Annotated in this window: 47 protein-coding genes and 1 other RNA gene; 25 read left to right on the top strand and 23 right to left on the bottom strand. The window is 68.1% G+C overall.

Annotation, left to right across the window (positions count from 1 at the left end; translation table 11 throughout):
* Positions 1–128 precede the first annotated feature (128 nt).
* The 7 genes from B2J86_RS11680 to B2J86_RS11650 all read right to left on the bottom strand — a co-directional run bounded on the left by B2J86_RS11680 (position 129) and on the right by B2J86_RS11650 (position 8575).
* Entirely contained in the window at positions 129–1259 is a 1131-nt protein-coding gene (locus B2J86_RS11680; protein ID WP_169170802.1) for an IS481 family transposase, read from the bottom strand.
* A 294-nt stretch (positions 1260–1553) separates the two neighbouring features.
* The gene (locus B2J86_RS11675) at positions 1554–2729 is read right to left on the bottom strand and encodes an ABC transporter substrate-binding protein (protein WP_169636041.1); all 1176 of its coding nucleotides are present in this window, start codon (positions 2727–2729) and stop codon (positions 1554–1556) included.
* Between the two features lie 83 nt (positions 2730–2812).
* Positions 2813–4669 (bottom strand): long-chain fatty acid--CoA ligase, encoded by a 1857-nt coding sequence (locus B2J86_RS11670; protein WP_173025652.1) that lies wholly within the window; start codon positions 4667–4669, stop codon positions 2813–2815.
* Between the two features lie 56 nt (positions 4670–4725).
* A complete protein-coding gene (locus B2J86_RS11665; protein WP_254068074.1) occupies positions 4726–5562 on the bottom strand; it encodes an ABC transporter ATP-binding protein in 837 nt (278 codons plus the stop codon).
* Positions 5559–6398 (bottom strand): ABC transporter ATP-binding protein, encoded by an 840-nt coding sequence (locus B2J86_RS11660; RefSeq protein ID WP_169168160.1) that lies wholly within the window; start codon positions 6396–6398, stop codon positions 5559–5561. The genes B2J86_RS11665 and B2J86_RS11660 overlap by 4 nt, the downstream gene beginning before the upstream one ends.
* Before the next feature lie 186 nt (positions 6399–6584).
* Positions 6585–7661 carry a branched-chain amino acid ABC transporter permease gene (locus B2J86_RS11655; RefSeq protein WP_173025651.1) on the bottom strand — a complete coding sequence of 359 codons (1077 nt, stop codon included), beginning with the start codon at positions 7659–7661 and terminating at the stop codon, positions 6585–6587.
* 38 nt (positions 7662–7699) lie between these two features.
* Positions 7700–8575, bottom strand: coding sequence for a branched-chain amino acid ABC transporter permease (locus tag B2J86_RS11650; protein WP_173025650.1), 876 nt, complete (start codon positions 8573–8575; stop codon positions 7700–7702).
* Positions 8576–8807: 232 nt separating this feature from the next.
* On the opposite strand from B2J86_RS11650, the gene B2J86_RS11645 reads away from it, so the two are divergent.
* The 7 genes from B2J86_RS11645 (at position 8808) to B2J86_RS11615 (ending at position 16823) form a co-directional block, all read left to right on the top strand.
* Complete coding sequence (locus B2J86_RS11645) at positions 8808–9290, top strand: thioesterase family protein (RefSeq protein WP_169168147.1); 483 nt, start codon at positions 8808–8810, stop codon at positions 9288–9290.
* 136 nt (positions 9291–9426) lie between these two features.
* Complete coding sequence (locus B2J86_RS11640; RefSeq protein WP_169168146.1) at positions 9427–9966, top strand: polymer-forming cytoskeletal protein; 540 nt, start codon at positions 9427–9429, stop codon at positions 9964–9966.
* A 239-nt stretch (positions 9967–10205) separates the two neighbouring features.
* On the top strand, positions 10206–10886 hold the full coding sequence (locus B2J86_RS11635) for a TetR family transcriptional regulator (protein ID WP_371736455.1): 681 nt from the start codon (positions 10206–10208) through the stop codon (positions 10884–10886).
* Positions 10887–10946: 60 nt separating this feature from the next.
* Positions 10947–12563, top strand: coding sequence for an acyl-CoA carboxylase subunit beta (locus B2J86_RS11630; RefSeq protein ID WP_173025648.1), 1617 nt, complete (start codon positions 10947–10949; stop codon positions 12561–12563).
* A 35-nt stretch (positions 12564–12598) separates the two neighbouring features.
* Positions 12599–13777, top strand: coding sequence for an acyl-CoA dehydrogenase family protein (locus B2J86_RS11625; protein ID WP_173025647.1), 1179 nt, complete (start codon positions 12599–12601; stop codon positions 13775–13777).
* A 10-nt stretch (positions 13778–13787) separates the two neighbouring features.
* Positions 13788–15794, top strand: a complete 2007-nt coding sequence (locus B2J86_RS11620; RefSeq protein ID WP_173025646.1) for a biotin carboxylase N-terminal domain-containing protein — start codon at positions 13788–13790, stop codon at positions 15792–15794.
* A gap of 138 nt (positions 15795–15932) precedes the next feature.
* Positions 15933–16823, top strand: coding sequence for a 3-keto-5-aminohexanoate cleavage protein (locus B2J86_RS11615; RefSeq protein WP_173025645.1), 891 nt, complete (start codon positions 15933–15935; stop codon positions 16821–16823).
* Positions 16824–16837: 14 nt separating this feature from the next.
* Here B2J86_RS11615 and B2J86_RS11610 read toward each other — a convergent pair whose 3' ends face one another.
* Positions 16838–17260, bottom strand: coding sequence for an acyl-CoA thioesterase (locus B2J86_RS11610; protein ID WP_169636035.1), 423 nt, complete (start codon positions 17258–17260; stop codon positions 16838–16840).
* Between the two features lie 41 nt (positions 17261–17301).
* Between B2J86_RS11610 and B2J86_RS11605 the strand changes: the two genes are divergently transcribed.
* Both B2J86_RS11605 and B2J86_RS11600 read left to right on the top strand, forming a co-directional pair.
* Positions 17302–19164 carry an ABC transporter ATP-binding protein/permease gene (locus tag B2J86_RS11605; RefSeq protein ID WP_169636034.1) on the top strand — a complete coding sequence of 621 codons (1863 nt, stop codon included), beginning with the start codon at positions 17302–17304 and terminating at the stop codon, positions 19162–19164.
* 134 nt (positions 19165–19298) lie between these two features.
* Positions 19299–19991, top strand: a complete 693-nt coding sequence (locus B2J86_RS11600) for a DUF3334 family protein (RefSeq protein WP_173025644.1) — start codon at positions 19299–19301, stop codon at positions 19989–19991.
* 93 nt (positions 19992–20084) lie between these two features.
* Here B2J86_RS11600 and B2J86_RS11595 read toward each other — a convergent pair whose 3' ends face one another.
* From B2J86_RS11595 to B2J86_RS11585, 3 genes are all read right to left on the bottom strand, one after another.
* Positions 20085–21122, bottom strand: coding sequence for a DctP family TRAP transporter solute-binding subunit (locus tag B2J86_RS11595; RefSeq protein ID WP_173025643.1), 1038 nt, complete (start codon positions 21120–21122; stop codon positions 20085–20087).
* A gap of 67 nt (positions 21123–21189) precedes the next feature.
* Complete coding sequence (locus tag B2J86_RS11590) at positions 21190–22488, bottom strand: TRAP transporter large permease (RefSeq protein ID WP_169167984.1); 1299 nt, start codon at positions 22486–22488, stop codon at positions 21190–21192.
* Positions 22485–23042 (bottom strand): TRAP transporter small permease, encoded by a 558-nt coding sequence (locus B2J86_RS11585; protein ID WP_169167985.1) that lies wholly within the window; start codon positions 23040–23042, stop codon positions 22485–22487. The genes B2J86_RS11590 and B2J86_RS11585 overlap by 4 nt, the downstream gene beginning before the upstream one ends.
* A gap of 176 nt (positions 23043–23218) precedes the next feature.
* Between B2J86_RS11585 and B2J86_RS11580 the strand changes: the two genes are divergently transcribed.
* From B2J86_RS11580 to htpX, 10 genes are all read left to right on the top strand, one after another.
* The gene (locus B2J86_RS11580; protein ID WP_169167986.1) at positions 23219–24169 is read left to right on the top strand and encodes a LysR substrate-binding domain-containing protein; all 951 of its coding nucleotides are present in this window, start codon (positions 23219–23221) and stop codon (positions 24167–24169) included.
* Positions 24170–24363: 194 nt separating this feature from the next.
* Positions 24364–25218 (top strand): amino acid ABC transporter substrate-binding protein, encoded by an 855-nt coding sequence (locus B2J86_RS11575; protein ID WP_254068077.1) that lies wholly within the window; start codon positions 24364–24366, stop codon positions 25216–25218.
* A gap of 113 nt (positions 25219–25331) precedes the next feature.
* Positions 25332–26231 (top strand): transporter substrate-binding domain-containing protein, encoded by a 900-nt coding sequence (locus B2J86_RS11570; RefSeq protein ID WP_169167988.1) that lies wholly within the window; start codon positions 25332–25334, stop codon positions 26229–26231.
* Positions 26232–26346: 115 nt separating this feature from the next.
* Positions 26347–27102: an amino acid ABC transporter permease gene (locus B2J86_RS11565; RefSeq protein WP_173025642.1), complete on the top strand. Its 756-nt coding sequence runs from the start codon at positions 26347–26349 to the stop codon at positions 27100–27102.
* Position 27103: 1 nt separating this feature from the next.
* Positions 27104–27775: an amino acid ABC transporter permease gene (locus B2J86_RS11560; RefSeq protein ID WP_173025641.1), complete on the top strand. Its 672-nt coding sequence runs from the start codon at positions 27104–27106 to the stop codon at positions 27773–27775.
* A gap of 31 nt (positions 27776–27806) precedes the next feature.
* Positions 27807–28544, top strand: coding sequence for an amino acid ABC transporter ATP-binding protein (locus B2J86_RS11555; RefSeq protein ID WP_169167991.1), 738 nt, complete (start codon positions 27807–27809; stop codon positions 28542–28544).
* A gap of 169 nt (positions 28545–28713) precedes the next feature.
* A complete protein-coding gene (gene pyrC, locus B2J86_RS11550) occupies positions 28714–29751 on the top strand; it encodes a dihydroorotase (protein WP_173025640.1) in 1038 nt (345 codons plus the stop codon).
* On the top strand, positions 29748–30530 hold the full coding sequence (locus B2J86_RS11545; RefSeq protein WP_173025639.1) for an NYN domain-containing protein: 783 nt from the start codon (positions 29748–29750) through the stop codon (positions 30528–30530). Before pyrC ends, B2J86_RS11545 begins: the two co-directional genes overlap by 4 nt.
* Complete coding sequence (locus tag B2J86_RS11540; protein WP_371736451.1) at positions 30527–31273, top strand: DUF3025 domain-containing protein; 747 nt, start codon at positions 30527–30529, stop codon at positions 31271–31273. Before B2J86_RS11545 ends, B2J86_RS11540 begins: the two co-directional genes overlap by 4 nt.
* 122 nt (positions 31274–31395) lie before the next feature.
* Complete coding sequence (gene htpX / locus B2J86_RS11535; protein ID WP_173025638.1) at positions 31396–32268, top strand: protease HtpX; 873 nt, start codon at positions 31396–31398, stop codon at positions 32266–32268.
* A 102-nt stretch (positions 32269–32370) separates the two neighbouring features.
* Here htpX and B2J86_RS11530 read toward each other — a convergent pair whose 3' ends face one another.
* The 6 genes from B2J86_RS11530 to B2J86_RS11505 form a co-directional block, all read right to left on the bottom strand.
* Positions 32371–32919 carry a VUT family protein gene (locus tag B2J86_RS11530; RefSeq protein ID WP_173025637.1) on the bottom strand — a complete coding sequence of 183 codons (549 nt, stop codon included), beginning with the start codon at positions 32917–32919 and terminating at the stop codon, positions 32371–32373.
* On the bottom strand, positions 32916–34754 hold the full coding sequence (locus B2J86_RS11525) for an NAD(P)/FAD-dependent oxidoreductase (RefSeq protein WP_173025636.1): 1839 nt from the start codon (positions 34752–34754) through the stop codon (positions 32916–32918). The genes B2J86_RS11530 and B2J86_RS11525 overlap by 4 nt, the downstream gene beginning before the upstream one ends.
* Before the next feature lie 121 nt (positions 34755–34875).
* Positions 34876–35319, bottom strand: a complete 444-nt coding sequence (locus B2J86_RS11520; protein ID WP_169167995.1) for a universal stress protein — start codon at positions 35317–35319, stop codon at positions 34876–34878.
* A 191-nt stretch (positions 35320–35510) separates the two neighbouring features.
* Positions 35511–37073, bottom strand: a complete 1563-nt coding sequence (locus B2J86_RS11515) for a DHA2 family efflux MFS transporter permease subunit (RefSeq protein ID WP_318294287.1) — start codon at positions 37071–37073, stop codon at positions 35511–35513.
* Between the two features lie 14 nt (positions 37074–37087).
* Positions 37088–38266, bottom strand: a complete 1179-nt coding sequence (locus tag B2J86_RS11510) for an HlyD family secretion protein (protein WP_173025635.1) — start codon at positions 38264–38266, stop codon at positions 37088–37090.
* Between the two features lie 51 nt (positions 38267–38317).
* Positions 38318–39811, bottom strand: a complete 1494-nt coding sequence (locus tag B2J86_RS11505; protein WP_173025634.1) for an efflux transporter outer membrane subunit — start codon at positions 39809–39811, stop codon at positions 38318–38320.
* A gap of 99 nt (positions 39812–39910) precedes the next feature.
* Between B2J86_RS11505 and B2J86_RS11500 the strand changes: the two genes are divergently transcribed.
* On the top strand, positions 39911–40522 hold the full coding sequence (locus tag B2J86_RS11500) for a TetR/AcrR family transcriptional regulator (RefSeq protein WP_169636024.1): 612 nt from the start codon (positions 39911–39913) through the stop codon (positions 40520–40522).
* A gap of 198 nt (positions 40523–40720) precedes the next feature.
* Here the strand turns inward: B2J86_RS11500 and cysK are convergent, their stop codons facing one another.
* On the bottom strand, positions 40721–41638 hold the full coding sequence (cysK, locus tag B2J86_RS11495) for a cysteine synthase A (protein WP_169167999.1): 918 nt from the start codon (positions 41636–41638) through the stop codon (positions 40721–40723).
* 101 nt (positions 41639–41739) lie between these two features.
* Here cysK and rnpB point away from each other — a divergent pair.
* Positions 41740–42057, top strand: an RNA gene (rnpB, locus tag B2J86_RS11490) — RNase P RNA component class A.
* Positions 42058–42101: 44 nt separating this feature from the next.
* On the opposite strand, the gene B2J86_RS11485 is transcribed toward rnpB, so the two are convergent.
* From B2J86_RS11485 to B2J86_RS11475, 3 genes are all read right to left on the bottom strand, one after another.
* Positions 42102–42881: an rRNA pseudouridine synthase gene (locus B2J86_RS11485; RefSeq protein WP_169636023.1), complete on the bottom strand. Its 780-nt coding sequence runs from the start codon at positions 42879–42881 to the stop codon at positions 42102–42104.
* Positions 42874–44547: an MBL fold metallo-hydrolase gene (locus B2J86_RS11480; RefSeq protein WP_173025633.1), complete on the bottom strand. Its 1674-nt coding sequence runs from the start codon at positions 44545–44547 to the stop codon at positions 42874–42876. The genes B2J86_RS11485 and B2J86_RS11480 overlap by 8 nt, the downstream gene beginning before the upstream one ends.
* A 151-nt stretch (positions 44548–44698) precedes the next feature.
* Complete coding sequence (locus tag B2J86_RS11475) at positions 44699–45901, bottom strand: MFS transporter (RefSeq protein WP_173025632.1); 1203 nt, start codon at positions 45899–45901, stop codon at positions 44699–44701.
* A gap of 115 nt (positions 45902–46016) precedes the next feature.
* On the opposite strand from B2J86_RS11475, the gene B2J86_RS11470 reads away from it, so the two are divergent.
* Complete coding sequence (locus tag B2J86_RS11470; protein ID WP_173025631.1) at positions 46017–46913, top strand: LysR substrate-binding domain-containing protein; 897 nt, start codon at positions 46017–46019, stop codon at positions 46911–46913.
* 3 nt (positions 46914–46916) lie between these two features.
* Here B2J86_RS11470 and B2J86_RS11465 read toward each other — a convergent pair whose 3' ends face one another.
* The gene (locus B2J86_RS11465; RefSeq protein ID WP_169636020.1) at positions 46917–47309 is read right to left on the bottom strand and encodes a DoxX family protein; all 393 of its coding nucleotides are present in this window, start codon (positions 47307–47309) and stop codon (positions 46917–46919) included.
* 99 nt (positions 47310–47408) lie between these two features.
* Positions 47409–48113, bottom strand: a complete 705-nt coding sequence (locus B2J86_RS11460) for a glutathione S-transferase N-terminal domain-containing protein (RefSeq protein WP_169168005.1) — start codon at positions 48111–48113, stop codon at positions 47409–47411.
* A gap of 88 nt (positions 48114–48201) precedes the next feature.
* Here B2J86_RS11460 and dapF point away from each other — a divergent pair, with 88 nt between their 5' ends.
* From dapF to B2J86_RS11445, 3 genes are read left to right on the top strand one after another with little or no spacing between them, the layout of a single operon-like run.
* Positions 48202–49080 carry a diaminopimelate epimerase gene (dapF, locus tag B2J86_RS11455; RefSeq protein ID WP_169168006.1) on the top strand — a complete coding sequence of 293 codons (879 nt, stop codon included), beginning with the start codon at positions 48202–48204 and terminating at the stop codon, positions 49078–49080.
* Positions 49077–49784: a DUF484 family protein gene (locus B2J86_RS11450; protein WP_169636017.1), complete on the top strand. Its 708-nt coding sequence runs from the start codon at positions 49077–49079 to the stop codon at positions 49782–49784. The genes dapF and B2J86_RS11450 overlap by 4 nt, the downstream gene beginning before the upstream one ends.
* Positions 49785–49819: 35 nt before the next feature.
* Complete coding sequence (locus tag B2J86_RS11445) at positions 49820–50806, top strand: tyrosine recombinase XerC (RefSeq protein ID WP_169168008.1); 987 nt, start codon at positions 49820–49822, stop codon at positions 50804–50806.
* The last annotated feature ends 81 nt before the right edge of the window (positions 50807–50887 follow it).

Here is a 50887-nt window from a genome sequence, read left to right as displayed (position 1 = left end):
AGCGAAGCGCAGGGGTCGCAGACTTCGGGTCGCCTTTCTTTTGGTTACGTTTCTTTGGCGAAGTGTATGGACCGCAGACATAGCTGACGCATGTGCGAAGACATGGTTGACGGATTTTGCTGCACAGCTCAGTCCTCGCGCAGGTCTATTTGCCCCAGCCTGTGATGCAGGAAGTAGACGTCGTAGCGACCGTCTTGCTCGCTGAGCGCACGCACCGCCACCGGCAGGCCGCGCAGCGCACTCGAGAGCTTGTAGCGCTTGCCCTGGAACCTCATCTCTCCCAATGCCTTGACGGTCACCACCGTATCGTGCGGCCCGTACTCGATGTCGGGCAGCCGCTGGGGGTAGCTTCGCTCGCTCATGCGATAGCGGCTCGCTGGCGTGGCCATGCCCAGTGCCTGGTGCGGCCTCTGATGGTTGTAGACCTCTCGCCATCGATCGAATGCCGCCTGTGCCTGCCCCAAGTCTGTGAACGATCTGCCGTTGAGCACTTCCGCCTTGAGCGAGCGGTGGAACCGCTCGTCCTTGCCATTGGTCTGCGGGTGGTAGGGCCGGCTGAAACTCACCCGGATACCCAGCCGTATCAGCCACAAGGCCAGCTCGCTGACCTGCCCAGGCTGGGAGGGTGAGCCCCAGGGGGCGCCGTTGTCGGCGTTGATGCGCACCGGCAGGCCATAGGTGCGGAACACCTCGGTGAGTTGCACCCGCACGGTGACACTCTCCTGCCTTGCGCAGGCACGCAGGGCCATGTTGAACCGCGAATGGTCGTCCAGCAGGGTCAGAGGATGGCAGCGCCCTGCGGGCGTGTCCACATAGCCCTTGAAGTCGATCTGCCACAGGGCATTGGGGTGTTCGTGCTCGAAGCGCTGCCAGGGCTGTGCGGCCGTGGATGCCTCTGCGCCGATCAGGTCATGGCGGTGCAGGATGCAAGTGACGGTGCTGGGAGCCACACAGCCCTGCCCCAGATCCTGCAGGCGCCTGGCGATCTTGCGGCCACCCCAGGCGGGGTGCTCGCAGCGCAGGGCCAGCACGGCCTGCTGCAGTGCCTGGGCGGTGGCTGCAGGACTGTGGTGGGGACGTCGCGACGTGTCGGCCAGGCCGGCAACTCCTTGCAGCGCAAAGCGGGCCAACCACTTGTAGCCCGTCTGCGGGCTGATGCCAAAGCGGCGGCACAGCTCGCGCCGGTTGGCGCCCTCGTGGTTGGCAAGGGCAATGAATTCTTCGCGCAGGCTCATGGTGTCTCGGGTGCTCCAGGGCATGGTTGTTCTCCCCGCGGGCAGGGCGCCCGCAGGTGTCCACCATGTCCTCGCACACCTGTCCACCATGTCTGCGGTCCATACAGCGAAGCAAAGAAAAGTACCTCGCCCGCCGGGGCGAGACCCGGCCTCCACCCTCAGCAAAACGCACACCGCTAATCCACAAATCACCAACCAAAATAAGCGCCAAATCAGCCTCTAGTCCTTATCCACAAAGCGCAAGCAGCTATCAAAAAAAGCAAAGAACATGAAAAACCGCCCCGAAGGGCGGCGGCATGCACCGGGCCAGCGCGCGCCTCAGGGCTTCACGTAGTCCGAGACCACCTTCCAGCGCCCATCCTGGATCTGCGAGAGGCGGCTGAGGTTGTTGCCCAGGCGCTTTTGCGGGCCGAAGGTACCCTCGGCGCTGCCGAAGATGTCGGGCGGGATGACCATGGTGTCCATGGCCTTGATGAAGCTGTCGGTGTTCAGATTGGGGCCGGCCTTTTGCGCCGCGCGGATGAAGGCATCGATCAGCGTGTAGCCATAGACCGAGAACACCGTCGGGTCTTCATTGAATTTGGTCTGGTATTTGTTCGCCCAGAAACGGATCGGCTGAGAGGCCTCGTCCAGGTAGGGGTTCTGCACCGTCATGGTGGCGTAGAGGCCGTCCATGGGCTTGCCGCCGAGCTTGTGGATCAGGTCGGTGTAGGCCGCGCTCGAACCCAGGAAAGTGGGGTTGAAGCCGGTCTTGCGCGCCTCGCCGATGGTGCCGATGGTCTCGCGGATGATGGTGCCCAGGATCACGAAGTCGCAGCCGGCGGCCTTCATCTTGGCGACCTGCGACGAGAAGTCGGTGGCGCCGCGCTTGAACGAGGTCTTCTCGGCGTACTCCATGCCGAGCGTCTTGAGCGCCGCCTCGCCGCCGCGCAGCACCTCCAGGCCGAATTCGTCGTCCTGGTAGATGGTGCAGACCTTCTTGGCGTTCTTTTCCTTGATGAGGTGCGGCGCCGACAGGCGGATCTGGTCGTAGTAGGTGGCGGCAAACGAGTACTTGAGGCGGTTGAACGGCTCGTACATCTCGCGCGCGGCCGTGACCGGGAAGAAGTTGATGACGTTCTTGGAGAACTGCACCGGCATGGCGGCCATGTTCTGCGCCGTGCCCAGGTGGCCCACCATCATGAAGATCTTGTCCTGGTTGACCAACTTTTGCGCGGCCAGCACGGCGCGTTTGGGGTCGTAGCCCGAGTCTTCCACCAACAGCTTGATCTTGCGGCCGTTCACGCCGCCCTGTTCGTTGGCCTCGTCCACGCGCAGCGTCATGCCCAGACGGATCTGCTTGCCAAAACCCGCCAGCGGCCCCGACAGGTCCTGGATCGAGCCGAGCGTGATCGTGTCCTTGGTCACGCCCTGCGAGGTCTGGGCCTGGGCCGGGGCAGCGGTGGCCGCTGCGGCGGCGGCCAGCGCCAGGGCGGCAATGTGGTGGCGTTTCATGGCAATATCTCCTGCGGTTGAAGAATCGTTACAAGGCGCTGGCGCTCCCCGGCCCTGCGCGTTTTTGCGGAGGGGCGGCGCCGTCAGCGGTACATCGCATCCACCTGCTCGGCGTACTTTTGCTGCACCAGCCGGCGTTTGAGCTTCATGGTCGGCGTCAGCTCCTCGTCCTCGGCCGAGAGCTGGGTGTCGAGCAAGAAGAATTTCTTGATCTGCTCGACCCGCGCGAACTGGGCATTGACGCGGTCGATCTCGGCCTGGATCAGCGCCTGCACCTCGGGCGTGCGCGTGAGGCTGGCGTAGTTGGAAAACGGCACGTCGTGGTCCTGCGCGTACTTCTCGACGTTCTCGTGGTCGACCATGACGATGGCCGTGAGGTAGGGGCGCGCGTCGCCAATGACCACCGCGTCGGTGATGTAGGGGCTGAACTTGAGCGCGTTTTCGAGCTCGCTCGGCGTGATGTTCTTGCCGCCGGCCGTGATGATGATGTCCTTCATGCGGTCGACGATGCGGAAAAAGCCATCGGCGTCCTGCGTGCCCACGTCGCCCGTGTGCAGCCAGCCTTCCGGGTCGATGGTTTCGGCGGTTTTCTCGGGCAGGTTCAGGTAGCCCTTGAATACGTTCGGGCCGCGCACCAGGATCTCGCCCGTCTGCGGGTCCAGGCGCACCTCGTTGAAGCTGGCCGCCGGACCGATCGAGCCGGGCTTGATGCGGCTGACCGGCACGCCGGTGGCGGCGCCGCAGGTCTCGGTCATGCCCCAGACTTCGAGCATGGGCACGCCCAGCGCCAGGTACCACTGGACCAGCTCGGGCGAGATCGGGGCCGCGCCCGTCACCAGAAAGCGCGCGCGGTGGATGCCGATGAGCTTGCGCACGTTGTCGAGCACCAGCCGGCGCGCCAGCCAGAACTGCGCCTTCAGGCCCGCGCCCACGGCCTCGCCCGCCAGCACGTGCTCGGCAATGCGCGTGCCCACGCCCATCGCCCAGCGGTAGGCGGCCTGCTGCAGCGGGGTCGACTCCTTGAGCGCGATCATCACGCCGGAGTAGAACTTCTCCCACACGCGCGGCACGGCGGTGACGATGGTGGGCGCGATCTCGCGCACGTTCTCGGGCACGGTGTCGGGGTTCTCGACGAAGTTGAGCTTGCAGCCGGTGTAGAGCGAGAAATATTCGCCGCCCATGCGCTCGGCAATGTGGCACAGCGGCAGAAAGCACATGGCCTCGTCCTGGTCGCTGCGCGCGATCAGCGTGTTGTAGCCGCGCACGGTGTAGACCAGTCCGGCGTGCGTGTGCATCGCGCCCTTGGGCTTGCCCGTGGTGCCCGAGGTGTAGACGAGGATGGCCAGGTCGTGCGGCTGGCAGGCTTCGGAGCGGCGCATGAGCTCGCCCGGGTGCGCCTGATTCCAGTCGCGGCCCAGCGCGCGCAGCGCATCGAGCGACAGCACGCCGGGGTCGCCGAGGCTGTGCAGGCCCTTCATGTCGAACACGATGATCTTGCGCAGCAGCGGCAGCTGCGCGCGCACGGCCAGCGCCTTGTCGAGCTGCTCGTCGTTTTCGACCAGCAGCACGGTGGTGCGCGAGTCCGCGCACAGATAGTGCACCTGGCTGGCGGCGTCGGTGGGGTAGATGCCGTTGGAGACACCGCCGCAGGCCAGCACCGCCAGGTCGGCCAGCACCCATTCGATGACGGTGTTGGACTGAATGGACGCGCATTCGCCCGGCGCGAAGCCGAGCGCGCACAGGCCGCCGGCGATCTCGCGCACCGCCTCGGCCGTCTGGTCCCAGGTCCAGCTGCGCCAGATGCCGAGTTTCTTCTGCCGCATCCACACCTGCGGGCCGCGCTGCCGCACGCCGGCCCAGAACAGCGCCGGCAGGGTCTCGCCCGGCAGCACGCTCGCGTGCATCGGCTGGATGTGGGACAGGTCCCAGAGGTTAGACATGGGCCTCCTGGAGTGTGGGGGGTGGCGCGGCGCGGCGCTCGGGGTGCGGCATGGGGCTACCTCCAGTTCTTCTTTTTCTTCCAGCGCCGCTCGCCGCGCACGCCGGCGTCCTTCATGCCCAGGTAGAACTCCTTGATGTCGTCCTTCTCGCGCAGTACGTCGCAGGCGCCTTCCATCACCACGCGGCCGTTTTCGAGCACGTAGCCGTAGTCGGCGGCGTTGAGCGCCATGTTGGCGTTCTGCTCGACCAGCAGCATGGTCGTGCCGTGCTCGCGGTTGATGCGCACGACGATCTCGAAGATCTCCTTGGTGAGCTTGGGGGACAGGCCCAGGCTGGGCTCGTCGAGCAGGATCAGCCGCGGTGCGGCCATGAGCGCGCGCGAGATCGCCAGCATCTGCTGCTGCCCGCCCGAGAGCAGGCCGGCGTCCTGCGCGGCGCGCTCTTGGAGGATCGGGAAGTAGCCGTAGACGCGCTCGAGGTCGCGCGCCACGGCGTCGCGGTCGCTACGCGTGTAGGCGCCCATCAGCAGGTTCTCGCGCACCGAGAGCAGGGCAAACACCTCGCGCCCCTCGGGCACATGCACGAGGCCGCGGCGCACGATGGCGGCGGGGTCGTGCGCAGTGATGTCGGCGCCCTCGAATTCAATGTTGCCCTTGCGCGGGTCGATGATGCCGGAGATGGTTTTCAGGATGGTCGTCTTGCCCGCGCCGTTGCTGCCCAGCACGGCGGTGATCTCGCCCGGCTGCACCTGCAGGCTCACGCCGCGGATGGCCTTGATCGGGCCGTAGGCGCTCTCGACGTTCTGCAGCCGCAGCAGCGGCGACGCGGGCTGGCCTGGCACCGGCGCGGCGGCGCGGGCCAGGCGCACGGGGGGCAGCGCGGCGCGGTTCATGGCGCGCTCCGGAGGGGGGCCGTGCCGGGCGGGCGGCGCAGGCTGCTGACGTCGTCGATGCTGCCCAGGTAGGCCTCGGCCACGCGCGGGTGCGCCTGCACCTCTTGCGGCGTGCCCAGCGCCACCACCTCGCCTTGGTTCATGGCCAGCACGCGGTCGGAGACGCGCGAGACCAGGGCCATGTCGTGCTCGACCATCAGCACCGTGATGCCCAGGTCCTGGCGGATGTCCTGGATCCAGAACGCCATGTCGTCGGTCTCCTCGGTGTTCAGGCCCGACGAGGGCTCGTCGAGCAGCAGCAGCTCGGGCTCGGTGCACAGCGCGCGCGCCAGCTCGACCACCTTGCGCACGCCGTAGGGCAGGCCCGCCACCAGCGTGTCGCGGTGGTGCTGCAGATCGAGGAATTCGATCACCTCCTCGGCCTTGGTGCGCGCGCGGATTTCGGCGGCGCGCACGCGCGGCGTGAACAGCAGGTCGGACCAGAGGCCGGTTTCGCGGCGCCGGTGGCGGCCGATCAGCAGGTTGTGCAGCACGCTCGCGTGCTCGAACAGCTCGATGTTCTGGAAGGTGCGCGCAATGCCCAGGCCGGCGATGCGGTGCGGCGGCTGCTGGGTCAGCGCCACGGCGCCGCCCGCGCCGGCGTAGACCATGCTGCCGCTGGTGGGCGTGTAGAGGCGGCTGATAAGGTTGAACACCGTGGTCTTGCCGGCGCCGTTGGGGCCGATGAGCGTGAAGACCTCGCCGCGGCGCACGTCAAAGCTGACGTCGTTGACCGCCAGCACGCCGCCAAAGCGCACGCTGAGGCCTTGGGCGCTGAGCAGGATGTCGTCGGTCATGGTGGAAACGGTGCCGGCCATTTCAGTTGTCCATAGCGCTGCGCGCCGCCCACAGCCCATGAAACTGGAGCGGCCCCAGCCAGTGCCCCCGCGCAAGGGCCGCCCCGCCGCGCTGGGGGCGTCCCCCTCCCGCATCGCGCAGCGAGGCGAGAGAGGGGGAAGGCGCGAAGCGACTCAGGGGGGGCTTCATCTCAGTCTGTCCGATTTCTGGAACGACTTCTGGCGCTTGAACAGGCCCTGGCGGTAGAACGGGAACACCTGCAGCCAGGTGCGCACCTTGAGCCAGCGGCCATACAGCCCCATGGGCTCGAACAGCACAAAGGCCACGAGCACGGCGCCATAGACCACGCCCTGCAGGCCCGGCGCCTGACCCACGGCGGCGGGCAGCCAGTCCTTGCCGAGCGCAATCGCCTGCGGCATGGCGATCAGGAAAAGCGCGCCCAAAAAAGCCCCATGCACGGAGCCAAGCCCGCCGATCACGATCATCAGCAGCAGGTCGATGGACTGCAGGATGCTGAACTGGTCGGGCGAGATGAACTGCAGCTTGTGCGCATACAGCGCCCCGCCCAGGCCGGCCAGCGCGGCAGACAGGGCAAACGACAGCGTCTTGTAGCGTGCGAGGTGGATGCCCATGCTCTGCGCCGAGATCTCGGAGTCGCGGATCGCGACAAAAGCCCGCCCGGTGGGCGAGCGCAGCAGGTTCAGGATGCCGAGCGTGCAGGCGATGGCCAGCACCAGGCACAGCAGGTAGAACGAGGCGGTCGATTCGAGCGTCCAGCCCAGCAGCGCGGGCGGCGCCACGTGTATGCCGGCGTTGCCGCCGGTCACGCTCTCCCAGCGGGCAAAGCCTTCCTCGACGATGAAGCCGAACGCCAGCGTCGCCATGCCCAGGTAGATGCCCTTGACGCGCAGCGCCGGCAGCCCCACCACCACGCCCACGGCCGCCGACAGCCCCGCCGCGCAGGCCAGCGTCAGCACAAACGGCCAGCCCATGCCGGTCAGCACCGCCTGCGTGTACGCCCCGACGCCCAGAAAGGCCGCGTGCCCGAGCGAGAACTGCCCGGTGAACCCCGCCAGCAGCATCAGCCCGAGCCCGACGATGGCGTAGATGAGCACGAAGCTCAGCTGCGCAAGCCAGTACTCAGGCATCCAGAGCGGCGCGCTGGCGAGCAGCACGAGCAGCAGCCCATACCAGAAGGTGTAGCCGCTGTGCTTGGCCAGGCGCAGGTCCTGCGCATAGGTGGTCTTGAAGAGGAAGCGCATGTCAGCGGCCGTGCCCGGTGGGGAAGGGTGTCATGTCGTCAGACTTTCTTGCGCAGCGCGCCGCCGAACAGGCCGTTGGGCCGCACCATCAGCATGAGCAGCACGACGAGGTAGGCGGCGATGTCCTTGAAGCCATCGGGCAGGTAGAAGCCCGACAGCGATTCGACGGTGCCGATCACCAGGCCGCCGACGATGGCGCCCGGCAGGCTCGCGAAGCCGCCCACCACGGCGGCCGGAAAGGCCTTGAGCCCGATGAGCCCCATGTTGGCGTGCACGAAGGTGATGGGTGCCAGCAGCAGCCCCGCCACCGCCGCGACGGCCGCCGCCAGCGCCCAGACCAGGCCGTTCAGGCGCTGCACCGGAATGCCCATGTAGTAGGCCGCGAGCTGGTTTTGCGCCGCCGCCTGCATGGCCATGCCCAGCCGGCTGTAGCGGAACAGCGCAAACAGCAGCGCGCAGAGCACGGCCGTGGCGCCGATCACCACCAGCTGCTCGGCGCTCAGCACCAGCCCGGCCAGATTGAACGACTGGTCTTTGTAGGGCACGGGCAGCGCGTGCGTCTCGGTGCCGATGCCGGGGATCATGGTGACCAGGCCGCGCAGCACGTAGCCAATGCCAATCGTCAGCATGACAATGGAAAACGCCGGCTGGCCCAGGATGGGGCGCACGATGAAGCGCTCCAGCGCCGCACCAAACACCCCCATGGCGGCAATGCTGGCCAGCACCGCCACCCAGAACGGAAAGCCCATCAGCGTCATCAGTGCCAGGCCGCAGAAGGCGCCCAGCATCATGAGTTCGCCCTGCGCAAAGCTCACGGTTTCGGTGGCCTTGTAGATCAGCACGAAGCCCAATGCAATCAGTCCGTAGATGCATCCCTGGGAAATGCCGCTGACCAACAATTGCACGAGTTGCACGCAGAACTCCTAGAATTTACGAAGCGTCTGCTTCGCACAATTAATGATGGTGGCATGCCACGCCCGCCGCACTTGGTGCTAACCCTGGCCGCCGCAGGCGGGCTGTGACGGCCCCGGAAATTGAACCAAAACACGCGCTTTCGCTTGCGGGGTATGCGCAAGCAGCTATTTATTCAGGAGCAACCGGTTGCGCCGCAGACCGGCTTCGCCTCCGCCATGCAGGAACACCTCGATGCCCTTCACCCCCACTGCACCCCCCGCGTTCGAGGACGAATTCGTGGCGGGCCTGAAAAGCGTCTTTGAGGAAAAGATCCCGTTCAACCAGTTGATCGGCCTCCAGATCGGGGAGCTGTGCGCCCAGTACGTCACGGCGCGCATCGACATGCGGCCAGAGCTGGTGGGCCACTTCGTTCACCAGCGACTGCATGGCGGCGTGATCAGCGCTGGGCTCGACGCCATGGGCGGCCTGGCGGTGATGGCCGCCATCGGCGCGCGGCACATGGACGAGGCGCCCGCGCAGCGCCTGCAGCGCTTTGGCAAGCTGGGCACCATCGACCTGCGCGTCGACTATTTGCGCCCCGGCATCGGCAGCCATTTCGGGCTGCGCGCCGAGGTGCTGCGCCTGGGCTCGCGCGTGGCCAGCACGCGCATGGAGTTCATGGGGCCGGACGGCGTGCTCATGTCCACGGCGGCAGCGGCGTATATCGTCTCCTGAGCGCCGGCATTCTGTGCGCTTCTGCAAATCGTGCAAGCGCATGCAACCAACGAGCTATTTGGTTACCAATCTTTCCTAATACCGGTAAATTTTCTGCGGGGGTCTTCCTACCATCGTCCTTTTTCAAGGAGATCCGATGGCTGTGCAGAACCCCTTTTTTGGCAAGCGTGAACCCGAGCCCTTCCAGCCCCGCCACAGCACGGTCATGCCCAGCGGTCTGAGCAGTGCGGCGCCCAGCGCCGCTGCTGCAGCGGTGCCCGCCAGCGCCAAGGCGCCGGCCGAGAGCGGGGGCAGCAAGCTCACCGTGGGCCCCAACATCAAGCTCAAGGGTGTCGAGATCACCGATTGCGACACCCTGGTGGTCGAGGGCATGGTCGAGGCCACGATGGATTCGCGCGTCATCCAGATCGCCGAGCAGGGGGCCTTCCGCGGCTCCGCCGAGATCGACATCGCCGAGATTCATGGCGAATTCAACGGCACGCTCACCGTGCGCCAGAAGCTGGTGATCTTCAGCACCGGCCGGGTCAGCGGCAAGATCCGCTACGGCAAGCTGGTGGTCGAAGAGGGCGGCCAGCTCTCGGGCGAGATCGAGGTCGGTGTTGTGGGCAGCGGCAGCGCGAACGCCCGCCCCGCCAGCCCGCGTCCCGCCGATGTGGCGGCCGCCGTGGCCGCCTGAAGACGCTGCGAGGCGGCCACCGTCCTCTGCGCATCGGTTGCACGACGGACGGGATGCAGCCTTCCAGGCCGCACCCGCCACCGAGGCCCCAAGCATGGGGCCTTTTTTGATTTATAAAAAGCAATCGATTGCTTCAATGAATCGGCTCTGCTATCTTTTCGGCCATGCCGAAAAAAAGCCGAACTCTCCCATTGCCCCCGGCGGGTGCCGCCCCTGTTGCCGCGGCCGATGCCTCGCCCGTGCCCCGGACCCGGCCGGCCCGCGCGCCCCGCGCCGGCGCCCTGGCGGCACCCGAAGCCGCGCCCGCGCGCCCGCGGGGCCGCCCGCGCAAGACCGACTCCGACCTCGATGAAGGCAACCGCCGCCGCCTGGTGATCGAAGGCGCGGCGCGGCTGTTCCGCACCCAGGGGTTCGACGCCACCAGCACGCGTGACATTGCCGCCGCCGCCGGCATGCGCAGCGGCTCGCCCTTCTACCACTTCGAAAGCAAGAATGCGCTGCTCTGCGTGGTGATGCAGGAGGGCATGGCGCAGGCCACGCACAGCCAGCAGGCGGCCCTGCAACGCCTGCCGGCCGGTGCCTCGGCACGCGAGCGCTTGCGCGCGCTGGTGCGCAACCACTTCGAGGTGCTGCTGGGCCCGAACGCCGATTTCATCCCGGTGATGCTGTACGAGTGGCGCTCGCTCAACGACGGGCAGCGCCAGACCATCGCCCTGGTCAAGGACGCCTACGAGGACGAATGGATGCCGGTGCTGCAGGCGCTGCACGCCGAAGGCAGCCTCAAGGCGCAGCCGGCCACGGCGCGGCTGTTCATTTTTGGCGCGCTGAACTGGTCGGTGCAGTGGTTCAATGCGCGCGGTGCGCTGTCGATCAACGGCCTGACCGAGCAGGCCCTGGCGCTGTTCATCGGAGACGCATGATGGGCCACGGGGGTGTGGTGACGCGCTGCCCCCAGATGCGCAGGGCAACAAGGGGGAGCCATGACGCCTTTTGAGTCCCGCTGGAATCCCGAGGCACCGGTCGCGCAGCAGCGCCGGGCGGCCATGCTCGAGCGCTTGGACGCGCTGCGCGCGCTCGAGCGCCGCGCCGCCGACGCTTCGGCCCGGTCGCTGCCGGTGTTCGAGCGGCGCGGCCAGCTGCTGCCGCGCCAGCGCGTGGCCCTGCTGCTCGACGCGGGTGCGCCGTGGCTGCCGTTGGCGCCGCTGGCGGGCTACCTGCACGACGTGCCGGACCCCGAGACATCCGTGCCCGGCGGCGGCGTGGTCGCGGGCATTGGCTGGGTGTCGGGCGTGCGCTGCATGGTCGTGGCGAGCGACTCGGGCATCAAGGCCGGCGCGATCCAGCTGCTCGGGCTGGAGAAGATCCTGCGGCTGCAGGACATCGCGCTCGAGAACAAGCTGCCCTTCGTCCACCTGGTCGAGAGTGCCGGCGCCAACCTCATGCGCTACCGCGTCGAAGGCTTCGTGCACGGCGGCGCCCTGTTCCGCAACCTCGCGCGCCTGTCGGCGGCGGGCATTCCGGTCGTCACCGTCCAGCACGGCTCGGGCACGGCGGGCGGCGCCTACATGCCGGGCCTGTCGGACGTGGTGATCCTGGTGGCGGGCCGCTCGCGCGCCTTCCTGGCCGGCCCGCCGCTGCTCCAGGCCGCGACGGGCGAGATCGCCACCGAAGAAGAGCTGGGCGGCGCGCTGATGCACGCCACCATTTCGGGCCTGGGCGAATACCTGGCGCAGGACGACCGCGAGGCCATCGGCATGGCGCGTGGCGTGGTCGCGCGCCTGGGCTGGCGGCCCGCGCTACCTGCCGCGGAGAACGTTGCCGCGCCGACGCTCGCCGGCGACGACCTGCTGGGCCTGGTGTCCGACGACCTGCGCCAGCCCGTGGACATGCGCGAGGTGATGGCGCGTCTGGTCGATGGCTCGCAGCTGCTCGAATTCAAGGCCCTGTACGGCGCGGCCACCGTCTGCGCGCAGGGGGCCATCGGCGACCACGCGGTCGGCATGATCAGCAACAACGGCGCCATCGACGTGGCCGGCGCCAACAAGGCCACGCACTTCATCCAGTGGATGTGCCAGCGCGGCCAGCCGCTCGTCTACCTGCAGAACACCACGGGATACATGGTCGGCAAGGACAGCGAGCAGGGCGGCATGATCAAGCATGGCAGCAAGATGATCCAGGCCGTGACCTGCGCCACCGTGCCGCAGATCACGATCCAGTGCGGCGCGAGCTTCGGCGCCGGCAACTACGGCATGTGCGGGCGCGGCTATGCGCCGCGCTTCCTGTTCAGCTGGCCGAGCGCGCGCACTGCGGTCATGGGCGCCGAGCAGGCCGCGCGCACCATGCAGACCGTGGCCGAGGCGGCGCTGGCGCGCAAAGGCCTGGCGCCCGACCCTGAAAAATCCCGGGCGCAGTACGAGCGCATCGTGCAGATGTTCGAGGCCCAGGCAGACGTGGCCACCACCAGCGGCCTGCTGCTCGATGACGGCGTGATCGACCCGCGGGACACCCGCGACGTGCTGCGCCAGTGCCTGGACATGTGCGCCGACGCGGCCGCGCGCACGCTGCGGCCCGCGCAGTTCGGCGTGGCGCGCATGTAGCCGCTTCTCGCTTCTTCCACCCACGGAGGCCCACCATGCAGCTCACGCACGAACACCGCGAGATCCAGAACACCCTGCAGCGCTTCATCGCGCAGGAGATCAATCCCCATGTCGACGCATGGGAAGCGGCGGAGATCTTCCCGGCGCACGCGGTCTTCAAGCAGCTCGGCGACCTGGGGTTGCTGGGCCTGTGCAAGCCCGAGGAATATGGCGGCGCGGGGCTCGACTATTCGTACGGTCTGGCCATGGCCGAGGCGCTGGGCCACATCCACTGCGGCGGCGTGCCGATGGCGATCGGCGTCCAGACCGACATGTGCACGCCGGCGCTGGCGCGCTTTGGCAGCGACGAGCTGCGCCGCGAGTTCCTGGCGCCGGCGATCGCGGGCGATGCGGTGGGCTGCATCGGCGTCTCCGAGCCGGGCGCGGGCAGCGACGTGGCCGCGATCACCAGCCATGCGCGCAAGGACGGCGGCGACTACGTCATCAGCGGCCAGAAGATGTGGATCACCAACAGCCTGCAGGCCGACTGGATGTGCATGCTGGTCAACACCGGCGACGGCCCGGCACACAAGAACAAGAGCCTCGTGGTGGTACCCCTGCGCGACGGGCCGGGCGGCAAGCTGACCAAGGGCATTGAGATCGCACAGAAGATCCGCAAGATCGGCATGCACAGCAGCGACACCGGCCTGCTCTATTTCGATGAAGTGCGCGTGCCGCAGCGCAACCTGATCGGCCAGGAAGGCCAGGGCTTCGTCTACCAGATGCAGCAGTTCCAGGAGGAGCGCCTGTGGGCGGCAGTGAGCAGCCTGGTGGCGATGGAGCAGTGCATCCACGACACCATCGAATGGGCGCAGGGCCGCAAGATGTTCGGCGCCACGCTGGCCGACCAGCAATGGGTGCAGTTCAAGCTGGCCGAGCTGCAGACCGAGATCGAGGCGCTGCGCGCGCTGGCCTGGCATGCCTGCGAACTGTATCTGCAGGGCCAGGACGTGCTGCAGCTGGCCAGCATGGCCAAGCTCAAGGCCGGGCGCCTGAACCGCACCGTGGCCGACACCTGCCTGCAGTTCTGGGGCGGCATGGGTTTCACCTGGGAGAACCGCGTGGCGCGCCTGTTCCGCGACGGCCGCCTGGGCTCGATCGGCGGCGGCGGCGACGAGGTGATGATGGGCATCATCGCCAAGACCATGGGCATCGCCAAGCGGCGCGTCGTTTAGGGAACGGCGCATGCAAAGAATCCTCATCGCCAACCGCGGCGAGATCGCGCGCCGCGTCATCCGCACTGCGCACGCCATGGGCATAGCGACCGTGGCCGTCTACTCCGAACCCGACGCGCAGGCACTGCATGTGCGCGAGGCCACGCAGGCCTTTGCGCTCGGCGGCAGCAAGGCGGCCGAGAGCTACCTGCGCGCCGACCGCCTGCTCGAGGCCGCGCGCGCCACCGGCGCCGATGCCGTCCACCCCGGCTATGGCTTTTTGAGCGAAGACGCGGGCTTTGCCCAGGCCGTGCAGGGCGCCGGCCTGTGCTGGATCGGCCCGCCACCGGCCGCGATCCGCGCGCTCGGCAGCAAGGCCGCCGCCAAGGTGCTGGCCGCCGCGCAGGGCGTACCCTGCCTGCCCGGCTACGCAGGCGCGGACCAGAGCGAGGCGCGGTTCATCGACGATGCGGCGCGCATCGGCTACCCCGTCATGGTCAAGGCCGTGGCGGGCGGCGGCGGGCGCGGCATGCGGCTCGTCACCGAGGCGGCGCAGCTGCCGGTCGCGCTCGCCAGTGCGCGCTCCGAGGTATTGGCCGGTTTTGGCAATGGTGAGCTGCTGATCGAGCGCGCGCTGCTGCACCCGCGCCATGTCGAGGTGCAGGTGTTTGCCGATGCACACGGCCACGTGGTCCACCTGGGCGAGCGCGACTGCTCGGTGCAGCGGCGCCACCAGAAGCTCATCGAAGAGTCGCCGAGCCCGGCCGTGGATGCCGCGCTGCGCGAGCGCATGGGCCAATGTGCGGCGGCGCTGGCCCGGGGCGCCGGCTACGTCGGCGCGGGCACGGTGGAGTTCCTGCTGGAGGGAAACGATTTCTATCTGATGGAGATGAACACGCGGCTGCAGGTTGAGCACCCGGTGACCGAGGCGCTCACGGGCCTCGACCTGGTCGAGTGGCAGATCCGCGTGGCGCGCGGCGAGCCGCTGCCGCTGGCGCAGCACGAAATGCGGCTACAGGGCCACGCCATCGAGGTGCGCCTGTGCGCCGAGGACGACCACTTCGCGCCGCACACGGGCCGCGTGCAGCACTTCGCGGCGCCTGCCGCCAGTGCCTTTGCCGTGGCACCACTGCGCAGCGGCGGCCGGACCACGCTGCGCTTCGACCATGCCATCGAGCCCGGCCTCGAAGTCACGCCGCACTACGACGCGCTGCTGGGCAAGCTGATCGTGCACGCGGCCACGCGCGAAGCCGCCACCGAGGCGCTGGTGCAGGCGCTGGGGCAGCTGGAGCTGCTCGGCCTGCCCACCAACCGCGCGTTTCTGGCCGAGTGCCTGCAGCACCCGCAGTTCCGAGCCGGCCGGGCGCCGATTTCCTTTTTGGACAGCGAGGCCGGTGCGCTGCGCGATGTGCTATTGAAAAAAGAGCTGCTGGCGCACAGCCAGTATGGTCTGGCGGCGGTTTTGGCACCACACACTGCCGACCAGGGCCTGCCCTGTCCGTTTCCGCGCCCGGTGCGTCTGCGCCACCGCGCCACCACCACGGCGCTGGCGGTGCAGGCGCTGGGCGCGGGCCGCTGGCAGGTCCAGCCCGCGGGCAGCGGCACGCCAGCCGCGGCGCCGCTGCAGTTCACCGGGCTGACCGACGGCGCCGTGCAGTGCCAGCAGGGCGGCGTCGTGCAGCGCGTGCGCGTGGTCCCCATGGGCGGCGAGCGTTGGCACTTGCAGGCCGGCGCGGTGGACTGGTGGCTCGAAGACGCGTCGCTGCAACCCGCCGCGCGCGCCGGTGCCGCAGCGGGCGCCACCGAGCTGCGCGCGCCGTTCAATGGCCGCGTGGTGCAGGTGGCGGCCGTGGCCGGCCAGGCGCTCGCGGCGGGCGAGGCGGCCGTGGTGCTCGAGTCGATGAAGCTCGAGCACCGCCTGGCCGGCACGGCGGCCGCGACGGTGGCCGAGGTGCTGGTCCGCGCCGGCCAGCAGGTCGCGCCCGGCCAGCTGCTGGTGCGGTTTGCGGTGGCCCTGACGGCGCAGGCCCCCGCATGACGCCGCACCCGCCCGCGGTGGAAGCGGCACGGCAGCGCTGGCCATCCGCGCGCGGCGCGCGGATGGGGAATATGAGCGAAAAGTGGCTTGGGCGCTGATGAGTTCAGCGCATATAGCTATACAAACAGGAGCATCCACGTGTCCGACAAAGCCATCCTCACCTGCGCCATCACCGGCGTGCTGACCGACCCGGCGCAGCACCACGTGCCGGTCACGCCCGAACAGCTCGCGCACGAGGCGCGCCGCGCTGTGGACGCGGGCGCTGCGGTGGTGCATGTGCACTTCCGCCAGCAATCCGCCGGCCAGGGCCACCTGCCGAGCTGGGACCCGCAGGTGGCACTGGACTGCACGCAGGCCATGCGCGAGGCCTGCTCCGGCCTCATCGTCAACCAGAGCACCGGCGTGGTCGGGCCGCACACCCGGGGGCCGATCGACTGCCTGCGCGCCACGCGCCCCGAGATGGCGGCCTGCAACGCCGGCTCGCTCAACTACCTGAAGGTGCGCAGCAACGGCGCTTGGGCCTGGCCGCCGATGCTGTTCGACAACCCGCCGGCCAAGGTCCAGGACTTTCTGGACGCGATGGCCGAGACCGGCACCTTGCCCGAATTCGAGTGCTTCGACGTCGGCATCGTGCGCTGCGTCGAGATGTACGTGCAGACCGGCATGTACCGGGGCCTGCCCGCCTACAACTTCGTCATGGGCGTCGCGTCGGGCATGCCCGCCGACCCGGACCTGCTGCCGATCCTGCTCAAGCTCAAGATCCAGGACGCGCCGTGGCAGGCCACCGTGATCGGTCGGGCTGAAATCTGGCCCGTGCACCGCCGGGTGGCCGAGCTCGGCGGCCACCTGCGCAGCGGCCTCGAAGACACGTTCTACCTGCCCGACGGAACCCAGGTGCAGTCCAACGCGCCGCTGATCGCGCAGCTCGCCCAGTGCGCGCGCGAGGCCGGGCGCGCGGTCGCCACGCCGCAGGAGGCGCGGCAGATGCTGGGCCTGGCGCCCCAGCACACGGGCCAGGCAGGCGCCTGAGCCGTGCCGGCGCCTCAGGCCTGCAGGCGCTGGGGCAGCGGCCGTGGCCGGCCTTCGGTGTTGATCGCCACATAGGTCAGGCGCGCTTCGGTGACCTTGACGTACTCGCCGAGCGCGGCAAAGCGGCGCTCGGCGTAGACCTCGACTTCGACCGTGATGGAGGTGCGGCCGACGCGCGTGACATGGGAAAAGAACGACAGCAGATCGCCCACGCGCACCGGCTGCTTGAAGATGAATTCGTTCACCGCCACGGTCGCCATGCGGCCCTGGATGTAGCGCGCCGGCAGCACCGAGCCCGCCAGGTCCACCTGGGCCATCACCCAGCCGCCAAAGATGTCGCCATTGGCATTGCTGTCGCCGGGCATGGGAATCACCTTGAGTACCAACTCGTGTGGGCTGGGCAAGGCGGGCGCGGGAAGGGTCAGGAAATCGGGCATGGGCACAATCGAGGTCAAAGCAACCCTCGGAATTGTCCCTTATGCGCCACCACGGCGAGCTGTCCTCCGCCCCATCCCCTGAAAATTCCGCGTCCAAACGCTCCGACTGGGCGACGCTGTCGCGCCTGCTGCCCTACCTGTGGCAGTACAAGTGGCGCGTGGTCATCGCCATCGTCTTCATGGTCGGCGCCAAGCTCGCCAACGTGGGCGTGCCGGTGCTGCTCAAGAACCTGGTGGACGCCATGGCGCTCCAGCCCGGCGACCCGGCCGCCGTGCTGGTGGTGCCGGCGGGCCTGCTGCTGGCCTATGGGCTGTTGCGGCTGTCGACCTCGCTGTTCACCGAGCTGCGCGAGCTGGTGTTTTCTAAGGCCACGCAGGGCGCGGCGCGCTCGATCGCGCTGCAGACCTTCGAGCACCTGCACGCGCTCTCGCTGCGCTTTCACCTCGAGCGCCAGACCGGCGGCATGACGCGCGACATCGAGCGCGGCGTGCGCGGCATCGAGTCGCTGATCTCGTTCACGCTGTTCAACATCGGCGCCACGCTGATCGAAGTGTTCATGGTGCTGACCATCCTGGCCGTGCGCTTCGACGCCTGGTTCGCCTGGATCACGCTGGCCGCGCTGGCCTGCTACATCACTTTCACCGTGGTGCTGACCGAGTGGCGCACGCAGTTCCGCCGCCAGGCCAACGAGTTCGACTCGGCCGCGCACAGCAAGGCGGTCGATTCGCTGCTCAACTACGAGACCGTCAAGTACTTCAACAACGAAGCGTTCGAGGCCCGCCGCTACGACGAGAGCCTGCAGCGGCTGCGCACCGCGCGGCTGAAGGCGCAAACCTCGCTGTCGGCGCTCAACACCGGCCAGCAGCTGATCATCGGCGTCGGCCTGGTCGCCATGCTCTGGCGCGCCACGCAGGGCGTCGTCGACGGGCGCATGACGCTTGGCGACCTGGTCATGGTCAACGCCTTCATGATCCAGCTCTACATTCCGCTCAATTTCCTCGGCGTGATCTACCGCGAGATCAAGCAGAGCCTGACCGACCTCGACAAGATGTTCACGCTCATGGACCGCGAGCGCGAGGTGGCCGACGCGCCCGGCGCGCAGGCGCTCACGGGGCTCGCGCAGCCCACCGTGCGCTTCGAGGACGTGCACTTCGCCTACGATCCCGCGCGGCCGATCCTGCGCGGCATCAGCTTCGAGATCCCGGCCGGCAAGACCGTGGCCGTGGTCGGGCCGTCGGGCTCGGGCAAATCCACGCTGGCGCGGCTGCTTTTCCGCTTCTACGACATCCAGCAGGGCCGCATCACGATTGCCGGGCAGGAGATTCGCAGCGTGACGCAGGCCAGCGTGCGCCAGGCGATTGGCATCGTGCCGCAGGACACGGTGCTGTTCAACGACACCGTGGCCTACAACATCGCCTACGGCCGCCCGGGCGCAAGCCAGGCCGAGGTCGAGGCGGCCGCGCGCGCGGCGCGCATCCACGGCTTCATTGCCGCGACGCCGCTGGGCTACGCCACGCAGGTCGGCGAGCGCGGGCTCAAGCTCTCGGGCGGCGAGAAGCAGCGCGTGGCGATTGCGCGCACGCTGCTCAAGAACCCGCCGATCCTGATCTTCGACGAGGCCACCTCGGCCCTGGACAGCGCCAACGAGCGCGCCATCCAGGCCGAGCTGCAAAGCGCCGCGCACAACAAGACCACGCTGTTGATCGCGCACCGCCTGTCCACCGTGGTCGACGCGCACGAGATTCTGGTGATGGATGCCGGCCAGATCGTCGAGCGCGGCACGCACGCCCAGCTGCTGGCGCGCAACGGGCGCTATGCCAGCATGTGGGCGCTGCAGCAAAGCGGCGAGGCCGACGGCGGCAGCGCCGCGGGCGCTATGCCATTGATAGCTTCCGACGCTTGATGTCTAATGCTTTCAGGCATGAATGTGCCTGGAATGCTTTTGCGTTCAGCGCATGCAGCTATATAAAAAAGAGCGGCCGCTGTGGTACAAAAATCCTCCTTTCCTCTTCCCCAACGCACCGAGCACACACCTCCATGAGCACGCAGAAACCCCCCGTCGTCTACGGTACCGAAGACCTGTTGATCAGCCTGTGCAACTCGGTCACCCGCGTGCTCACGGTGGCCACCGAGAGCCATATCCACTATTCGGCCATGGTGCAGCGCATCACCAAGACCTGCCTGAAGCCCGACATTGGCTGTTTCGTGCTGTTTGACGGCGGCTTTTCGGGGCTGGTCATCATCAACTTCTCGGCCGCCGCGGCCATGGAGCTGTACGAGCGCTACATGCTCAGCATGGGCATGGCCAAGAGCGATCTGGCCAGCTCGTTCACCTCCGACGAGGTCGGCAACGTCATGGGCGAGCTGATGAACCAGGTGGTCGGCGACTTCACCGGCAAGGTGCGGCGCGAGCTGCAGACGCACATCACGCAGAACCAGCCCAAGATGCTGGCGCTGGGCAAGCAGGTGCAACTGAGCGTGGACGCCAACCTCGACCAGCCCGAGGCGCGGCGCGTGACCTTCTACACCGGCGCCAACCACATCTTCTACCTGGAGCTGGCGATCGACCGCACCGAGTTCATCAAGCTCTACGACTTCGAGCCGCAGGAAGTGCCCGACCCCGATGCGCTGATGGCGCAGGCGCACCGCGAGGCCGCCGCATCGCCTGCGCCCGCGCTGGCGGCGCCGCCCAGCGACACCGAAGAGCTGCTGCGCTCGCTGGGCATGTGAGGCGCCGGCGCGCAACCGGCATGCGCCAGGCGCGCGCATGAAAAAGCCCCGCGGCGCGGGGCTTCCAAGGCCGTCGTCGGACGCGCTCAGCGCTCAGCGCTTGCGCTCGGCGATCGACTTTTCTGCGAGGTTCACCAGGTCGGCGCCGATCGGGCCCTTCCACTTCTCGACCACGGGGCGCGTGGCCTTGACGAAGGCTTCGCGCTCGGCCGCGCTGAGCTGGGTCACGGTCACGCCGTGGCTGGCCACTTCCTTGAGCAGCGGCTTGTCGGCCTCGACCATGCCCTTGCGGGCAATCGCCACCTGCTCCTTGCCGGCGTCGATGGCGGCCTGTTTGACGATCTCGCGGTCGGCCGGGGTCCAGCTGTTCCAGATGTCCTTGTTGACGACGAAGACCAGCGGGTCGTTGATGTAGCCCCACATCGTCACGTGCTTTTGCGCCACGGTGTAGAGCTTGGCGGCCATGTAGACCGACATCGGGTTCTCCTGCCCGTCGACGGCGCTGCTGGCCATCGCGGGCTGCGCGTCGGCCCAGCTCATCTGCGTGGGGTTGGCGCCCAGCGCGGTGAAGGTGTCAAGGAACAGCGGCGAGCCGACGACGCGGATTTTCAGGCCCTTGAGGTCGGCCGGCGTCTTGATGGCGTGCTTGGAGTTGGAGATCTCGCGGTAGCCGTTCTCGCCCCAGGCGAGCGGCACCACGCCGGCCTTGTCCAGCGTCTGGAACAGGCTCTTGCCGACCGGGCCCTGCGTGAGCGCATCGGCGGCGGCGTAGTCGGGCATCAGGAAGGGCAGCGAGAACAGGTTGAGCTGCTTGACCTGGGGCGACCAGTTGATGGTCGAGCCGATCGCCATGTCGATCACGCCCTGGCGCAGCGCCGAGAATTCGCGCGTCTGGTCGCCCTGGATCAGCGAGACGCCGGGGTAGAGCTTGATGTTGATGCGGCCATTGGTGCGCTCGCGCACCTTGTTGGCCCAGAGTTCACCGCCCTTGCCCCAGGGGAAGGCGGTGCCCAGCACCAGCGACATGCGGTATTCGCTCTTGTAGGCGGTTTGTGCCAGGGCGGCAGGCGCGGTCAAGGCCAGTGCGGCCGCAGCGGCCACGGCGGTGGTGAGGAAGGTGCGCAGTTTCATGGGTTCTCCTTGCTATGAAAAAAGTAGCTTATGGCGCTTATCTGACGGGCTCTGCGGCCCGTTTTTATCAATAACCGAGTCGGGCGGGCAGCCACAGGGCCAGCGGCGGGAAGGCAATCACCAGCACCATGACGAGGAACATGGCGACCAGCATCCAGCCGACCCAGCGCACGGTGGACTCCATGCGCACGCCGGCGATGCGGCACGACACCATCAGGTTCACGGCCAGCGGCGGCGTGAACTGGCCCAGGGCCACCTTGAGCGTCAGGATCACGCCGAACCACACCGGGTCCCAGTGGTAGTGGTTCATGATCGGCAGCAGGAGCGGCACGAAGATCAGGAAGATCGAGATGCCGTCGAGGAACATGCCCACCGTGACCAGCAGCAGGATCAGCAGCGCGAGCACGCCGTATTCGCCCAGGCCCGAGTTCACGATGGCGTTGGCCACCGGGTCGATCACGCCGAGCGTGGACAGGGAATAGGCAAAGATGCCGGCCAGCGACACCACGATCAGGATCACGGCCGAGAGCTCGCCCGATTCGCGCAGGATGGGGAACAGGTCGCGCACGGCGATGGTGCGGTGGACCACCATGCCGACGAACAGGCCATAGAACACCGCGACCACGGCGGCCTCGGTCGGCGTGAACCAGCCCGCGCGCATGCCGCCCAGGATCAGCACCGGCGCGGCCAGGCCCCAGAGGGCTTCGCGCAGGCTTTTCCAGAACGGGGGGCGGGGCATGCTCGATTCGAGCGCGCCCATCTTGTGCTTGCGCGACATCCAGACGGCGGGAACGATCAGCGCAATGCCGGCCAGGATGCCCGGAATCATGCCGGCGGCAAACAGCGCGGGCACCGAAGCGCCCGGCACCAGCACCGAGTAGATGATGAAGGCGACCGACGGCGGGATCAGGATGTCGGTGGCCGCGGCGGCCCCCACCACGCTGGCCGAGAACGAGGGCGGGTAGCCGGCGCGCGACATGGCGGCGATCATCACGCCGCCCACGGCGGCCGCGTTCGCCGGGCCCGAACCCGAGATGCCGCCGAGGAACATGGCCACGGCAATCGCCACCAGCGGCAGCATGCCGGGACCGCGCCCGACGATGGCGACCGCGAAGTTCACCAGGCGCAGCGCCACGCCCGAGCGGTCGAAGATCGAGCCGACCAGCACGAACATCGGAATCGCCAGCAGCGGGTATTTGCCCAGGCCCGCATAGAAGTTCTGCGGCACGGCCAGCAGGCCGAACCACTGGCTGTCGGCATTGGCCAGCGCGATCGCGGCGGCGCCGGCCAGGCCGAGCGCGGCGCCAATCGGCACACCGACGAACATCATGGCCAGGAAGGCCACGAACAGCAGGGTGGCGATCATAGGGAGATGCTTTCGTGGTGCTCGGCGGGCGGGGCGCTGCGGCCACGGCGGATGAACAGGCCGATGGCGCGCCAGGTGATGAGCGCCGAGAGGACCGGCAGCCACACCGAATACCACCACTGCGGCACGCCGATGCCGGGCGAGGTCTCGCCAAAGCGGTAGTCGTCCCAGACCACGCGCACGCTCAGCACGGCGATCACGCCGAACAGCAGGGCCACCGTGAGGGCACCGAAGCGCGCCAGCAGTTTGCGGCGCGCGGCCGAGCCGCCTTCGGCGAAGTACTCGATGCGGATGTGCTGGTCGCGGGCCACGGCGGCGGAGCCGGCGACCAGGGCCAGGGCAATCATCAGGAAGACCGAGATTTCTTCGGTCCAGGCGAACGAGGTGTCGGTGAAGTAGCGCACCAGCACATTGGCGAACGTGATGAGGGCCAGGGCCGCCATGACGAGCACGGTGAGCCAGTCTTCGATGCGCAGCGAGCGCGGTTCGTCGCCGGACGGCGCGGCGGGGCCGGGGCGCTCAGCCTCGGGCCCGGGGTCTGCAGGAGAGGGCATGGGGACAGGAATCCAGGGAGTCAAACACGGCGGGTGGGTCGCGTTGCCCGTGGGTGTTGTGCACCGGGGGCCGGACGGTCGAGCTTGTGGCGCGGCGCCCATTATGCGGTGTGTATCCAGAGGTACGGCGGATGCGTGCGCCGCCGGGCGGCAGGTCGAACCCCGATAATGCGGCCATGGAAACCAAGTGGCTTGAAGACTTTGTGAGTTTGGCGGAAACGCGCAGCTTTAGCCGATCGGCGCAGCTGCGGCATGTGACGCAGCCGGCGTTCTCGCGCCGCATTCAGGCGCTCGAAGCCTGGGCCGGCACCGACTTGGTGGACCGCAGCTCGTACCCCACGCGCCTGACGCCCGCCGGGAAGACGCTTTACGACCAGTCGCTGGAGATGCTGCAGGCGCTGCAGAACACGCGCGCCACGCTGCGTGCCCACAGCACGTCCAGCCAGGACATGATCGAGTTCGCCGTGCCGCACACGCTGGCGTTCACTTTCTTTCCTGCATGGGTGTCGAGCCTGCGCGAGCAGTTCGGCCCGTTCAAGAGCCGGCTGATCGCGCTCAATGTGCACGACGCCGTGATGCGCCTGGTCGAGGGCAGCTGCGACCTGCTGATCACCTACCACCATGCCTCGCAGCCGTTCCAGCTCGACGCCAACCGCTATGAAATGGTCAGCCTGGGGCAGGAGGTGCTGGCGCCGTACGTCAAGGCCGACGCGCAGGGCCAGCCGCTCTACACGCTGCCCGGCCGCCCCGGCCAGCCGCTGCCCTACCTGGGCTATGCACCCGGCGCCTACCTGGGCCGCGTCACGGACCTGATCCTCAAGGAGTCGAGCACGCCCATCCACCTCGACCGCGTCTACGAGACCGACATGGCCGAGGGCCTCAAGGCCATGGCACTCGAAGGCCACGGCATCGCCTTCCTGCCGCACAGCGCGGTCAAGAAGGAGCTGCGTGCGCGCAAGCTGGTGCGCGCCGCGCCCCCCGGGTTGCAAGGGCTGGAGATGACCATGGACATCCGTGCCTGCCGCGAAAAACCCAGCGGTAAGGAGAGCGCCAAGAGCGCAGCCCAGGCGCTGTGGGCGTTCTTGCAGCAGCGCAATGCGCCGGCGCAGAACCTGCTGCACCCATGAAAAATGTGCGTGCCAGCGCGCGCCATGCGCATGGGAGCTGGCAGGCGCCGGCCCCTGCAGGCTGCCCGCAGCTAGGGGTGTGACCCGGGCCTTTTCTGGCGGGGCCGCTGGTATAAAGAGTGTCGATTGCCCGACCACCGCCACCGCACCACACCATGAACACACTGTATTGGAGACTTCTGCTGGCTCTAGCGATGGGCTCAGGTGCTGCCATGGCGTGCGCGCAAGGGGTGCTCGAGCGCGTGCAGGGCGGCGGCAAGATGGTGATCGCGCACCGCGAGTCGTCGGTGCCATTTTCCTACCTCGATCCGAAAAGCGCCAAACCCATCGGCTATGCCGTGGATCTGTGCCTGCACCTGGCCGAGACGGTGCGCCGGAAAACCGGCATGAAGGACATGGCGGTCGAGTTCGTGCAGGTCACGCCGGCGAACCGCGTCAGCGTGGTGGAGCAGGGCCAGGCCGATCTGGAGTGCGGCTCCACCACCAACAACGCCGAGCGCCGCCAGAAAGTGGCTTTCACGGTGCCGCATTTCATCACGGGCGCGCGCCTGCTCGTGCCTGCCGCCAGCAGCGCCACGCGCCTCGAAGACCTCGCGGGCAAGAAGATCGTGTCCACCAAGGGCACCACGCCGCTCAAGGCGGTGGACCAGGCCAACCGCGAACGCCTGATGGGGCTCACCATTCTGGAAGCCCCCGACCACGCACGCGCTGTGGAGATGGTGGAAAAGGGCGAGGCCGATGCCTTCGTCATGGACGACGTGCTGCTCTACGGACTGGCTGCGGGGCGGCCCGACCCGCAGGCACTCAAGGTGGTGGGTCGCTTCCTGACCACCGAGCCCTTGGCCATCATGCTGCCCAAGAACGACCCTGCGTTCAAGAAAGTGGTCGATGACGAGATGCGCCGCCTGGTCAACAGCCGCGAAATCTATGCCATGTATGACAAATGGTTTGCGCGACCGATTGCTCCCGCCAACCGCGCACTGAACCTGCCTGTGAGCTACCTGCTGCGGGACTTCTGGAAATACCCGACCGACCAGGTGCCGTTTTAAACTGCCTGGGCGCGTTGTGTGGGCCGTGCGCAGTGTTGGCAGGTTGTCAGCCTGTGCAGAGATGACTGCCTAGAATGATTCGTTTTGTTTCACTAATAAGTAAGGAGATACATATGAAGAAAAGTTTGCTCGCTTTCGCCGTGGTAGCCCTGGGCGCAGGCACTGCCTTTGCGCAGGCCAACGACACGCTGGCCAAGATCAAGTCCACTGGCAGCGTCACGCTCGGTGTGCGCGAGTCCTCGGGTCTCGGCTACACATTGGGCAATGGCAAGTACGTGGGCTTCCATACCGAAATGGGTGAGCGCGTTCTGGCCGATATCCAGAAGCAGTTGGGCCTGCCCAAGCTGGACATCAAGTACCAGCCCGTGACCTCGCAGAACCGCATTCCGCTAGTGCAAAACGGCACCGTGGACATCGAGTGCGGCTCCACCACCAACAACCTGGCACGCCAGAAGGACGTGGCCTTCGCCGTCACCACCTACGTCGAAGAGGTGCGCATTGCCGTGAACGCCAAGTCGGGCATCACCGGCATCAAGGACCTGAACGGCAAGACCATCGTCACGACCACGGGCACGACCTCGGTGCAGACCCTGCGCAAGAACAAGCGCGCCGATGGCCTGACCTTCAAGGAAGTCATGGGCAAGGACCACGCCGACAGCTTCCTGATGCTGGAAACCGGCCGGGCCGACGCCTTCATCATGGACGGCTCGATCCTGGCCGCCAACATCTCCAAGTCCAAGAATCCTTCGGACTACAAGATCGTCGGCGAAGTGCTGTCGGTCGAGCCGATCGCCTGCATGATCCGCAAGGACGACCCGGCTTTCAAGAAGGCCGTCGACGACTCCATCAAGCGCCAGATCGCCGATGGCAGCCTGGGCAAGCTTTATGACCGCTGGTTCATGCAGCCGATTCCTCCAGCCAACGTGAAGGTCGGCCTGCCGCTGTCCGAGGCCACCAAGGACGCATGGGCCCACCCGAACGACAAGCCGATGGAATCCTACGAAGTCAAGTAAGCCCCCGCGCTTCGTGCCGCCCCTTCTGCCAGCCGGTGGGAAGGGGCGTTTTTTGTTGCAGGGCAGGTGGGATATCGGCTCTGTCCTATGAACTGAAGAATAGAGGGGTGCTCCTATGAGTTGGGATTGGCAGGTGTTCTGCCAGGACACCATTACCCAAGAGGTGGAGAAAAGCTGCTTCGGCAAGAACGGCGAAATCACCTACCTCGACTGGATGCTGTCGGCCTGGGGCTGGACCGTGTCCGTGTCGCTGCTGTCGCTGGTGATCGCCCTGGTGATTGGCGCACTGGTCGGCACCTTGCGCACCCTGCCGGACCGGCCCTGGGTCGTGCGCCTGGGCAATGCCTGGGTGGAGTTGTTTCGCAACATTCCGCTGCTGGTGCATATTTTTGTCTGGTACCACGTGGTGCCCTCGATCTTTCCGGCGATGAAGTCGCTGCCGGGCTTTGTGCTCGTGGTACTGGCGCTGGGCTTTTTTACCTCGGCACGCATTGCCGAACAGGTGCGCGCAGGCATTCAGGCCCTGCCGCGCGGGCAGCGCTATGCGGGCATGGCGGTGGGTTTCACCACCTTCCAGTGCTACCGCTACGTGCTGCTGCCGATGGCGTTTCGCATCATCATTCCGCCGCTGACCAGCGAGACCATGAACATGTTCAAGAACTCGTCCGTGGCCTTTGCGGTCTCGGTCGCCGAGCTGACCATGTTTGCCATGCAGGCGCAGGAAGAGACATCGCGCGGCATCGAGGTGTACCTGGCCGTCACGGCCCTGTACGTGGTCTCGGCGTTTGCGATCAACCGCATCATGGCCTTCATCGAAAAGCGTGCGCGCGTGCCAGGCATGATTGCCGCCGGCGGGGCAGGGGGGCACTGACATGAACCTGAACCTTGACTGGTCCTTCTACAACTGGACCCTGATCAGCGATTTCGTGATCAAGGGGTTGTATTTCAGCGTCGTGTTGACGGTGATCGCCACCATCGGCGGCGTGCTGTTTGGCACTGTGCTGGCGCTGATGCGCCTGTCGGGCAAGAAGTGGCTGGACGTGCCAGCCGCCATCTATGTCAATGGCATGCGCTCGATTCCGCTGGTGATGGTGATCCTGTGGTTCTTCCTGTTGGTGCCGCTGGTGATCGGCCGGCCGATCGGCGCCGAGGTCTCGGCCATCGTCACCTTCGTGGCATTCGAGGCCGCGTACTTCAGTGAAATCATGCGCGCGGGCATCCAGTCCATTTCGCGCGGCCAGGTGTTTGCCGGTCAGGCCATGGGCATGACCTATGGCCAGAACATGCGCCTGGTGGTGCTGCCGCAGGCGTTTCGCAACATGCTGCCGGTGCTGCTGACGCAGACCATCATCCTGTTCCAGGACACCTCGCTGGTGTACGCCATCGGTGCCTACGACATGCTCAAGGGCTTCGAGATCGCGGGCAAGAACTTCGGCCGCCCGATCGAGGCCTATCTGGCCGCGGCCGTGACCTATTTCGTGCTGTGCTATTCGCTGTCGTGGATGGTCAAGCGCCTGCACAAGAAGATCGCCATCATCCGCTGATGCGCGTCGCTCGAAGATTTGAGGAATTGCAATGATTGAACTCAAGAACGTATCCAAGTGGTATGGCAGCTTTCAGGTGCTGACCGATTGCTCGACCAATATCCAAAAGGGTGAAGTGGTGGTGGTGTGCGGGCCTTCGGGCTCGGGCAAGTCCACGCTGATCAAGACCATCAATGCGCTCGAGCCCTTCCAGAAGGGCGAGATCTATGTGGACGGCGTGGCCGTGCACGATCCCAAGACCAACCTGCCCAAGCTGCGCAGCCGCGTGGGCATGGTGTTCCAGCACTTCGAGCTGTTTCCCCACCTGTCGGTGACCGAGAACCTCACCATCGCCCAGGTCAAGGTGCTCGGGCGCAGCGCCGACGACGCCCTGAAGCGCGGCCTCAAGATGCTCGACCGCGTGGGCCTGACGGCCCACAAGGACAAGTTTCCGGGCCAGCTCTCGGGCGGCCAGCAGCAACGCGTGGCGATTGCGCGCGCGCTGTCCATGGACCCCATCGTGATGCTGTTCGACGAGCCGACCTCGGCACTCGACCCCGAAATGGTCGGCGAGGTGCTCGATGTGATGGTGGGCCTGGCCAACGAAGGCATGACCATGATGTGCGTGACGCACGAAATGGGCTTTGCCCGCAAGGTGGCCAGCCGCGTGATCTTCATGGACGTGGGCGGCAAGATCCTCGAAGACTGCTCGCGCGACGATTTCTTCGGCAACCCCGACGCCCGCCAGCCGCGCACCAAGGACTTCCTCAACAAGATCCTGCAGCACTGACGCACCCGCTGCTTCCACGCCCCGAAGCAAGGGCAAGGCCGCTGTGACAGCGGCCTTTTTTTGCGCCTGCTGACGCGCCGTCACGCCAGGCGTCCCGCACCGCGCTGGAGCGCAGGCAGGATCGGCAGGGTCGGTGGTCGTGGGTCCGCATGGTGCGAGAATCCCGCGCATGAGCACCCTTGACACGCTGACCCTCACCCGACCCGACGACTGGCACCTGCACGTGCGCGACGATGATGCCCTGCACACCGTCGTGCCGCACACCGCCGCCCAGTTCGGCCGCGCCATCATCATGCCCAACCTGCGCCCGCCCGTGACCACGGCCGCGCAAGCGCTTGCGTACAAGGAGCGCATTCTGGCTGCCGTGCCCGCCGGCATGGCGTTCGAGCCTCTGATGACGCTGTACCTGACCGACAACCTGCCGCCCGAGGAGATCGCGCGGGCCAAGGATGCCGGCGTGGTCGCCGCCAAGCTCTACCCGGCCGGCGTCACCACCAACAGCGACGCCGGGGTGACCGACCTGCGCAAGACCTACCAAACACTCGAAGCCATGCAGCGCGCGGGCATGCTGCTGCTGGTGCATGGCGAAGTGACCAGCAGCGACATCGACCTGTTCGACCGCGAGGCCGTTTTCATCGAGCAGCAGCTGATTCCGCTGCGCCGCGATTTCCCCGAACTCAAGATCGTCTTCGAGCACATCACCACGAAGGACGCTGCCGACTACGTGCGCCAGGCCGACCCTTACACGGCCGCCACCATCACTGCGCACCATCTGCTCTACAACCGCAACGCGATCTTCACCGGCGGCATCCGCCCGCACTACTACTGCCTGCCCGTGCTCAAGCGCGAGACACACCGCCTCGCGCTGGTCGAGGCCGCCACCAGCGGCAGCAACAAGTTCTTCCTGGGCACCGACAGCGCCCCGCATCCGGCCCACCTGAAAGAGCACGCCAGCGGCTGCGCCGGCTGCTACACCGCGCACGCCGCCATCGAGATGTACGCCGAGGCCTTTGACAACGCCGGGGCGCTGCACCAGCTGGAGGGCTTCGCGAGCTTCCACGGCCCCGATTTCTACTCTCTGCCACGCAACACCGACACGATCACGCTGCGCCGCGAGAGCTGGACGCCGCCGGACAGCTTCGCGTTTGGCGAGGCCGAACTCAAGCCCCTGCGCGCCGGCGAGGCGCTGCCGTGGCGGCTGGTATGAACCGGCCCCTGGGGCGGCAGGGCGAGGCGCACATCGCATTGTTGATCGATGCCGACAACTCGCCAGCCGCGAAGATCGAAGTCATCCTGACCGAGTTGTCCACGTTCGGCGTTACCAACGTGCGGCGCGCCTACGGCAATTGGAAGAAGAACGAGCTCAAGGGGTGGGAAGAGAAATTGCATGAGCACGCCATCCGTCCCATGCAGCAGTTCGACTACTCCAAGGGCAAGAATGCCAGCGATATGGCCATGGTGATCGATGCGCTGGAGCTGCTCTACACCGACCGCCCCGATGCGTTTGGCATTGTCTCGTCCGATGCTGACTTCACGCCGCTGGTCATGCACCTGCGCGCCAAGGGCGCTGCGGTCTATGGGTTCGGCGCGCAGAAAACGCCCGAGCCGTTTGTCAATGCCTGCTCGCGCTTCCTCTACCTCGACAAATTGGGGGCCGAGGTGGCGGTCGATCTGGGTGATGCTCCCGAGGGTGGCGCGCCGGCAGTGCCCTTGCGCGTGCCGACGGCGCAGCTCAAGCAGGACACCAAGCTGGTCGGCCTGCTGCGCAACGCCGTGCAGGCGGCGGCCGACGAAAGCGGCTGGGCGCGGGTGGGGTCGGCCGGACAGCAGATTGCCAACCAGGCGTCGTTCGACTCGCGCAACTACGGTTACGCGACGCTGACCAAATTGCTGGCTGCCACGCAGCTGTTCGAGCTGGCGCACGAGGGCACGTCGCAGGTGGCGGTGCGCGACAAACGAGCGGGCAAGCCAGTCCGGCAAGGGTGACGTCGGCCCTGAAAAGCATCGACTGGGACGCGCCATGGTTTGAACCTTGGCGCGCGGCTGCGTTGCCGGTGGTCGAGCGCGTGCTGCAGGGCGTGGCAGTGCACCAGGCCCTGCGTTCGCCGGCGTCCGCGGCGGTGCGCTTCGTTCCGCAGGGCACATTGCCCGCGGGCAGCGCCTACGAGCAGTTCATTTTTGAAACCGGCGCCGTGCCCACGCGCGACAACCTGCACGACTTCTTCAACGGCCTGGTCTGGCTACGGTTTCCGCAGGCCAAGCGGCGGCTCAACCAGCTGCAGGCGCAGGCCATTGCCGCGCACGGGGTGGGGCCGGTGCGCGGCCCGCTGCGCGATGCGCTCACGCTGTTCGACGAGAACGGCGCCGTCTTGGACGCGCCCGCGCCGCTGTGGCAGGCGCTGGTGGCGCGCGACTGGCAGCGGCTGTTCATTGACCTGCGCCCGCTGTGGCGGCAGGCGCGGCTGGTGCTGTTTGGCCACGCCCTGCTTGAAAAACTGGTTTTTCCTCGAAAACCGGTCACAGCCCATGTGTACCTTGCGCCTCTAGCTATCGAATCAGAAGCGAGCCTCGACCCCTGGCTGGCCCGGGCGCTGCAGCCAGTGCATCTGGCGCGCAAGCCGTTTGCGCCGCTGCCGGTGCTCGGCATACCGGGCTGGTGGCCCGAGAACGAGCGCGTTTGCTTTTATGATGACCCGCTCGTGTTCCGCCGCCCGCGTGCCGTGCTGTGACCGAGACCGGTTGCATGCAACCACTTTGTATTGGGGCACTTTCGACGCCTGTGCTTGAAAGCCGGCCCCGCCACCCCATTTGCCACCCCGAGGGGCTGTGACCCCATCCCTGTGGAGAACCCATGAAAAGAATTGCCTTGTTTTTGTTGACCAATATCGCCGTGGTGGTGGTGCTGGGCATCGTCGCCAGCCTTCTGGGCGTCAACCGCTTCCTGACCGCCAACGGCCTGAACCTGGGGGCGCTGCTGGGTTTTGCCTTCATCATGGGCTTTGGTGGCGCCATCATCTCGCTGCTGATCAGCAAGCCGGTGGCCAAGTGGAGCGCCGGCGTGCAGGTCATCGAGCAGCCGCGCAATGCCGACGAAGCCTGGATCGTCGAGACCGTGCGCAAGCTGGCCGACAAGGCCGGCATCGGCATGCCCGAGGTGGGTATTTTCGAGGGCGATCCGAACGCCTTTGCCACGGGTGCGTTCAAGAACTCCGCGCTGGTGGCCGTGTCCACCGGCCTGCTGCACAGCATGACGCACGAAGAGATCGAGGCCGTGATCGGCCACGAGGTGGCGCACATCGCCAACGGCGACATGGTCACCATGACGCTGATCCAGGGCGTGATGAACACCTTCGTGGTGTTCCTCTCGCGCGTGATTGGCTACGCCGTGGACAGCTTCCTGCGCAAGGGCGACGACCGCAGCAGCGGCCCGGGCATTGGCTATTACGTCAGCACCGTCGTGCTCGACATCGTGCTGGGTTTTGCCGCGGCCATCGTCGTGGCCTGGTTCTCGCGCCAGCGCGAATTCCGCGCCGACGCAGGCGCGGTGCAGCTGATGGGCCGGCGCCAACCGATGATCAACGCCCTGGCGCGCCTGGGCGGTCTGCACCCGGCGGAGCTGCCCAAGAGCATGGAAGCGATGGGCATCACCGGCAACATCGGCAAGCTGTTTTCCACGCACCCGCCCATGGAAGAGCGCATTGCCGCGCTGCAGGCCCGCAACTGACCTGCGCCGACGCTGAAAAAACCCGCTGCAAGGCCCCTTGCAGCGGGTTTTTCTTTGGCTTTGGCTTCTGCTGCGCACCGGCTGGCCCGGCAGGGCTCAGCCTCAGACGGGCGCTTGCGTTGCCGCCGCGGCGCGGCCGATCAGCAGGCGAAACGGCAGCAGCATCAGCACACCCACGCCGAGCTTGACGGCCAGATCGCCGGCGGCCCAGCTGAGCCACGGCAGATCGGCCACGCCGGCGAAGGCAATGCTCCAGAAGACGGCGGTGTCCAGCACGGCGGCGGCCACCGTGGCAACGAGCGGCGCACGCCACCAGGTGTGGCGCCGCAAGCGGTGGAACACGCCGATGTCGAGCCACTGCGAGAGCAGAAACGCCATTCCCGAGGCCAGCGCGATGCGCGCCGGCGCAAGCGCGAGCGACGCCGCGACGGCGACCGCGAAGCCGACCCAGGCGACGCGGCGCGCCATGCGGGGTCCGTGGCGGCGGTTGGCCAGGTCACTGACCAGAAACGCGACCGGGTAGGTGAAGGCGCCCCAGGTGAGCCAGTCGTTCAGCGGGTACTGCACCAGGACGTTGGAGGCCAGTACCACGAGGCCCATGGCCAGCGTGGTGGCGGCAAACTGGGCCGGTGTGGCGCGTGGGAAGCTCATCCGGAATGCCTTGTGCTCTCGGGCACAGCGGGCACGGTCTCTCGGCTGGCGGCGGTCGCCAGCAGCATCTGCCGGGCCAGCGCTTCGGCCATCTTGATGCCGTCCACGCCGGCCGAGAGAATGCCGCCGGCGTAGCCCGCGCCTTCGCCGGCCGGGTACAGCCCGGCGGTGTTCAGGCTCTGGCCGTCGGCGCCGCGCGTGATCTGCAGCGGTGCCGAGGTGCGCGTTTCGACGCCCGTCAGCACCGCGTCGGGCATGTCGAAGCCCCGGATCTTGCGGCCGAAGTGCGGCAGGGCCTCCTGCATGGCGGTGGTGGCGTAGTGCGGCAGGGCGCCGCGCAGGTCGGTGGGGCGCACGCCCGGCCGGTACGAGGGCTCGACGCTGGCAAAGGCGGTCGATGCGCGCCCGGCCAGGAAGTCGCCCACCAGTTGGCCCGGCGCCTCGTAGTTGCTGCCGCCCAGCACATAGGCGCCCGATTCGAGCTGGCGCTGCAGCACGATGCCGGCGAGCGGGTGGAAGCTGCGCCCAGCGGGCGGCGCCGTGTCGGCAAAGTCCTCGCCCAGCGCAGCGGCAAACGCCGCGCTGTCGCTGGGATAGTCGCTCGGGTCGATGCCGACCACGATGCCGGCGTTGGCGTTGCGCTCGTTGCGCGAATACTGGCTCATGCCGTTGGTGACGACGCGGCCCGGCTCGCTCGTGGCGGCCACCACGGTGCCGCCGGGGCACATGCAGAAGCTGTAGACCGCGCGGCCGTTTTGCGCATGGTGCACCAGCTTGTAGTCGGCCGCGCCCAGCAGCGGGTGGCCGGCGTGGCGGCCCCAGCGCGCGCGGTCGATCACGCTTTGCGGGTGCTCGATGCGAAAGCCGATCGAAAACGGCTTGGCCTCCATCCACACGCCGCGCCGGTAGAGCATGCCAAAGGTGTCGCGCGCGCTGTGCCCCAGCGCCATCACGACCTGGTCGGTGCGCAGTTCGGTGGTCTCGCCGGTGGCCAGGTCTTGCACCCGCAGGCCGCGCACGCGGCGCCCGTGCGCGTCTTCTTCGATGTGCACGTCGGTCACGCGCTGGCTGAAACGCACCTCGCCGCCCAGCGCAACGATGCGCGCGCGCAGGTTCTCGACCACCTTGACCAGCTTGAAGGTGCCGATGTGCGGGTGGGCCGCGTAGAGGATTTCCTCGGGCGCGCCGGCCTGCACGAACTCGCGCATGACCTTGCGGCCCAGGTGGCGCGGGTCCTTGATCTGGCTGTAGAGCTTGCCGTCGGAGAACGTGCCGGCGCCGCCTTCGCCAAACTGCACGTTGGACTCGGCGTGCAGCACGCGCTTGCGCCACAGCTCCCAGGTGTCCTTCGTGCGCTCGCGCACCGCCTTGCCGCGTTCGAGCACGACGGGCCTGAAGCCCATTTGCGCCAGCGCCAGCGCGGCGAAGATGCCGCAGGGGCCAAAGCCGACCACCACCGGGCGCACCGGCACATCGGCGCTCGCCTGGTGCGGCGGGTGCCAAGCCATGTCGGGCGTGGGCTGGATGTGCGGGTGGCCAGCGTGCTGCGCCAGCAGGTCCGCTTCCTGTGCGGGCTCGGCCAATGCCACATCGGCGATATAGACGGCCTGCAGGTTGGCCTTGCGCGCATCGAAGCTGCGCTTGAACACGTGCAGGTCGGCGATGGTGCGGTCGTCGGCCAAACCCAGCGCCTGCGCGGCCAGGCGGCGCAGGGCCGCGACGGGGTGCGGTGGCGGGGCGCGGTCGGCGTCCGTTTCGGCGCCAGTGTGGGCCGCGCGCAGGGTTTCGACGGGCAGCGCCGACAGCGGCAGTTTCAGTTCAGACAGGCGGATCATGGGAGTGCGGGCCCGTGGTGATCGGGCAAGGCAATGGAGGGGACGGGGATTTTACCGACCGCGCCCTGGCGCGCCGGGCCCGCCCCCTTGCGCCGTTGCCATGCCCGCCATGGGCCGCCCCTCACCGATACACCAGCACCGGAATCTTGGAGTGCGCCAGCACTTTCTGCGTTTCGCTGCCCAGCAGCAGCGCGCTGACACCCGAGCGGCCATGGGAGGCCATGAAGATCAGGTCGCAGCCGTGGGCGTCGGCCGCCGCAATGATGAGCTCATACGGCTTGTCGCCCACCAGCACCACGCTTTGGCAGGGGGTGCCGGCGTCACGCACCAGCGCTTGCGCTGCAGCGAGGATTTCCTTGGCGGCCTCGTCGAGACGGGTCTGGATTTCCTGGGCCAGGTGGGGGTTGCTGAGCGCACCCAGCCCGGCATAGGCGGACGGCGGATCGGGCTGGGCATAGAACAGCGTGATGCGGGCGCCGCTGTCTTTGGCATAGGACGCGGCCCGCGCGACGCTGCTCAGCGACAGCGCGGAGCCATCGGTGGGAACCAGGATGTGCTTGAACATGGGATGTATCTTTCTACAAATAGCAGTAATCGATTGCGCTGGGTACCATCCGCGGCCTATGAAACTTGCGCAGCACAGGCCAGCGGCCGTCGCGCAAGGGCCGCCCCGCCGCGCTGGCGGCGTCCCCCTTCCGCATCGCGCAGCGATGCCAGAGAAGGGGGAGGGCGCGCAGCGCCACAGGGGGGTGTCGCTCAATGCCCACCGGCGCCGGGCTCGATCGTGCGCGTGGGCTTGGGGGCGATCCAGATGATGGCGGCGGCGATGAAGAACATCACGGCGATGCCGGTCATGACCTGGTTGGTGGACAACATGCCGCTTTGCGACACGATCAGGTAGTCCAGCACCTGGGTAGCGGCCTCGGGTGGCGTGCCGGACTGGGTCAACATGGCGTGCACGCTGCCATCGCGGTCGGCCAGGCCCACCAGTTCGGCGTGGTTGCGCGTGGTCTGGTTGGCCCACACGGTCGTCACCACCGAGGTGGCGAAGGCGCCTGAGAGCGTGCGCAGGAAGTTCATCAGGCCGGCGGCCGAGTCCATCTCGCGCTCCTCCACGCTGCCCAGGGCGATGCCCGTGGTCGGGATGAAGAAGAACGGCAGCGCAAAGCCCATCACGGCCAGCGGGATCGCAATGTCCCAGAACGCCATGTCGCTGTTGGCCACCGTGCGCCACAGCGTCACCAAGCCCATCCAGAGCACACCAAAGAACACCAGCGCCCGCGGGTCGCGCTTGCTCGACGCCACGATGGGCGCGACGATCAGCGCCGTCACGCCCGTCCAGGCGGTGGCCAGGCCCGCGTCGGTGGCGGTGTAGCCCATGAAGCTCTGCAGCCACAGCGGCGTGAGCACACTGACGCCGAAGAAGGCGGCGTAGGCGACGCTGACGGTGATCACGGCGGCGTTGAAGCCGCGGTGGCGGAACACGCGCAGGTCCACCACCGGGTGTTTTTCGTGCAGCTCCCAGATCAGGAAGGCGGCAAAACCCACCACGGCAACGATGCTCAGCGCCACGATCTGGTTGGAGGCGAACCAGTCGAGGTTCTTGCCCTCGTCCAGCACCAGTTGCAGCGCCACCACCCAGACGACCAGCAGGCCCAGCCCGACCTTGTCGAACGGGTTGCGCACGGGGGCATCCTGGTAGTGCTTGAGCAGCTTCCAGGCGCCCAGGCCAAAACCGATGGCAATCGGCGCATTGATCAGGAACACCCAGTTCCAGGTGTAGTCATCGACCAGCCAGCCGCCCAGAATCGGGCCCACCACCGGCGCCACCAGCGTCGTCATCGACCAGATGCCGATGGCGGCCCCGGCCTTGTCCTTGGGGAAGATGCGCAGCATCAGCGTCTGCGACAGTGGCATCAATGGGCCACCGCTCAGACCCTGGAACACGCGCGCCACCACCAGCATGCCGATCGAAGTGGAGAGCCCGCACAGGATGGAGAAGATGCCAAACAGGATCATCGACACCACGAACACGCGCACCGCGCCGAAGCGCGCCGCAAACCAGCCGGTCAGCGGCACGGTGATGGCCTCGCCGACGGCGAACGAGGTGATGACCCAGGTGCCCTGGCTGGCGGCTGCGCCCAAGGCGCCGGCAATGTTGGGCACCGCCACGTTGGCGATGGTCATGTTGAGGACCGCGATGAAGTTGGCGGCAGCCAGCATCAGGGCGGCCACTGCCAGCATCGGGCCTTTCAGGGGCGCCGCACCGTCGTGGGCAAGGGGGACCGGCGCGCCGGGCGCCGTCGTCGCTTGACTCATGGTTGCGGTCCCGCTCAGTTCGCTGCGGTGCGCTGGGCTTCAGCGGCGGCAGTGGCCTGCTTGTCGCCAGTGCGGGTGTCGATTTCCGCGCTCATGGACAAACCGACCTTGAGCGGGTTCGCCTGCAGTTCTGCCGGGTCGAGCTTCACGCGCACGGGCAGGCGCTGCACCACCTTGATCCAGTTGCCCGTGGCGTTCTGCGCCGGAATGGTCGAGAAGGCCGAGCCCGAACCGCCCGAGAAGCCTTCGACCACGCCCTGGTAAGTCACGCCCTGGCCGTAGAGGTCGGCGTGCAGCGTGACGCTCTGGCCCACGCGCACTTTTTCGAGCTGCACTTCCTTGAAGTTGGCGTCCACGTAGATCTCATACACGGGCACCACTGCCATCAGCGGCATGCCGGGCTGCACGCGCTGGCCCAGCTGCACCCTGCGCTGGGCCACCACGCCGTCGAGCGGCGCGCGGATCACGGTGCGCGCCAGATCCACCTTGGCCTGGTCCAGGCGCGCGCGCGCGGCGGCCACTTCGGGGTTGGTGTCCACGCTGCTGTGGCTGATCAGGGCGGCGTTGGCCTCCTTGGCAGCCACCGCCGAGCGCTGGTTGGCCGTGACCTGGGCGGCGGCGGCCTTGGCGGCGGCCAGCTGCGCGGTGGCGGCGTCAAAGGCATTCTTGGCGCGCGTGAGTTCGTCGCCCGACACCGAGCCCGAGGCCACCAGCGCCTGGCGGCGCTGCAGGTCCACCTTGGCGCGTTCGAAGTCGGCCTGCGCGGCCGCCAGCTGGGCGCTGGCGCGCTGGGCGTCGGCCTCGCGCGCACTGATCTGCGCTGTCAGGTTGGTGTCGTTGGCCATGTAGCTTTTGACGCGGCGCGTGGCGCGGTCGAGTTCCGCCGTGGCCTGGGCCACGGCCAGCTGGGCGTCGGTGGGGTCGATGACCAGCAGCACATCGCCCCGCTGCACCGTTTCGGTGTCGCTGACGTTCACTTCGAGCACGGTGCCGCCCACGGACGGCGTGATCTGCGCCACTTCGGCCGCCGCGTAGGCGTTGTCGGTGGAGACGAAATGCGAGGCGTGCAGCTTCCAGTAGGCGGTGGAGCCCGCAGCGGCCAGCACGACCACGCCGCCCAGCATGGCCAGGCGGGTGTTGCGGCGCTTTTTCATGAGGGCATCGGCGGCAGAGCTGGTGGTGTTTTCAGACATTGAAATTCCTTGATCGATGTAGAGGCCCAGAGCGGGCGGAGTTTTGAGCGCTTACTGCGGCACGCCGGCGGGGGCGCTGGCCTGGGTGCTGGCGGGGGCGGCGCGATAGCCGCCGCCCAGCGCCCGCTGCAGGCCGATGTCGAGCGTGAACGATGCGGAGCGCAGGTTGGTCTGGGCGCTGAGGGCGCCGAGCAGGCTGTCTTCGGCCGTCAGCACTTCGAGGTAGGTCGCCAGCCCGCCTTCGTAGCGGTTGCTGGCCACGCGGTGCGCCTCGGCAGCGGCTTCCACGGCCTCTTGCGCCTTGACGAGGCGCTGGCCCAGGGCTTTCTGGCTGACCGCGTTATCGGCCACGTCCTGCAGCGCGCGCGCCACGGTGGCGTTGTACTGGGCCACCGCCTCGGCATAACCGGCATGCGCGCCGCGCAGCTCGCCCTGCAGGCGCCCGCCGCTGAAGATCGGCAGTGAAATCGCCGGGCCCACGCTGGCAATGCCCGAGCCGCCCTTGGCCAGCATGTCCAGCCCCAGCGACTGCACACCCACCAGCGCCGACAGGTTGACGTTGGGGTAGAACTCGGCCTTCTTCTGCTCGATGCGGCGTGCCTGCGCCTCGGCGCGCAGGCGCGTGGCCACCACGTCGGGGCGGCGGCCCAGCAGGTCGGCTGACAGCTCGGCAGGCAGGCCGAAGGCGCGGTCCAGCTTCAGGGTCGGCGCCGCAATCGACAGGCCCCGGTCCGGGCCGGCGCCCAGCAGCGCGGCCAGGCGGTGGCGCTGCAGCGCGATCTGCTCGTCAATGGCCAGCAGCTCGCCTTCGGTCACGGCGCGGCGCGCGTCGGCATTGCGCAGGCCGCCGCGCGTTTCCAACCCGTTGTCAAAGCGCTGGGCAAACAGGCTGGCCGTCTTGCGGCGAATCTCCACCGCCTTGGCGGCGGTGTCGCGGTTGGCATACAGGCGGCTCAGTTCGGCGTAATTGGCGGCCACACCCGCGGCCAGCCACAGCCGCGCCTGCGCCAGCTCGGCGCGGCTGGCTTCGACGTCCGACGTGGCCGCGGCCAGCGCGGCGCGGTTCTTGCCCCAGAAGTCCAGCTCCCAGCGCACATCGAGCGTAGCGCGGCCATAGTCGTTCATGCCCTCGGTGGCGGGCGAGCGCGGGATCAGGTGGTTGTAGCTGAGCTTGTCGCCGGTGACGGAGGCATTGGCGCTGAACTGCGGCTTATTGGCCGAGCCCGCGATCTGTACGACGGCGCCCGCCCGCTGCAGCCGCGCTGCAGCGGCGGCCAAGTCGGGCGCATCGGCCAGCGCTTCATCGATGAGCGCGTTCAGCTGGGCATCGCCATAGACCGACCACCACTGGTCGGTGGGCCACAGGGCGCTCGGCGCGGTCAGGGAGACCGTGGACTGGAAGGCGTTGGCAGCCTTGGGCTGGGGCGTGGCGCCCAGGTCGGGCAACTGGGCGCATCCGGCCAGAAACAGGGCGGCGCCCAGGGCCGTGAGGGGCCAGGTCAGCCGACGCGGGGTGGGCGCGGGCTGCGTGCTGTGGTGAAGCATCCATACTCCGTTAAATGAACTGAGCGGTTTAGTTTACTCTTGCGTTTCCTGGCAATCAAGATAAACTGAACCCATTGGTTCAAAAATAAAGGGGTTGACGTGCGCGCAAAAAGCGAGACAAGACGCCAGGCCATCCTGGAGGCTGCCGCCGAGGTTTTTCAGGAAACGGGGTTCGAGAGGACCACGATGTCGGCCATCTGCGATCACCTGGGCTACTCCAAGGCCACGCTGTACAACTACTTCGCGTCAAAGGAAGAGCTGTTCTCGGCCGTGGTGTTCGACGCCACCGAGGCGGAGTTCCAGGCCAGCCTCGAAGCGCTCGACGCCTCCGTCGAGGACATGACCGAGGCACTGGAAAAATTCGGCCGCGGGCTGCTCACGCTGCTGTATTCACCGCAGGTGCAGGCTATGCGCCGCCTGATCGTCGCGGAGGCCGGGCGCTCGGAACTGGGGAAGAAATGCTACCAACTCGGCCCCGTGCGCAACGAGGCGGTCGTTTCGGCCTACCTGCAGCAGGCGATGGACGCAGATAAGCTGCGGCCCGCAGATGCGCGGATCGCGGCCCTGCACCTGCGCGGCCTGCTGGAAGCGGAATGGCTGGACCGCTTTCTGTTCCAGACCCTTGAGCCGCTCTCTGCCGAAGAAATGAACGCCACAGTGGAGCGTGCGATCGCTGCGTTCATGGCGGCCTATGGGCCGGTACACGGCTGAGGCACCGCGCCCCACCGCCCGCCAACGCACGCGCACCGGGGCAGCGCAGAAACGCTGCAGCGGTGCGGACTCTCCGCTGGACCCGCCACAAAAAAGCCCTGCGGGGCGCATGGCATGGCAGGGCGAACAGGGGCCAATTTGCTCCTGAATTAAGAGCTGCCAGCGCTTTCTGCACAAGCGTCAGAGGCTGTTTTGGCTTCAACCCGGCAGAAAGCCTTCGACCGACAGGTAGCGTTCGCCCGTGTCGTAGTTGAAACCCAGCACGCGGCTGCCGGCCGGCAGTTCGGGGAGCTTCTGCGCAATGGCGGCCAGCGTGGCGCCCGACGAGATGCCGACCAGCATGCCTTCCTCGCGCGCACAGCGGCGGGCGTATTCGCGCGCCGGCTCGGCATCGACCTGGATCACGCCGTCGAGCACGCTGGTGTCGAGGTTCTTCGGGATGAAGCCGGCACCGATGCCCTGGATCGGGTGGGGCGCGGGCTGGCCGCCCGAGATCACGGGCGAGGCCGTCGGCTCGACCGCGAACACTTGGAGCTGCGGAAACTTCGCCTTGAGCACGCGCGCCACGCCCGTGATGTGGCCGCCCGTGCCCACGCCGGTGATGAGGGCGTCGAAGCCGTCGGGGAAGTCGGCCAGGATCTCCTGCGCCGTGGCGCGCACATGCACCTCGATGTTGGCCGGGTTCTCGAACTGCTGCGGCACCCAGGCGCCGGGCGTCTGCGCGCGCAGCTCCTCGGCGCGGGCGATGGCGCCCTTCATGCCTTTCTCGCGCGGCGTCAGGTCAAACTGCGCGCCATAGGCCAGCATCAGGCGGCGCCGCTCGATGCTCATGCTGTCGGGCATGACCAGGACCAGCTTGTAGCCCTTGACGGCCGCGACCAGCGCCAGGCCGATGCCGGTGTTGCCCGAGGTCGGCTCGATGATGGTGCCGCCGGGCTGCAGCGCGCCGGATTTTTCCGCGTCCTCGACCATGGACAGCGCAATGCGGTCTTTGATGGAGCCGCCCGGGTTGCTGCGCTCGGACTTGACCCAGACGTTGGCACCGGCGCCGAACAGGCGGTTGATGCGCACGTGCGGGGTGTTGCCGATGGTTTGCAGGATGTTGTCAGCTTTCATGGGGACTCCTGAAAAAAAAGGGGGGTGCTGCGCATTCTGGCCCAGTCGATCTGCCGCAATCCCATATGGATATGCCGCCATGCGGTGATAATCGCATCCGTGAAGCGCGCCAGACCGCCGCTGGTGCAATCTGGGAAACCAGGCACTGGAGGAACGTCCGGACTGCACAGGACAGCGTAGCAGCTAACGGCTGCCCACCGTGAGGTGAGGATCAGAGCAACAGAGACGAGCCGATTGAGTTCGGGTGAAACGGGCAATCTCTACGCGCAGCAATACCAAGTAGGCCAGCGTTGATGTGGTTCCGCAGAGCTGGCGGGTAGGTAGCACCGAGCCGTGGTGGCGACACCCGGCCCAGAGTAATGGCGGTCACGCCCGGGCAACCGGGTGCACAGAATCCGGCTTATCGGCGCGCTTCACACTTTTTCAGGGCGGCTGGCATTCACGCAAGCCGTCCACTCCGCACTCAAAACTTCTCCCACGCCTGCAGATAGCGCCACTGCCCCTCGGGCACCTTGGCCAGCGGCACGCGGCCGATGCGGATGCGCTTGAGGGCCACCACGCGCAGGCCCACGGCCTCGCACATGGCCGGCACCTGGCCGGGGCGTATTCCCTTGAGCGCAAAGCGCAGGCGCGTTTCGTTCTGCCAGCTCACCTTGATCGGCGGCAGCGGCCGGCCGTTGAAGCTCAGCCCGTGGCACAGGCGCTGCAGGCCGTGGTCGGAGATCTGGCCGGCCACTTCGACGATGCACTCCTGCTCCAGCGTCTCGATGTCTTCGGCCAGCTTGCGCGCGATGCGCGGGTCCTGCGTGAAGACGACGAGCCCGCTGGCCTCGGTGGGCAGCGGCGTGAAGCATTCGAGCTGCTTGAAATGGCGCAGCAGCACGCGGGTCTCGGCCGCGTCGCCGGCCATGTGCGAGGCCGCGCTCAAGAGCGTGAGCGCGGCGCGCGCGCCCTGGCTGCGGCTGCCGTGCGCGGCCGCTCCCGCGGCCATGCCCAGCCCGGCCTCGAAGCCTGGCGGCTTGTGCAGCAGCAGGGTGACGGGCACGAGGTCGAACAGGCTCGCGCCCGGCGCCAGCACCACGCTCTGGTGCGGCGCCACGCGCGCGCCGGGCACTTCGATGGTCTTGCCGTCCACCGTGACCCAGCCGCCTTCGATGTACTGCTCGGCCGTGCTGCGCGAGAGGCCGTGCTCGGCCGCCAGGCGCTTGGCCAGGCGCACGGTGTCGTTGCGGGCTTCAGTCATTGCCGGGCCCCAGGGCGCGGATGCGCTCGACGTGGGCGATCAGCGAGCGCTGCGCGACCGGCCACATGCGCGGCGGCACATCGGCGTAGGCATGCGCGACCCAGTCCTCCACGCTGCCGTCCGGCAGGGCCTGCATGGCGGCGATGACCTTGGCCTCGCGCGCCAGGCGGTGGGCCTTCAGGTGCGCTATTGAGCCCCGCGCGTCGCCCAGCACATAGCCGTGCGCGGGCAGGATGAATTCGGCACCGTGCTCGGCGCACAGGGCGTCCAGCCGATCGAGCGAATCGAGGTAGTCGGCCATGTTGCCGTCGGGCGGGTCGATGACGGTGGTGCTGCCGTTCAGGACATGGTCGCCCGAAAACAGCAGGCCGTCTTCGCGCAGCAGCAGGCACAGGTGGTTGGCCGCGTGGCCGGGCGTGTGCACGACTTGCAGCGTATGCATGATTTTGCCCTCTAGGCCTTGTCCCGTCAGCGTGAGAAGCTCATTGTTTTGTAGCGCACGCTCGGGCGTGAACTGGCTTGCGGCGCGCGCCGTGGGCTGCGACGGCAGGCCCAGGATGCGCGGCGCGGCGCGGCCCGCCTGCACGCACAGCGCCTGCAGCGGCGCGGCGCCCGGCGAGTGGTCGGGGTGCGAGTGCGTGCAGACGATCATGCGGATGTCGCCCCCCGCCGCGCGCCAGAGTGTGTCGAGGTGCCCCGGGTCGGCCGGGCCGGGGTCGATGGCGATGTAGCCCGTGGTCGGGTCGCCGACCAGGTAGCTGTTGGTGCCGGGGCCGGTCATCACGCCGGGGTTGGGCGCGGTCAGGCGCTGCACGTTCTTGAGCAGCGGCACCGGGCGCTCGGTCTGCCAGTCGAGCGGGTGCACGATCTGCCCGTCGGGGCAGACCAGCGCCAACTCGCCAAACGGCGGCTCGTGCTCCATGTAGCGCGCTTCCTTGCCGGCCAGCAGGCCGGCGCGCGGGCAGCTGGTCCACAGCGGCTGTTCGTGGGCGACGGCCGCGAGCACGGCGTCGGCGCGGGCGAACTGCGCCAGGCGTTCGAGCGTGCGGATGGTCGGGTAGATCATGAAGAAGCTGCCGGCCGCGTGGCGCTCGAGCGCGTCCTGCGGGCGCACCCAGACGGGCTCGAACTGTTCGGCCTCGTCGGCCACCGGCGTCTGGCCGGCGGGCATGCGCGCAACCAGGAAGGGCACGTCAAAGCGCCGTGCCAGGTCGCGGTCGGCCGTCCAGTGCGCGAGCAGGTAGACGCTGTCGGCCGCCAGCTGCAGGCCGCGCGCCTGGCACTGCGCGGCAAACGGCGCGTGGCGGTCGAGGGCGGCGATGTCGTCGGCACCGGCCGTGCGGCCGTCGGCATGGCGCGCCAGCAGCACGCCCAGCTCTTCGAAGCTCTCGCGGATGGCGGCCATGGCCTGCGTCAGGTGCGCATCGCTTTGGGTCGGGCGGCGGGCGGCGGCGGCGTGCGTGGCCGGGTCGGCGTCGAGCGCGTCGATGCCGCCGCCCGGAAACACATAGGCGCCCGGGGCGAAGCTGGCCGTGGCCGAGCGCCGCGTCATCAGCACTTCGAGGGCGCCGTCGCCGGGGGCGTCGCGCAGCAGCAGCACGGTGGCTGCGGCCAGGGTGGGCACCGGTTCGCGGTGCGGGTGGAGTTGTTGGTTCAGGCGGGGCATCGCCGCATTATCCGCAGGCGCTTGCCGGCCCGCCCGCCCCAGGTGACAGAACTATCAAAAAAAGAGCTGCCAGCGCTTGACAGGCAAGGGCTGGAGACCAAAAACACCCCAAATCCTCCTCCGCCCCCTTGGCGCGGCGCAACCGGGCGGTTCAGCGGCTGGCCGGCACCGGCGCGCGGCTGTGCGCCGCCCGGGCGCTGCGGCGGTCGAGTCGGCCGCTGCAGTGCGTGAGCGCCAGCGCCACCAGCACCACCACGGCGCCGATCCACGGCATGTGCATGAGGCCCAGGTGCGCCACGATTCCGCCGCCGGCCCAGGCCGCCCCGGCGATGCCGAGGTTGAAGGCGGCGATGTTCAGGCCCGAGGCCACGTCCACCGCCTGCGGCGCAAAGCGCTCGGCCTGCTTGACCACATAGACCTGCAGGCCGGGCACATTGCCGAACGCCACCGCGCCCCACAGCAGCACGGTCGCCAAGGCCAGCCAGGGATAGGGCGCCGTGAACTGCAGCAGCAGCAACACGGCGGCCAGCAGCGCAAAAATGGTTTTGAGTGCCGCAATCGGGCCCCTGCGGTCGGCCAGCCGGCCGCCCCAAATATTGCCCACGGCCACCGACACGCCGTACACCAGCATCACCCAGCCCACGGCGCCGGCGCTGAAGCCCGACACCTCGGTGAGCAGCGGCGCGAGGAAGGTGAACGGAATGAACGTGCCGCCGTAGCCGATCGCCGTCTTGGCGAAGACCAGCAGCAGGCGCGGCTCGGCCAGCACCCGGGCCTGCTGCAGCAGCGAGGCGGGCGCGCGGTGGGCGACGTGGCGCGGCACGAAGACGGCGCTGCCGATGAAGGCGAGCACGCCGAGCAGGGAGACGGCCAGGAAGGTCTCGCGCCAGCCGAAATGCTGGCCGATGAAGGTGCCCAGCGGCACGCCGGTGACCAGCGCCACGGTGAGGCCCGTGAACATGATTGCGATGGCGCTGGCCGCCTTCTCGCGCGGCACGAGGCCCGTGGCGATGGTCGAGCCGATCGAGAAGAACACGCCGTGCGCGAGGCCCGTGAGGATGCGCGCCGCGACCAGCGATCCGTAGCCGGGCGCCTGCCAGGCCAGCAGGTTGCCGGCGGTGAACAGCGCCATCAGGCCCAGCAGCAGCGCCTTGCGCGGCAGTTTGCCGGTGAGGGCGGTGAGCACCGGCGCGCCGACGGCGACGCCGAGCGCATACAGGCTGACCAGCAGGCCGGCCGAGGGCAGGCCGATGGCCAGGTCCGCCGCCACGGTGGGCAGCAGGCCGACGATCACGAACTCGGTCGTGCCGATGGCGAAGGCGCTGAGCGTCAGCGCGAGCAAGGCAATGGGCATGGAAACACTCCTCGATTTGAAGGGGCGAGTGTGGGTGTCCATGCCTTGCAGAAAAAGACGGTTACGCTCCATTGATTCTTGATTTGGAAGCAACAATCAAAAAGGGGCCCGCGCCATGAAGACCACGCTCGAGGAACTGCAGGCCTTTGCCGCCGTGGTGGACGGCGGCTCCATCACCGCCGCCGCCGAGCAGCTCGGGCAGACCGTTTCGGGCATCAGCCGCGCGCTCGGCCGGCTCGAGAAAAAGCTCGACACCACCTTGCTGCGCCGCACCACGCGCCGCATCGAATTGACCGAGGAGGGCCAGGCGTTTCTGCAGCGCACGCGCGCCATCCTCGCGGCCATCGACGACGCCGAGGAGCACATGGCCGCGCGCCACCAGCAGCCCGCCGGCCGGTTGCGCGTGAACGCCGCCACGCCCTTCATGCTGCACGCCGTCGTGCCGCTGGTGCCCGCGTTCCGCCGCGCCTACCCGCAGATCGCGCTCGAGCTCGACACCGACGAACTCAACATCGACCTGCTGGCGCGCCGCACCGACGTGGCCATCCGCATCGGCGCGCTGCAGGACTCGACGCTGCACGCGCGGGCGCTGTGCACCAGCCGCATCCGCGTGCTCGCCAGCCCGGCCTACCTGGCCGCGCAGGGCCGACCCAAATGCGTGGCCGACCTGGCGCAGCACCAACTGCTGGGCTTCACCCAGCCCAGCGCGCTCAACCGCTGGCCGCTGCGCGGCGCGCATGGCGACGAGTGGCCGGTGCTGCCGACCATCACGGCGTCGAGCGGCGAAACCCTGCGCCAGCTGGCGTTGCAGGGCGCGGGGATCGCCTGCCTGTCGGACTTCATGACCACCGCCGACCGCGCGCGCGGCGACCTGGTGCAGGTGCTGGCCAGGGACACGGTCGACGTGCGCCAGCCGATCAGCGCCGTGTACTACCGCAACACGCAGCTGGCGGCGCGCATCGCGTGCTTCCTCGACTTTCTGGCGCAGCGCCTGGGGGCCGAGGGGCTTTGAGCGTCAGCCCTTGCCGCTGCGGGAGGTCATCGCCACCACCAGGGCACTGACGAGGAACAGGGCCTGCAGTTCCAGTGCCCAGCCGCCCGTCGAGCCCAGCGACAGAAGCTGGCCGGTGTGCACCAGCAGCACCGCCACCACCATGTTGATGGCGACCACCAGCGCCGCCGGCACCACCCACACGCCAGCCAGCAGCAGCAGCGGTGCCACGACCTCGCCCAGGTACACGGCGTAGGCCAGGTACGGCGGCAGCCCGGCTTTCGCCACCATGGTCTCGATGCCGCCGATGCCGCCCCGGACCTTGGCCCAGCCGTGCAGCAGCATCAGCAGGGCCAGGGTGGTGCGCAGCAGCACCACGCCTGCGCGAGGGTGGTGGAAGAGGGTCGCGAGTGTCATAAAGCAAAGTCCTGGCAGTGAAAAACCATGAAATCCCCGGCACGTGCGTGCAGAGGGGGTGAAAACCGGGCGCAGTGGCGGCCCGTACGCCGCGCGCGATCAGCCGCGCTGCGGAATCGCCAGGCCCCGGGCCACGGCCGGTCGCGCGACGAAGGCGGCGAGCACGCGATGAACCTCGGGATATTCGGCGATGCCCACCAGGTCGCCCGCTTCGTAAAAGCCGACCAGGTTGCGCACCCACGGGAAGATGGCGATGTCGGCGATGCTGTAGGCGTCGCCCATGACCCAGGCGCGGCCCGCGAGGCGCCGGTTCAGCACGCCCAGCAGGCGCTTGGATTCGGCCACGTAGCGGTCCCGCGGACGCTTGTCCTCGTAGTCCTTGCCGGCAAACCTGTGGAAGAAGCCGAGCTGGCCAAACATCGGCCCCACGCCGCCCATCTGCCACATCAGCCACTGGATGGTTTCGTAGCGCGCGGCCGCGTCCTGCGCGATCAGCTGGCCGGTCTTGTCGGCCAGGTAGAGCAGGATGGCACCCGACTCGAACAGCGCCAGCGGCCGGCCACCCGGGCCGTTCGGGTCGAGGATGGCGGGGATCTTGTTGTTCGGGTTGAGCGACAGGAAAGCCGGCGACATCTGGTCGTGGGTCTCGAAACTCACCAGGTGGGGCTCGTAGGGCAGGCCCATTTCTTCGAGCGCAATCGACACCTTCACGCCGTTGGGCGTGGGCAGCGAATACAGCTGAAGGCGCTCGGGGTGCTGCGCGGGCCATTGGCGGGTGATGGGAAAGGCAGAGAGATCGGTCATGGACATCCTAGAAAGGGGGCGATGGCGAGGCGGTGGGACCAGCCCGGGCCGCCGCAGAACTGCCAACCCACGAACGATAATCGGATCCATGCAAATCCGCTTCACCAAGATGCAGGGCGCGGGCAACGACTTCGTCGTGCTCGACGAGACGCAGGGCCGCCTGGGCCTGGCGCCCGCCCAGTACCGCTTTCTGGCCGACCGCCACTTTGGCGTGGGCGCCGACCAGATCCTCAGCGTGCGGCCCTCGCCCGTCGCGGGCATCGACTTCGAATACGCGATCCACAACGCCGACGGCGGCGAGGTCGAGCAGTGCGGCAATGGCGCGCGCTGCTTTGCGCGCTTCGTGCGCGACAAGGGGCTGACCGCCAAGGACACCATCCGTGTGCAGACGCTCGCCGGCGTGATCGCGCCGCAGCTCACGCCCGACGGCCGCGTGACGGTGGACATGGGCCAACCCCGGTTCGACCCGGCACAGCTGCCCTTCGACACCCACGGGCTGCAGCCTGTGGCGCAAGGTTTGGCGCAAAAATGGCCTCTGGCCCTTGCTGGACAAGCGCAGTCAGCTCCTGTTTTAATAGTGGCCGTGTCCATGGGCAACCCGCATGCGGTGCAGCTGGTGGCGGACGTGGACAGCGCCCCCGTGCTGCAGACCGGCCCGCTGATCGAAAGCCACGCGCGCTTTGCGCAGCGCGTGAACGCCGGCTACCTGCAGATCGTCGACCGCGGCCATGTGCGCCTGCGCGTCTACGAGCGCGGCGTGGGCGAGACGCTGGCCTGCGGCACCGGCGCCTGCGCGGCGGTGGCAGCGGGCATGCGCCTGGGGCTGCTCGATGCGTGCGTGCAGGTCGACACGCGCGGCGGGCGCCTGACCATCGCCTGGGCGGGCTCCGACTCCGACCCGGTCTACATGACCGGCCCGGCCACCACGGTTTTTGAAGGCCAGATCGATATTCCCGACACACCATGAACAGTTCCCAGCTCCCCCCGATCACCGAAGAAGACATCGTCGAGTTCCTGGCCCACACGCCGGGATTTTTTGAGCGCCACGCCGAGGTGCTGGCCAGCGTGCAGTTCACCAGCCCGCACAGCCACCGCGCCGTGAGCCTGCAGGAGCGCCAGGCCGAGATGCTGCGCGAGAAGATCAAGGCGCTCGAGCAGCGGGTCATGGAGATGGTGCGCAACAGCAACGAGAACGCCGCCATCGCCCAGAAGGTCCACGAGTGGAGCTGCGCGCTGCAGCGCGTGACCGCGCCCGCCGACCTGCCCGACGCGGTGGTGCAGGGCATGCTCCAGCAGTTCGATGTGCCGCAGGCGGCGATCCGCGTCTGGGACGTCGCCGCCCCCTATGCCCATGCCGCATTCGCCCAGGGCGTGGGCGGCGATGTGCGCGCCTTTGCCACTTCGCTGACCATGCCGTTCTGTGGCCCCAACCTGGGCTTCGAGCCGGCAGGGTGGCTGCCGGGCGGCGGACTCGCGCATGCCGACGGCAGCGGCGCGCAGTCGCTGGCCCTGCTGCCGCTGCGCGAGGGCCCGGCCAACAGCGCGACGCCGGCCTTTGGCCTGCTGGTGCTGGCGTCGCACGACCCGCAGCGCTTTGACGCCACCATGGGCACCGACTTCCTCTCGCGCATGGCCGAGCTGGCCAGCGCGGCCCTGGCACGCCTGCGCTGAAAGCACGCCGGGCCGCCCACGCCGAGCCACCGTCCATGGCCGCCGCGCTGCCCCCGGACCGCACCGCGGCCCCCGATCCCGCGGTGCTGCGCTACCTGGAACATGCGCGCGTCGAAAAGCGCCTGGCCGCGCGCACGCTCACGCTCTATGCACTGGACCTGGACAAGCTCGCGCAGGCCGCCGCGCAGGCGGGCGTGCCGCTGCTGCAACTGCAAAACGCGCACATCCGCCGCTTCGTCGCGCAGATGCACAGCAGCGGGCGCAGCGGGCGCGGCATTGCGCTCATCCTCTCGGGCTGGCGCGGCTTCTTCGGCTGGGCCGGTCACCAGGGCCTGGTGGCAAGCAACCCGGTACAGGGCGTGCGCGCGCCGCGCGCGCCCCAGCCGCTGCCCAAGGCGCTCGCGGTGGACGATGCCGTGCGCCTGGCCGAGTTTGCGCAGCCGCAGGCCGATCCGTGGCTGGAGGCGCGCGACGCCGCCCTGGTCGAGCTGCTCTATGGCTGTGGCCTGCGCGTGGGAGAACTCGCCGGGCTGGATGCCGTGCCCGGCCCCGACACCCAGCGCCTGGGCCGGGGCTGGATCGACCTGCAGGCGGGCGAAGCCCATGTGCTGGGCAAGGGCAGCAAGCGCCGCAGCCTGCCCGTGGGCGCGGCGGCGCTGCAGGCGCTGCAGGCCTGGCTGGCGCTGCGCGCCACGCCTTTCGCGCCGGGCACGCTCGATGCAGCGCTGTTCGTGGGCCGGCGCGGTGCGCGCCTGACCGCGCAGTCGATCTGGCTGCGCCTGCGCCAGCGCAGCCAGCAGGCGGGCCTGACCACGCCGGTGCACCCGCACATGCTGCGCCACTCGTTCGCCAGCCACCTGCTGCAATCGAGCGGCGACCTGCGCGCGGTGCAGGAGCTGCTGGGCCACGCCAGCATCACCACCACGCAGGTCTATACGCGGCTCGATTTCCAGCACCTGGCGCAGGTGTACGACGCCGCCCACCCGCGCGCCGGCCGGGTCAAGCCGGCCGATCCGTCTTAAAAATTCTCCCAGTCGTCGGCGCCTGCGGCCACCACGGCGCGGGCGGCCGCGGGCCGGGGTGCGGGCATGGCGGCGCGCGGC

This window comes from Acidovorax sp. SRB_14, assembly GCF_012932145.1.
GTDB lineage: Bacteria > Pseudomonadota > Gammaproteobacteria > Burkholderiales > Burkholderiaceae_C > Simplicispira.
Note: the sequence above shows the minus strand (reverse complement) of the source record. Positions and strands in the feature narration are given on the sequence as shown.

Bases quoted from the DNA above. Each gene is read 5' to 3' on its own strand.
- B2J86_RS11680 (WP_169170802.1), bottom strand. From the start codon at position 1,259: ATGCCCTGGAGCACCCGAGACACCATGAGCCTGCGCGAAGAATTCATT.
- B2J86_RS11675 (WP_169636041.1), bottom strand. From the start codon at position 2,729: ATGAAACGCCACCACATTGCCGCCCTGGCGCTGGCCGCCGCCGCAGCG.
- B2J86_RS11670 (WP_173025652.1), bottom strand. From the start codon at position 4,669: ATGTCTAACCTCTGGGACCTGTCCCACATCCAGCCGATGCACGCGAGC.
- B2J86_RS11665 (WP_254068074.1), bottom strand. From the start codon at position 5,562: ATGAACCGCGCCGCGCTGCCCCCCGTGCGCCTGGCCCGCGCCGCCGCG.
- B2J86_RS11660 (WP_169168160.1), bottom strand. From the start codon at position 6,398: ATGACCGACGACATCCTGCTCAGCGCCCAAGGCCTCAGCGTGCGCTTT.
- B2J86_RS11655 (WP_173025651.1), bottom strand. From the start codon at position 7,661: ATGCGCTTCCTCTTCAAGACCACCTATGCGCAGGACCTGCGCCTGGCC.
- B2J86_RS11645 (WP_169168147.1), top strand. From the start codon at position 8,808: ATGCCCTTCACCCCCACTGCACCCCCCGCGTTCGAGGACGAATTCGTG.
- B2J86_RS11640 (WP_169168146.1), top strand. From the start codon at position 9,427: ATGGCTGTGCAGAACCCCTTTTTTGGCAAGCGTGAACCCGAGCCCTTC.
- B2J86_RS11630 (WP_173025648.1), top strand. From the start codon at position 10,947: ATGACGCCTTTTGAGTCCCGCTGGAATCCCGAGGCACCGGTCGCGCAG.
- B2J86_RS11625 (WP_173025647.1), top strand. From the start codon at position 12,599: ATGCAGCTCACGCACGAACACCGCGAGATCCAGAACACCCTGCAGCGC.
- B2J86_RS11620 (WP_173025646.1), top strand. From the start codon at position 13,788: ATGCAAAGAATCCTCATCGCCAACCGCGGCGAGATCGCGCGCCGCGTC.
- B2J86_RS11610 (WP_169636035.1), bottom strand. From the start codon at position 17,260: ATGCCCGATTTCCTGACCCTTCCCGCGCCCGCCTTGCCCAGCCCACAC.
- B2J86_RS11605 (WP_169636034.1), top strand. From the start codon at position 17,302: ATGCGCCACCACGGCGAGCTGTCCTCCGCCCCATCCCCTGAAAATTCC.
- B2J86_RS11600 (WP_173025644.1), top strand. From the start codon at position 19,299: ATGAGCACGCAGAAACCCCCCGTCGTCTACGGTACCGAAGACCTGTTG.
- B2J86_RS11595 (WP_173025643.1), bottom strand. From the start codon at position 21,122: ATGAAACTGCGCACCTTCCTCACCACCGCCGTGGCCGCTGCGGCCGCA.
- B2J86_RS11590 (WP_169167984.1), bottom strand. From the start codon at position 22,488: ATGATCGCCACCCTGCTGTTCGTGGCCTTCCTGGCCATGATGTTCGTC.
- B2J86_RS11585 (WP_169167985.1), bottom strand. From the start codon at position 23,042: ATGCCCTCTCCTGCAGACCCCGGGCCCGAGGCTGAGCGCCCCGGCCCC.
- B2J86_RS11580 (WP_169167986.1), top strand. From the start codon at position 23,219: ATGGAAACCAAGTGGCTTGAAGACTTTGTGAGTTTGGCGGAAACGCGC.
- B2J86_RS11575 (WP_254068077.1), top strand. From the start codon at position 24,364: ATGGGCTCAGGTGCTGCCATGGCGTGCGCGCAAGGGGTGCTCGAGCGC.
- B2J86_RS11570 (WP_169167988.1), top strand. From the start codon at position 25,332: ATGAAGAAAAGTTTGCTCGCTTTCGCCGTGGTAGCCCTGGGCGCAGGC.
- B2J86_RS11565 (WP_173025642.1), top strand. From the start codon at position 26,347: ATGAGTTGGGATTGGCAGGTGTTCTGCCAGGACACCATTACCCAAGAG.
- B2J86_RS11560 (WP_173025641.1), top strand. From the start codon at position 27,104: ATGAACCTGAACCTTGACTGGTCCTTCTACAACTGGACCCTGATCAGC.
- B2J86_RS11555 (WP_169167991.1), top strand. From the start codon at position 27,807: ATGATTGAACTCAAGAACGTATCCAAGTGGTATGGCAGCTTTCAGGTG.
- pyrC (WP_173025640.1), top strand. From the start codon at position 28,714: ATGAGCACCCTTGACACGCTGACCCTCACCCGACCCGACGACTGGCAC.
- B2J86_RS11545 (WP_173025639.1), top strand. From the start codon at position 29,748: ATGAACCGGCCCCTGGGGCGGCAGGGCGAGGCGCACATCGCATTGTTG.
- htpX (WP_173025638.1), top strand. From the start codon at position 31,396: ATGAAAAGAATTGCCTTGTTTTTGTTGACCAATATCGCCGTGGTGGTG.
- B2J86_RS11530 (WP_173025637.1), bottom strand. From the start codon at position 32,919: ATGAGCTTCCCACGCGCCACACCGGCCCAGTTTGCCGCCACCACGCTG.
- B2J86_RS11525 (WP_173025636.1), bottom strand. From the start codon at position 34,754: ATGATCCGCCTGTCTGAACTGAAACTGCCGCTGTCGGCGCTGCCCGTC.
- B2J86_RS11520 (WP_169167995.1), bottom strand. From the start codon at position 35,319: ATGTTCAAGCACATCCTGGTTCCCACCGATGGCTCCGCGCTGTCGCTG.
- B2J86_RS11515 (WP_318294287.1), bottom strand. From the start codon at position 37,073: ATGAGTCAAGCGACGACGGCGCCCGGCGCGCCGGTCCCCCTTGCCCAC.
- B2J86_RS11510 (WP_173025635.1), bottom strand. From the start codon at position 38,266: ATGTCTGAAAACACCACCAGCTCTGCCGCCGATGCCCTCATGAAAAAG.
- B2J86_RS11505 (WP_173025634.1), bottom strand. From the start codon at position 39,811: ATGCTTCACCACAGCACGCAGCCCGCGCCCACCCCGCGTCGGCTGACC.
- cysK (WP_169167999.1), bottom strand. From the start codon at position 41,638: ATGAAAGCTGACAACATCCTGCAAACCATCGGCAACACCCCGCACGTG.
- B2J86_RS11485 (WP_169636023.1), bottom strand. From the start codon at position 42,881: ATGACTGAAGCCCGCAACGACACCGTGCGCCTGGCCAAGCGCCTGGCG.
- B2J86_RS11480 (WP_173025633.1), bottom strand. From the start codon at position 44,547: ATGCCCCGCCTGAACCAACAACTCCACCCGCACCGCGAACCGGTGCCC.
- B2J86_RS11475 (WP_173025632.1), bottom strand. From the start codon at position 45,901: ATGCCCATTGCCTTGCTCGCGCTGACGCTCAGCGCCTTCGCCATCGGC.
- B2J86_RS11470 (WP_173025631.1), top strand. From the start codon at position 46,017: ATGAAGACCACGCTCGAGGAACTGCAGGCCTTTGCCGCCGTGGTGGAC.
- B2J86_RS11465 (WP_169636020.1), bottom strand. From the start codon at position 47,309: ATGACACTCGCGACCCTCTTCCACCACCCTCGCGCAGGCGTGGTGCTG.
- B2J86_RS11460 (WP_169168005.1), bottom strand. From the start codon at position 48,113: ATGACCGATCTCTCTGCCTTTCCCATCACCCGCCAATGGCCCGCGCAG.
- dapF (WP_169168006.1), top strand. From the start codon at position 48,202: ATGCAAATCCGCTTCACCAAGATGCAGGGCGCGGGCAACGACTTCGTC.
- B2J86_RS11450 (WP_169636017.1), top strand. From the start codon at position 49,077: ATGAACAGTTCCCAGCTCCCCCCGATCACCGAAGAAGACATCGTCGAG.
- B2J86_RS11445 (WP_169168008.1), top strand. From the start codon at position 49,820: ATGGCCGCCGCGCTGCCCCCGGACCGCACCGCGGCCCCCGATCCCGCG.